This window comes from Leifsonia poae (assembly GCF_027921845.1).
GTDB classification, from domain to species: Bacteria; Actinomycetota; Actinomycetes; order Actinomycetales; family Microbacteriaceae; genus Leifsonia; species Leifsonia poae.
The window spans coordinates 55,696-113,366 of the sequence record NZ_BSEN01000004.1 but is presented as its reverse complement, the minus strand read 5'-3'; the positions used below and the strand labels follow the sequence as shown (position 1 = coordinate 113,366).

Genomic DNA, 57,671 nt, shown 5'->3' with positions numbered 1-57,671 from the left:
ACGAGCTGACCGCCGATGGTCTGCTCGGCGATCGACGTCCCACTGCCGGTGGTGGTGCTCAGCACCGCGACATCGAGCTCGCCGATCCACGTCACCGATCGCGGCGTGCCGGTGCCGAGCGCGAGCTCGAGCGGCTCGCTGAGCGTCGTCGGGACCCCGCCTTCGCCCCGGGTGATCCCGGCCGCCACCAGCGAGTAGGACGACCCCGACTTCAGCAGCGCGACCAGACGCGCACCGTCGCGTGAAATGGCCAGCGACAGGATCTGAGACGCCGCCGGCCAGGCGGTCTTCACCGCGTGGTGCGCGCCGTCGGAACCCGTCGCCTGCACCGCCCCCGGCGCATTCCCGGGCACGGTCCACACCCATCCGCCGCCGTCGATCGACGGCGCGATGAGGCCGGGTCTGGTGTCCACTCGCAGCGCATCCGACGTTCGGCGCACCAGGTATGCAGCGCCGTGCGAGAGGACGGCCGCGGCGTCACGCGACGCCGTGAGCGCGACGGACGACGGCTGCAGTGCGACGATCTTGTCGCTCAGCCCGCTGATCGGGGTGACGGTCGACCCGTTGAGCAGGCCGAACTCCCCGGCGCGCGCGACGATGGGGTGGGAGTCGACCGGGGGATCCTGCGTCGGCCGGTTGCTCTCGCTGATCGGCGGGATCTGCTGCACGTTGCCCTCGATCGAGAGCTGCACCGACTGCGCGAGGGTCCCGAGACTCGATTCCAGCTGCAGCTGCATGCGCTCCAGGCCGAGGGTGTCCGCCTGCCCGGCCTGAGAGCTCAGATCGACCTTCGCGACCCCGCCCTCCGTCGTGACGGACGGGAAGGCGAGCTTGGTGCCGTCGGGGAATGCGTTCGTCACCGCCCGCGAGAGCCACTTCGACGGCCCGTCGAGCACGGCGGACGTGACGCGGGTGGCGGCGCTGGCGACGCGGGCGGGGAACCAGCGCGCATCCGGCACCAGGTAGGCGAAGTCGGGGCTGTAGAAGTAGAGCGTCTGCTGCGCGTAGACCGCGTGGAAGGTCGGGTCGTCGATGACGACACCGTTCGGCGCGACGGCGATCCGCCACTCGTCGTCTTCACGCTGGAGTTCGTAGCGCAGACTGACCGGCGCCGTGCTGCTGACCGGATGGTAGGCCCCCACGCTGTCGACGTTGGCCACCGGACTCACATCGACGGTCCACTGGTTCCCCTCGTGGTCGTAGCTGCGGTTGCGGCCGTCGTCGACGGTCACCGACTCGTCGGGGTTCCACGTCGCCGACATCGATTTGGTCAGGTACTGACGGGCGATCGAGAAGCCGTTCTTCGGGCTCGACGCCGCATCGATGAATCCCTGCACGATGCGCTCGGGGGTCGCTCCCGGGGCGGGCGGCGACGGATTGAAGTCGAGGTCGAGCGGATCGTTCACCTGAGCGATCGGGCCGCCCTGGCGCACGGCGCCGGAGTCCGGGATGCTCGCACAAGCGGCCAGCACACCGAGCAGGGCCATCGCGACGGCGGCGACGACGACAGTCCGGATGCGCCCTCTCTTGCGCGGCGCGGTTCGAACGCTCATGCGTGCGCCTCCGTCCCGGCCTCGAGGGCCCCCTCGGCACCGTTGTCCAGGGCACCCGCACCGGCCGCGGGATGGGGCGCGGTGCCGGCGTCGAGCGGCGGCAACGGCAGGGGGGACGACGTGATCTCACGCCCGGGCACGCGCGGGAGCGTCAGCCGGAAGCACGAGCCCGCCCCCGGCGACGACCAGACCTGCAGCCAGCCGGAGTGCAGCGTCGCGTCCTCGAGCGAGATCGCGAGACCGAGTCCGGTGCCCCCGATCGTGCGCTTGCGCGACGGGTCGGCGCGCCAGAAGCGATCGAAGACGTGGTTGACGTCGGCCTGGCTCATGCCGAGGCCGTAATCGCGCACCGAGAGGGCGACGGCGCTCTCGTTGCTGTCGACCGTGACGACCACCGGACGCCCCTCCCCGTGCTCGATCGCGTTGCCCAGCAGGTTGCGCACGATCCGCCGGATGCGCCGCGGATCCATCCCGACGTCGAAGTACCCGCCCGGCGCCTCGAGCCGCAGCTCCGTCCCGTTCTGCTCGGCGAGGGTGCGCATCTCGTCGACGGTGTCGTCGGCGAGCCGCACGAGGTTCGTCGGCTCGGGGTCGAGCACCACGGAGCCGGCGTCATACCTGCTGATCTCGAGGAGGTCCGAGAGGAGGCGGTCGAACCGCTCGATCTGCGTGTGGAGCAGCTCGGCGGTGCGTTCCGTCGCCGGCGGGAAGGACTCGCGCTGGTCGTAGATGACGTCGCCGGCCAGCCGGATGGTCGTGAGCGGCGTGCGGAGCTCGTGGGACACATCGGAGACGAAGCGCTGCTGGAGCTGCGACAGCGCAGCGAGCTGGTTGATCTGGCTCTGCAGGCTGTCGGCCATGCCGTTGAACGAGCGGGCCAGCGAGGCGAAGACGTCTTCACCGCGCTCAGGGATGCGCACGGCGAGGTCGCCGGAGGCGAGACGTTCGCTGGTCTCGGCGGCTACCCGGATGGGCTGCACCACGAAGCGGACGATCACGTACGTGATCGCGCCGATCAGCAGCACGAGCGCGAGGCCGGCGAGCAGCAGGGTGCCCTGCACGAAGACAAGGGTGCTCTCCGCGTCGCTGAGGTTGTACCCGATGTACAGCTCGTAATGCCCGTAGGCGGGCAGCGTGAGCTGGGTCCCCACCACGATCCCCGGATCCGTCGAGCCGTTCCCCGCCGGCAGCGCGACCGACTGGTAGTACTGCTTCGTCCCGCCGTTCTGCACCTGCTTGCGCAGCTGATCGGTGATCACCGCGTTGAGACTGGGGCTCCCCCGGTCGGGCGGAGCGATCGTGGTCGTGTCCTGACCCGGCACGCGATAGGCGGCGATCAGGCGGCTCGACGTCGAGCCGAGAACGGCGGTGAGCGCGCTGCTCAGCAGGTTCTTGCCGGAGTCGCCCGGCGAGACGTCGGCGGCGTTGAGCGCGGACTGCCCGGCCGTCGTCGCGCGGCTGGAGTCGCGCAGCGCCTGGTCGAGCCGAGACTGGTAGAGGTCGTTGCTGATGCTCAGCGACATGTAGACGCCGGTGACCAGGATGGCGACGCCGGTCAGCAGCAGGGTGATCGCGACGGTGCGCACCTGGAGCGAGGTGCGCCAGAGTCGCGCCAGGTGCGACGGCACCTGCCGCCACCACTGTGCGTCCAACCACCGGTACCGCATCGCTCTCGCGGCCTCTGTCCTAGCTGACGGCGCCGGCGCGGTAACCGACCCCGCGCACGGTCATCACGATCTTGGGGTTGTCCGGGTCCTGCTCGACCTTGGCGCGCAGACGCTGCACGTGCACGTTGACCAGTCGGGTGTCGGCCTTGTAGTGATAGCCCCAGACCTGCTCGAGGAGCATCTCGCGGGTGAAGACCTGCTGGGGCTTCGAGGCGAGGGCCAGCAGCAGATCGAACTCGAGCGGCGTGAGGTTGATGCGGCTCTCGCCGCGCTTGACCTCGTGACCGGCGACGTCGACCGTGAGGTCGCCGATGCGGAGCTGCTCGGCGGTGGGCGCACTGCTCGCCGGCCGGAGGCGGGTGCGGATGCGCGCGACGAGCTCTTTGGGATTGAACGGCTTGACCATGTAGTCGTCGGCGCCCGACTCGAGCCCCTTGACTACGTCGGCGGTGTCGGACTTGGCGGTCAGCATGATGACGGGCGTGCCCGACTCCGCGCGGATGCGGGCGCACACCTCGATGCCGTCGAGACCGGGCAGCATCAGGTCGAGGAGCACCAGATCGGGCTTCGACGAACGGAAGATGTCGACGGCCTGCGCCCCGTCTTCGCAGAACACGGGATCGAATCCCTCGGTGCGAAGAACGATGCCGATCATCTCGGCGAGGGCGGTGTCGTCGTCGACCACCAGGATGCGACTGTTCATTTCCCCGTTTCCCACAACGTCCGTCTCGCGGCGCACGCCGCACAAGTCTCGCCACAAGAGTAGTGGAGACACCTGCGGAGCCCGTGAATACGAGCCTTGCGTGCCCTGTGGGTGGGGCAGTGCGCGAGCCCCGGATGTGCCAGCATGGGAGACGACGCACCGCGCACGGGGAGCAGAGGAGCACGGCGTGACCGACGAGCAGAACTGGCAGGCGCCTGGCACGCGTCCGAGCGCCTCCGGATCCGACCAGCAGCACAGCGCCGCGCCGCCGGTCCCGCCTCCTGCGCCTCCCGTCTACGGGCAGCAATCGCCCGGCTTCGGGCAGCAGTTCCCCGCGTACGGTCAGCAGAACCCCTACGGTTATGCCCCGCCGAGTTGGACGCCTCCGCCCAAGCCCGGTCTCATCCCGCTGCGCCCCCTCAGCTTCGGCACCCTGATCGGCGCACCGTTCCAGACATTGCGGCGCAACCCCAAGATCACCGTCGGTGCTGCCTTGCTGATCCAGGGCATCCCGGCCATCGTGGCGAGCCTGCTCATCTTCGGCGGCGCCGCGCTGCTCCTCGGCCGGCTGAACAACGCCGACCAGGCCGACCAGAGCACCCTCACGGCGGGCGCGATCGGCGGCTCCATCGTGCTCGGCCTCCTGTCGCTGGTGGTCTCGGCGGTCTCCGAGGCCCTGCTCCAGGGCGTCGTCGTCGGTGAGGTCGCCCGTGGCACCGTCGGCGAGAAGCTCACCTTCCGCGCACTCTGGCAGCTGGTGAAGGGCCGGATCGGGGCGCTGATCGGCTGGACGTTCCTGCTGGCGATCGGCTGGGGCGTCGTCGTCGGGCTCCTCATCGTGGTCGCGGTCGTCCTGTTCTCCCTCGGCGGCCCCGCCGGCATCGTCGGCGGCATCCTGGTGCTGTTCATCGGCGGCCTCGGCATCGCCGCGCTCGCCATCTGGGTGAACACGAAGCTCGTCATGGTGCCGAGCGCCCTCGTGCTCGAGCGGCTGAGCCTGCGCGCCGCCGTGGCCCGCTCCTGGTCGCTGACCCGCGGATACTTCTGGAAGACGTTCGGCGTCGTCGCGCTGATCACGCTGATCGCCTACATGGTGGCGCAGATCATCTCCTTCCCGTTCGGACTGATCGGCGGCATCATCGGCGGCATCGCCGCCCCGACGTCGATGAGCGATCCGCAGGCGAACGAGGTGTCGCAGGTGATCGTGAGCCAGCTGAGCGTCAACGTGCTCGCCAGCATCGTCACCTCGATCGTCGGTGCGATCATGTCCGTGGTGAAGACCTCAGCCGTCGCGCTCCTCTACATCGATCTCCGGATGCGCAAAGAGGGTCTCGACCTCGAGCTGGTCCGCTTCGTCGAGGCCAGGCAGACGGGCCGGACCGACGTGCCCGACCCGTATCTCGCACCGGCGCGGCCGCAGGAGCCCTTCGCACAGCAGCCCTACGGGCAGCAGCCGCCGTCCGGGTGGTATCCCCCGCCGCCTCCGCCGCCCGCCGCATGAGCGGAGTGCTGCTGCTGCTCGTCAGAGCCGACGTGCCGGTCGATCCGAGCTCTCCCGAGGCAAAGTCCTGGATCGACGGCGAGCTCGCCAAACCCGAATACCAGGCGGCGAAACCCACCTGGTTCGACATCGCCTCGAAAGCGGTGCAGGACTGGCTCGGTTCGCTGTTCCAGGGGTCGGGCGGGGCGTTCGGCCCCGTGCTCCTGACCGTCGTGATCGTGCTGATCGTCGCTCTCATCGTCACCGCCTTCGTGATCTTCGGCGTGCCGCGCCTGAACCGCAGGGGCGCCGAGGGCCGACGCTCGGTGTTCGGCGACGACGATCTGCGGTCGGCCGCGGAGCTCCGCGCCTCCGCGGCGGCGGCGGCCCGCGCGGCGGACTGGGTGCTGGCGATCGAGGAGCTCTTCCGCGCCGTCGCGCAGGGGCTCGACGAGCGCACCATCGTCACGGTCACCCCCGGAACGACGGCGACCGAGTTCGCGCTGCGAGCCGCAGCCGCTGTGCCCGCCGAACGCGAGCGGCTCGTCACCGCTGCGCGCTCCTTCGACGACGTGCGCTACCTCGGCCGTGCCGGAACCGAGGGGCAGTATCAGCAGCTCGTCGCGCTCGACGACGCGCTGCAGCGGATCCGGCCCGCCTTCACTCCGGTCGAGCCGGTGGGCGCATGAGCGACCTCCTCGAGCGCCAGGACGCTCCCCCGCCGACCGAAGCGGACGCGCTGTCGCCGTCGGTGCGGCAGGTGGGCCGCCGCAGCATCCCGTGGATCGTGCTCGGCGCGATCGCGGTGCTGGTCGCACTGCTGGGCATCCTGCTCACCGGCGCGGACCGTTCGGCCGGCGTGCCGCTCGACCCGTCGAACGCCGGGCTCGTCGGTGGCAAGGCGGTCGCGGAGGTGCTCCGTCAGCAGGGCGTCGACGTCCGGCCGGCCGGAACCCTGGCGGAGGTGCGCGACGGGGCGACCGACGACACCACGGTGCTCGTCTTCGATCCCGACGCCAACCTCGACGACAGCGGCTACGACGCGCTGACCTCCATCGCCTCGGCCATCGTGGTCGTCGAGCCCGACTACCGGGCGCTGCAGCGGCTCGCTCCCGGCGTGCGTGCGGCGGGCGGCGTCGCGGGATCCGGTCCGGTCGACGCCGAGTGCTCCGTTCCGGCCGCGGTTCGCGCCGAGAGCATCGATCCGCGGCCATCCGGCAACGAGAGCTCGGTGAGCGCGGGCGGCACCTTCCGCATCGTCGACGGCGGGGCCACCGGATGCTTCGGCAGCGGCGACCGGTACTCCCTCGTGACCACGACGGTCGACGGCCGATCAGTCGCGCTACTCGGCTCCGCCGCCGTGCTCATGAACGACACGGTCGGCCGATCCGGGAACGCCGCGCTCGCCCTCAACCTGCTCGGCGCCCACCGCACGCTCGTCTGGTACCAGCCGGGGATCGCCGACCGCGCCGTCACCGGTCCCCCGGACATCTCCGCACTCACGCCCGGCTGGGTGACGCCTGTCGTGATCCTGCTGGTGCTCGTCTTCATCGCCGCCGCGTTCTGGCGGGGCCGCCGCTTCGGTCCGCTCGTCGTCGAGGATCTGCCCGTCGTCGTGCGCGCCGGCGAGACGCGGGAGGGCCGCGCGCGCCTCTACCAGCGGTCGTCGGCGCGGCTGCGCGCCGTCGACGCCCTGCGCATCGGGACGCTCGGCCGTCTGGCATCGATCGCCGGGCTGCCGCAGGCGACGGGCGCGGGCGAGATCGCGGATGCGGTGGCCGCGCTCATCCGCCGCGACCGCGGCACCGTGCGTGCGATCCTGATCGACGACGTCCCGCGGACGGACGCCGACCTGATCGCCCTGTCCGACTCACTCGCGGAGCTCGAACGAGCCACCGCAGCAGCCGTCACCCCCGCACAGCCGGGGCCGACCGGAAGAATGGATGCATGACCGACGTCACCACCGGACATCTCGCCAGCCCCGACAGCCCGGCAACCGGGCCCTCCGTGCAGGCCCCCTCCCGCGATCACGCGGCCCTGCGCCACGCGCTCAGCCAGGTCAGGGCCGAGGTCGGCAAGGCCGTCGTCGGCCAGGGCGGCGCGGTCACGGGACTGATCATCGCGCTGCTCGCGCGCGGTCACGTGCTGCTCGAGGGCGTGCCCGGCGTCGCCAAGACCCTCCTCGTGCGCTCGCTCAGCCATGCGCTCAGCCTGGACACCAAGCGCATCCAGTTCACCCCCGACCTGATGCCCGGTGACGTGACCGGTTCGCTCGTCTACGACGGCAGCACGGGCGGCTTCGAATTCCGCGAGGGCCCGGTCTTCACGAACATCCTGCTCGCCGACGAGATCAACCGCACGCCCCCGAAGACGCAGTCGGCCCTGCTGGAGGCGATGGAGGAGCGGCAGGTGAGCGTCGACGGCGTGAGCCGCGTACTCCCCGACCCGTTCATCGTGGCGGCCACCCAGAACCCGATCGAGTACGAGGGCACCTACTCGCTGCCCGAGGCGCAGCTCGACCGCTTCCTGCTGAAACTCACCCTGGACATCCCCGAGCGCGAGACCGAGATCGAGGTGCTCCGTCGCCACGCCGCCGGGTTCAACCCGCGTGACCTGGCCGCCGCCGGCGTCACCCCGGTGCTCACCGCCGGCGAGCTGGCCGCCGCGCGCGCCGCCGCCGGCTCTGTCGGAGCGACCGCCGATGTACTCGCCTACATCGTCGACCTCGCCCGCGCGACGCGTCAGAGCCCGTCGGTCAAGCTCGGCGTCAGTCCCCGCGGGACGACAGCCCTGCTGGCCGCCGCCAAGGCGTGGGCGTGGCTCTCCGGCTACGACTCCATCACCCCCGACCACGTGCAGGCCATGCTGCTGCCGGTCTGGCGACACCGCGTGCAGCTGCGACCGGAGGCCGAGCTGGAGGGCGTCGGCGTCGACGCCATCCTGCGCTCGATCGTGCAGCAGGTCCAGGTACCGATCTAGGACCCGCGACCGTGACCGTATCCGGGCGTTTCGTCGCCCTGCTCGCCCTCGGGGTCGTCCCGGTGGTGCTGCTCGGCGCGCACGAGGCGACCGCGTACGCCGTTCTGGGAGCGTGGATCGCGGTGTGCGTGGTGCTCGGCGTCATCGATCTGCTCGCGGCCGCCTCTCCTCGCCGCGTCGCGGTGGAGCGGCGGACGCCGGCGAGGGTTCGGCTCGGCGCCGAGGCGCCGATCGAGCTGCTGCTGACGAACACCGGGTCGCGCACGATCCGCGGCCAGGTGCGGGATGCGTGGGAGCCGTCGGCGGGCATCGCCCGGTCGCGCACGCCCATCGTGATCCCTCCGCGGGAGCGCCGCCGGGTGGCCACAACACTCACGCCGTGGCGTCGGGGCGAACGCCGAGTCGCGCAGGTCACGGTGCGCAGCTGGGGACCGTTGCACCTGACAGCCAGGCAGGCGACACTCAGCGCGCCCGGCCGCATCCGCGTGCTGCCGCCGTTCAGCTCCCGCAAGCACCTGCCGTCCCGCCTCGCGCGGCTGCGGGAGCTCGACGGCATGACCAGCGTGATGCTCCGCGGGCAGGGCACGGAGTTCGATTCGCTGCGCGAATACGTGCGCGGCGACGACGTGCGCTCGATCGACTGGCGTGCGACGGCGCGACGACACGATCCCACAGCCGGGCACGGTGCACGCGTCATGGTGCGCACCTGGCGCCCGGAGCGCGACCGGCACGTCGTGATCGTGATCGACACCGCCCGCACCTCTGCCGCGCGCATCGACGACGAGCCCCGCATCGACACCGCCTTCGAGGCGTCCCTGCTGCTGGCGGCGCTCGCCAGCCGGGCCGGCGACCGGGTGGATCTGCTCGCCTACGACCGCACCGTGCGCGGGCGCGTGCAGGGTGTCACCGGCCCGGACCTGCTCCCCCGGATGGTCGACGCGATGGCGGGCATCGAGCCCGCCCTTATCGAGATGGACTGGAGCGCCGTGCCGTCGCAGGTGGCGCAGCTCACCACCCAGCGCTCGCTGGTCGTCCTCCTCACCTCCATCGAGGCTCCCGGTGCGTCGCGTGGATTGCTCTCCGTGCTGCCGCAGCTGTCGAGGAAGCACGTGGTGGTCGTGGCATCGGTCACCGATCCGGAGACTCTGCGCGCGACGACGGCGCGAGGCGATCGGGACGGGGTGTATCGCGCGGCTTCGGCCGAGCGCACGCTGCTCGACGTGGCGCGCGTCACCGCGGCGGTGCAGCGTCTGGGCGCGGATGTGGTCACCGGCTCCTCCGCGGACCTCCCACCCGCGCTCAGCGACCACTACCTGGCGCTGAAGGCCGCCGGCCGGCTGTAGCGGCGGCTATCAGGGCCGCGCGGCCGCGCACAACTCCGGAACACTGCGCCGACACGCCGGCCGATCCGGCACAACTCCGGAAGCCTGCGCGCATTCGCCCCGGACTTCCGGAGTTACGACTCCGGCTGCGGCACCGGTCGGCAGCAGGCCGGCGAGCGCGGCGCCCTCAGCCGGCGACGATCCGGCGCGATCCGGCCTCGAACTCGCTGAGGTCGCCTGTCTCGCCCGCTCGCACCGCGCGGCGTCCGAGCACCAGCATGTAGACGAGGAACGCGGCGAGCGCCAGCGCTCCGATCGTGATCTTCGCCCAGACCGGCAGGGACGACGGCGTGACGAACCCCTCGATGAGACCCGACACGAACAGGGTGATCGCGCAGCCGATCGCCACCGTGAACAGAGCGCGCCCGTCTTCGGCGAGCGCCTGCGCCCTGGTTCGGGCGCCGGGCGCGATCCAGGCCCAGAAGATGCGGAGGCCGGCCGCCGCGGCGACGAACACGCTGGTCAGCTCGAGCAGGCCGTGCGGAAGGATATACGCGAACATCACATCGCCCTTGCCGAAGGCGAAGAGCACGCCGGCCGCCGTGCCGACACCGATGGCGTTGCTGAGCAGCGCGTACGGCACCCAGACACCCGTGATCCCGAAGGCCACGCACTGCGCCGCGATCCACGCGTTGTTCGTCCAGACCTGTCCGGAGAACGAGGCGGCGGGGTTGTTCGAGTAGTAGTCGATGAACGTGTGATCAACGTACTGGCGCAGCTGGGCATCCGTGCCGAAGTTCGCGAGCACATCGGGGTTGCCGGCGATCCAGACGGCGTAGAGGGTGGCGACCACGATGGTCGCCACCGCGACCGCCAGCACGATCCACCGGATGCGGTACAGAGCGGCCGGCAACTGGGCGACGAAGAACTGCGGGATCTGCGAGAACAGATTCGCGCCGGCCCCGGTGAAGCGCAGGCGCGCGGCCGCCAGCGAGACGGACAGTCGGTCGCCGACGGCGGTCGAGCCGGCGAGCGTCTTGATCGCCGAGAGATCGGTCGCACCCGACTGGTAGAGGTCGATCAGTTCGTCGGCCTCGCGCCCGTCGAGACGCCGTCGCTTCGCCAGGACGGCGAGCCGGTCCCAGTCCTCACGATGCGCGTCCGTATATGCGTCGAGGTCCATGTGCTTAGGCTAATGTCAGAGAGACCATGGTCGAGCCTTTTCAGACGCCCGGCGAGAGAGAACTCGTCACCGGTGAGGCCGTCGCGCTCGACGTCAGACCGGCCAGTTACATTCTTCGCGCCGCGGGCGCCGCCATCGACTGGCTCACGTCCATGCTCGTCATGCTCGGGCTGATCCTGCTGGTGTTCTGGACGGGCGGGGGCGTAGACGACGCGCTGGCCAAAGTTCTGGCGGTGCTGATCATCGTGTTCGGCACGGTCATCCTCCCCACCACCGTCGAGCTCGCCTCCCGCGGGCGGTCGCTCGGAAAGCTCGCGGTCGGCGCCCGCATCGTGCGCGACGACGGAGGGGCCATCGGCTTCCGCCACGCGTTCATCCGGGCGCTCGTCGGCGTGCTCGAGATCTACCTGACCTTCGGTGGCATCGCCGCCCTCGCCGGGCTGCTCGACCCGCGCTCGAAGCGGCTCGGCGACCTGCTCGCCGGCACCTACAGCCAACTCGAGCGGGTGCCTCGCGTGACGACCGTACCGCTGGCCCTTCCGCCCCAGCTGGCTGCCTGGGCGCAGACCGCGGACGTCGGCAAGCTGCCCGACCGGCTCTCCCGCCGGATCGCGCAGTACGTGCGCCAGGCGCCGTCGCTCACACCCACCGCACGCGTCGGGCTGAGCGGCGAGCTGGCGAGCGAGGCGGCCGGCTTCGTGTCCCCGCTGCCCCCGGTCGACGCCGAGACCTTCCTGCTCGCCGTGAGCGTGCTCCGCCGCGAACGCGATGCCGCCGCGCTGCGCCTCGAGCACGACCGGCTGCAGCGGCTGGAGCCCGTGCTCGACGGGCTGCCGCACGATTTCCCCGACCGCTGAGCCGAACGCATCCGCCCGTCCCCCGCTCGCCGCCCACCGACCGGACCGCCGCACCCCAGGAGATCGCATGCCCGAATACCGCGCACACTTCGACGCCACCGTCAGCTTCGTCAACGGCGGCGGTCTGGAGGCCACCGGTTTCCGGCTCGACCTGCCCTCCGCCGAACTGAGCGAGGCGGAGATCGGCCGGCTCTTCATCTCCCACCTGGGCCTCGCCCTCGTCGGTGACGTGACACTGCGCGGGCTCTCGATCGTCGAGGAGCAGCACCGTGGCAGCCGGGGCGTCGACGCCGCTGCGCCCGCGGCCGGAGCGCCCGGGGCCGCCACGCGCCGTCGGATCGTCGACCTGAGCCACCGCATCCGGGCCGGACTCGTCACCTACCCCGGGCTGCCCGAGCCGGTGATCACCCCGCACCTGACCCGCGACGCCTCGCACGCGATCTACGCGCCCGGCACCGAATTCGCGATGGACGTCATCACCATGATCGGCAACACCGGTACCTACCTCGACAGCCCGTACCATCGGTACGCCGACGGTGGCGATCTGTCGTCGCTCGCTCTCGACACACTGGTCGACCTGCCCGCGGAGGTCTTCCATCTCGCGGACGCGGACTCACGCGGCATCCCGGCCGAGGTCTTCTCCGACCGGGCGCTGGCAGGCACCGCCGTGCTGCTGCACACCGGATGGGACAGGTACTTCGGCACCCCCGCCTACGCGTCGAGCGCTCCATTCCTCACGGAGGCGGGCGCCCAGCAGCTCGTGGATGCCGGTGTCACACTGGTCGGCATCGACTCGCTCAACATCGACGACACCGAGTCGGGCGGAGCGCGCCCGGCGCACTCACTGCTGCTCGCCGCAGGCATCCACGTCGTGGAGCACCTGACGGGTCTGGATGCGCTGCCCGCCCGGGGGGCACGGTTCACCGCAGCGCCGCCCGCCGTCGAAGGGTTCGGCACCTTCCCGGTGCGCGCCTACGCCGTGCTCTGACCCGCTACGCCGTGCTCTGACCCGCTCAGTCGTGCAGGATGCGCTGGAACAGCACGTGGTCCTGCCAGCGACCGGCGATCCGCAGGTAGTCAGCGGCGACGCCGATGCGCTCGAAGCCCGACCGCACCAGCACCGCCTGCGACGCGTGGTTGGCCGGAAGTGCTGCGGCCTGCAGGCGATGCAGCCCGAGGTCGTCGCGTGCGGTCCCGACGACCGCGGCGAGCGCGCTGGAGGCCAGACCGCGACCGGTGTGATCGCGATCGAGCCAGTAGCCGACCGAGGCGCTCTGGAACGCTCCGCGCACGATGTCGCTGAGGTCGATCGCTCCGGCGATCGAATCGCCGTCGACGAGCACGAGCGGCAGGGCGACGCCGCGATCGCGGAGCTCGAGCTTCTCGCGGATGCGCGCGTGCTGCCCCTCGGCGGTGTAGAACTCCTCCGTGCGGGTCGGGTCCCAGGGCGCCAGGTGGCCGCGATTGCGCGCGAACGCGTCGGCGAGACCCTGCGCGTCGTCCTCGGTGCGCAGGCGCAGAACGATGCCTCCGGGCAGCTCCCGGGCAGCGAAATCGATGGCCATCAGTAGCGGTAGTGGTCGACCTTGTACGGGCCGTCGACCGGGACGCCGATGTACGAGGCCTGTTCAGGGGTGAGGGTGGTGAGCTCGACGCCGAGCGCGTCCAGGTGGAGGCGCGCGACCTTCTCGTCGAGGTGCTTCGGCAGCACGTACACGCCCACCGGATAGTTCTCCGGCGACACGAAGAGCTCGAGCTGGGCGAGCACCTGGTTCGTGAACGAATTGCTCATCACGAAGCTCGGGTGTCCCGTGGCGTTGCCGAGGTTCATCAGGCGTCCCTCGGAGAGCACCAGGACGCTGCGACCGTTGGGGAGCCGCCATTCGTGCACCTGCGGCTTGATCTCGATCTTCTCGGCGCCGTCGAGGGTCTCGAGGCCGGCCATGTCGATCTCGTTGTCGAAGTGGCCGACGTTGGAGACGATCGCGAGGTGCTTCATCGCGAGGATGTGGTCGACCGTGATCACGTTGAGGTTGCCCGTGCCGGTGACGAAGATGTCGACCTCGCCGACCACCGACTCGATCCGCGAAACCTGGAAGCCGTCCATCGCCGCCTGCAGCGCATTGATGGGGTCGACCTCGCTCACGATCACGCGGGCGCCCTGGCCGCGCAGCGCCTCCGCCGCGCCCTTTCCGACATCGCCGTAGCCGGCGACGAAGACGACCTTGCCGCCGATCAGCACGTCGGTGGCGCGGTTGAGGCCGTCGGGCAGCGAGTGCCGGATGCCGTACTTGTTGTCGAACTTGCTCTTGGTGACCGAGTCGTTGACGTTGATGGCCGGGAACAGCAGCTGACCGTCGCGGGCGAGCTCGTACAGGCGGTGCACGCCGGTGGTGGTCTCCTCGGTGACGCCGACGATCTCGGCGGCCGTGCGCGTCCAGCGATCGCGGGACGCAGCGAGCGAGGCGCGCAGCGCGGCCAGGATGACCCGGTACTCGTGGCTGTCGCCGGGAGCATCGTCGGGCACGGCGCCGGCGAGCTCGAACTCGCGCCCCCGGTGCACCAGCAGGGTGGCGTCGCCTCCGTCGTCGAGGATCAGGTTCGGGCCGATCCAGTCGGCGCCGGCTGCCTCTGCCTCAGAGGTCCAGTCGAAGATCTGCTGGGTGCACCACCAGTACTCCTCGAGCGTCTCGCCCTTCCAGGCGAACACGGGGACACCGGCGGGATGCTCGACGGAGCCGTCCGGACCGACCGCGATCGCCGCGGCCGCCTCATCCTGGGTGGAGAAGATGTTGCAGCTCGCCCAGCGCACGTGCGCGCCGAGAGCGACAAGCGTCTCGATGAGCACCGCGGTCTGCACGGTCATGTGCAGCGAGCCGGCGATGCGGGCTCCGGCGAGGGGCTTGGATGCGCCGAACTCCTCGCGCAGGGCCATCAGCCCCGGCATCTCGTTCTCGGCGAGCCTGATCTGATGCCTGCCGGCTTCGGCGAGCGAGAGATCGGCGACTTTGAAGGGCAGTGCGGTGGTCGAGTCAGCGACGGTGGAGGAGGCCATTGCCCCATTCTCGCATCCGCGGGCCGTTGCCCGCCCCGCACGGCGGTGGCCGACCGATCAGCGGTGCCGGCCGCTCAGGCGCGGATGAGCGCCAGCACCTCGTCGCGGATGCGCTCCATCGTCTGCTGGTCGGCCGCTTCGACGTTGAGGCGCAGCAGAGGCTCCGTGTTCGAGGGCCGCACCGAGAACCACCAGAACGCCTCGTCGCCGCCGGAGAATCCATTCACGGTGAGGCCGTCGAGCTCGTCGAACTCGCCGCGGCCGGTGAAGGCCTCGACCACTCGGGTGAACGCGCCCGGGACATCGGCGACCGTCGAGTTGATCTCCCCGGACATCGCGTACGGCGTGAACTGGGCAGAGAGCGCCGACAGCGGCCGGTCCTGAGAGCCGAACTCGGCCAGGAGGTGCATCGCGGCGAGCATCCCGTTGTCGGCGCTCCAGAAGTCGCGGAAGTAGTAGTGCGCTGAGTGCTCGCCGCCGAAGACGGCGCCGGATTCGCGCATCGCCGCCTTGATCAGGGAGTGCCCGACGCGGGTGCGCAGCGGGGTGGCGCCGGCGGCCTCGACCGTCTCAGCGACGATGTTCGACGTGATCAGGTTGTGGATGATCGTGATGTCGGCATCCGGGTCTTCTGCGCGGACCCGGGCGATCTCGCGGAGGGCGACGATCGCGGCCACCGCCGACGGCGTGACGGCGTCGCCGTTCTCGTCGATGACGAAGCAGCGGTCGGCGTCGCCGTCGAAGGCCAGGCCGAGATCGGCGCCGTGCTCGACGACCGCGCGCTGCAGGTCGACGAGGTTCTTCGGCTCCAGCGGGTTCGCCTCGTGGTTGGGGAAGGTGCCGTCGAGCTCGAAGTACATGGGGATGATCGTGATCGGCAGCGTCGGCAGTCCGGCCGCCTCGCCGAGCACCGCTGGGACCGTGAGGCCGCCCATGCCGTTGCCCGCGTCGACGACGACGGTGATCGGCCGGATGGAGCCCAGGTCGACGAGCGACCGGAGATACGCCGCGTAGTCGGCCAGCACATCCTGCTCGCGCAGCGATCCGGTCTCGGCCACGGCATCGATGCCGTCGTGCAGGTAGACGGCGGCGCGGTCGCGCACGGCTGCGAGGCCGGTGTCGAGGCTGAGCCCCTGGGCGCCGGCGCGAGAGAGCTTGATGCCGTTGTAGGTCGCCGGGTTGTGGCTCGCGGTGAACATCGCGGCCGGCGCGTTCAGGGCGCCCGACGCGTAGTACGACTCGTCGGTGGAGCACAGGCCGATCGAGACCACGTCGCCACCGCGGGCCTGCGCACCGCGGGCGAACGCCGCCGCGAACGACGGCGAGGAGTCGCGCATGTCGTGCCCGACGACGACCTCGTGCCCGGCAGCACCGACCTCGTCGACGAAGGCGGCGCCGATCGCGGCCACGACCTCCTCGGTGAGATCCGATCCGACGAGGCCTCGAACGTCGTAGGTCTTGACGACGGCATCGAGGCCGGCACGGTACGGGTCGGATTCAGAGGAGTTGCTCACGCCCCATAACCTACTTCACCGAACACTTCGTGACGCACGACCTGCCAGCCCTGCGGGGCGGACATGCGCTCCGCGTGGATGGCGCACAGGTCGTAGCTGTGCGGCTCGTGGCTGAGACTGAGCGGGCCGAGCACGGCCATCGAATCCGCGTACACGTAGGTGAGCGTGGCCACGGCATCGCGCGGGCACGCCACGCGGGAACAGGGGCGGCTCAACATCGGGCTCAGAATACCGGAGTGCCGGCGACGTAGGATGACGACATGCCCCGCAACCGCCGCACCAGCAGTGAGCCGCCCGCGACCTCGCGCTGGCGCAGCCGTCACGGCCGTGGTGCCCGCGGACCGGTGACCGGACCGCATCTGCCGATGCTGAACAACCGCATCGACGCCTTCGACATGACCGTCGCCTCCACCGCCGACTACCTCAAGGGCATCTGGCCGAACGAGCTCTCCGACGTGCACTTCGAGGTCGCCGCCACGCCCATCGGCATCACGGGCGACGACGGCGTCGACCGCTGGCAGGTCGATCACGCCCACCGCCGCGTCGTGCTGTACCGGGTGCCCATCCAGCGGCTGGCGAAGCTGCACAGGAACGACGACCTGCATCGCCGGATGTACGTCGAGGGCTGCGTCTTCCGGGCCGTCGCGGAGCTCCTCGGCAAGGACCCGTGGGACCTCGCACCGGAGCGCTTCCGGCACTTCTGATCCCGGCGGTCAGCGCGCGTAGACGTCGAGCGGCGCCGCCAGCGGCCCAGGCGGGTTCAGCGCGAACGATGACGCACTGCCGTCCTTCGAGAAGCTGATGCTGGTGACGAGGTCATCAGCCCCGTCCGCGGTGTAGGTTCCGGCGGGGATCGGCCGGTTCACCGCCCCTTCGCCCGGAACGGTGAACTTCAGCTTCTTGCCGCTCTCGGCCGTCAGCGTGACCGCGCGGTCCGTGGTTCCTGCATTCGCCAGGTGGATGATCGGCGCGGGCGCCGACGGGACGACCACGAGGAACCGGTCGCTCATCGGCTGCGACGACACGAACCACGAGAAGTCGCGGGTTTTCGCCCCCATCACCGATGTGCGGGCTGCGGCGACGACCGGCTCCGAAGAGTGCACCGTGACCGTGTAGTTGCCGTCTTTGAGGTTCTGCAGGGGGATCTCGGCGACGACACCCGGCTTGACGGTGACGGAGACCGAATTGCCGGCCGCCGTACCGCTCTCGCCGACCGCGCCGACCGCGACCTCCGCCGGCTGGTCGCCGGGCACGAAGACGCGCACCGCCGGAAGATCGACACCGTAGCCCTCTCCGGTCTGCGCAGCGGTCACTTTGGCGAGGTTCCTGATCGTGACGCCCGAGATCACCTGCGTCTGCGACGGAGCCCCTGTTGCCCCACTGAGCTCGGCACCGCGCGGCTCGATTCCCTGCTCGTAGCTCTGCTGCAGCGACGCGAGCACCTGGCCGCCGGAGGTCTTCACGTGCACGACGGGAGCGGTCACACTCGGGGCGAGGCCGGCCAGCGGCACGACTGTCTGGGAGCCGGGCGGAATGACGATGCCGGCGGCGCCCGGGGCGTCCACGGCTCCGGTCTCGGCGAAGATCGTCAGGTTCACCGTCGCTTCCACCGACGTCGGGTTGGAGAGCAGCACGAGGCTGGTCTGACCGAGTGCCGTCGAGCCGGCGACCAGCCAGCTGTCGGCGCTCGGCTCATCGCACGACGCCGCGGCGAGGCCGGCGAGGTCGTCGGTGGACGCATCCTGCCATTGGGCGCCCGCGAGGAGCGGAGGCGCCGTCGAGCCCGGGGGCGTCGGAACGGTGATGTCCAGCGGAGCCTCACCGGGATCCGAGGTGTCGGTCGCGGTCTTGAGCAGGCGGGTCTGCACGTCGGAGCTGTCGCTGCCGTACGAGGTGCTCGGCGCCCCGAACGCGGAAGGGCGCGTCGCGGACCCCGCGCCCGCCGCGAGAGCCAGCAACGGTCCCGGGCAGACACGCTGCTGATCGGCCGGTACGGGCGTCACGGTGGCCACCGGGGCGGTGATCGAGAACGACGGGATCGGCAGCAGGGTCGCGCCGGCGACGGCGACCACCGCGACTCCGACGCCGATCAGTCCGGTGAGCGCCCTCACGCTGATGCGGGCGATGCCGCGCTTGTCAGCCACGGGTGCCTCCTTCCGGCGTGCGACGCGGTCTGATGACCGTCTCGTCGAGGCCGTCTTCGAGTGTGGTGGGCGCGGCGGGGGTCCAGGCGGCAGGCGTCGGCGGCACGGTCTCCCGGGCGGGCTCGACGTCGTCGGGCTCACGCGATTCGGCGGCCTCGACCTCGTCGACCTCGCGCGGCTCGGCGGCCTCGCGCAGGTCATCGTCGGCGGCCACGCCATCCGGTTCATCCGTCGTCTCGGCTCGGTTGCCGTCCGAGGCGGCCTGCGCCACCTCGTCGTCGCCGGCCGACTCCACCGCGGCCTCGTCGTCGGGCTCCGCCTCGTACTCGGAGAGGCTCTCGTCGCCGATCGACTCATCGTCCTCCGGCTCGTCCTCCGGCTCGACGGCGACATCGTCCTCGCGCACCGCGCGCCGCTTCGGCCGCCGTGCGTTGAGTTCGGCGACCCGGTCGGCCGAGCGGATGGTCGGCAGCGACATCAGCAGCGTGAGGGCGATCACGACGGCCTGCACGACGAGGACGATCGTCCGCCAGGTCCCGCCTGCGTCGGCCGGGATCTGAGCGGCCGGCGCGACAGCGGACGTGCCGCGGTCGAACGCCCACAGCTGACCGTTCGGCGTCGTGCCCACCGGCACCAGGATGGGATTCGCGTCGAGAGCGGTCGCCGCGCGGCTGCCGGTGGTCTTCGCGATCTCGGTCGGATGCTCGCTGCCGGTCTTCTGCGGGTCGAGCGTGGTCGCCGGTGGCGTGAGCAGTACGAAATCGACACCGAGCGTCTTCATGCGCTGAGTGGCGTCGTAGCCGCTCGCCGACGCGAGGTTGCCGCCGAGGGCCGCCAGTGCCTGCTGACGGGCGGTGAGTGTGCGCTCCGTCGAACTCAGGGTGCTCTGCTCGTCGAGCGTCTCTCCGGCGCCGCGCACCAGGTCGGTGGCGATGCCGCCGCCCGGCTCCGGAGTGATCCGGAGCGTGCCGACGCGGGGCTGCGTCGCCGCCTTGGCGGTCACGACCGCCGGCATCCTGCTGCCGCTGCTCGCGGACACGGCCGACTGGTCGGGGATGTACTGGCCGACGGCCGACGGCACGACCGCGACAGCGACGGCGATGAGCGCGACCCAGGCCGGGTAGACGGCCGCGCGCCCGACCGCGGAGAGGGCGAGCACGGCGGCGCCCACCAGCCCGAGCCAGTACAGGGACATCGCGGTGCCCGGCCAGATCGGAACGACCGTCGCCCCCATCGACGCCACCTGGAGGTGCAGCGCGGCGACGGCGGAGAGGAAGCCGAGCAGGGCGACGACGAGCGCCGCGACCGCACGCGACGAGCCGCGGAGGAAGAGGGCGAGGATCGCCAGCACGCCGAGCGGGGCGAGGAGGATCGGCACCAGGATGTTCGGCGCCGCGGCCGGGATGTCCAGAGCAGCGGCCAGCGTGTGCCAGCCGCCGAGCGTCCCATCCGGGAAGCCGAGCGCCAGCTGCCAGGCGGGCGTCTGCCGGGAGTTCTGCACGACGCCGGGGTCGGCGAAGATCGACAGCCACGCGCCGCGGCCGGCCTGCTGCCACACGAGCGGCGCGAAGAGCACGACGGCCGGGAGCGGGATGAACACGATGCGTGCCGCACGGCGGCCGGCAAAGGCGATCGCCGCGATCCAGGCCACCAGCAGCCCGGGGATGAGGGCGGGCGCGCAGGCGAGGGTGGCGGCGGCGAGCAGGGCGGTCACCGCGCTCGCAGCCCAGGAACGGCGCGCGACCAGGCCGGCGAAGAACAACCAGGGAAGCAGCACGTGCGCGAGCACTGCGGCGGGCCTGCCGTCTTGCAGACCGACGAGCAGGGTCGGCGCGATCGCGTAGGTCAGCCCGGCGAAGGCGCGCAGCAGCGTGCGGTTGGTCAGCCGTGCGGCGGCGAGCCACGCGCCGAGGGCGGCGAGTGGAAGGGCCGCGAAGTAGAGCACGACGAGTGAGAACGAGGGGTTCCAGAACGTGAGCGTGCCGAGCACGGCGAGCACGGCGGAGAACGGATCGGCGGCCCCGACGAAGCCGAGACCCAGGTCGCGCCAGCCGTATCCGAGATTCGCCCACAGCTGGCCGACAGAGCTGTTCAGCGGCAACAGACCGCCGCCGCTGACGGTGCTGCTGCCGAGCAGCGGGAAGAACACCGCGATGCCGACGACGAGCGCCACGAGCACCGTCCAGCCGCCACCGGTGCCGAAGAAGTCGAGCTCCTGCCGCTCCCCCTGCTGGCCGACCATCGCGGCCTCGCGTTTGAGAGCGCGCGCACGTCGCACCTCGGGGAACGGGATGCGGAGCGGCGCGATCGCCGCCCAGCTCACGGACTTGCTCGTGGCCAGCGCGCGGCGCGCGTTGCCGATGCGCATACCGGAGAAGGCGACCGCGAACGCTGCGGCCAGCTCCCCTCCGACCGCGCCTGGCTCCTTGCGGACGATGCGGCCGATCGATCGCAGGATCGCCAGCGGAACGAGGCTCAGCCAGTGGAAGGGCACGGCGGCGCCCGGCGCGTAGACCATGCGGCGATGCAGCTGGGCTGCGCGCCGTTCGCGGACGAGGCGGCGGCGCACCCGCCACTTGCGCGAGAGGTTCGGACCGGCGACACCGTCTCCGGCGATGGCCACCCGCGCAGCGGCGACCAGCGTCACGCGGAATCCGGCGAGCCGCACCCTCGTGCTGAAGTCGAGTCCGTCGTCGGCGGTGGGAAGGCCGGGATCGAAGCCGCCGAGCTGATCCCAGAGCGTGTGCCGCACGATCATGCCGGCCGACGACACGGCCAGCACATCGGAGAGACCGTCGTGCTGGGCCTGGTCCATCTCATTCTCGACCAGCGGCACGGCGGCGCCGAACGGCGTCATGGCCTCACCGAGCTCCCGGATGAACGCCGGGTCCTCCCAGTCGACCAGCTTCGGGCCGGCGGCGGCGACCGACGGCGAGACCTCGACGGCGGCGAGCAGAGCCTCGAGAGCGCCGGGCTCCGGCGCCGTGTCCTGGGCGAGCAGCCAGAGCCATTCGTTGTCCGACGACGGCGGAGCGGTGACCCGGAGGGCGGTGGCGACGGCGGCCCCGAACGGGAGCTTCTCCTGCACAGAGACCAGCTGCGTCGGCCCGGATTCAGCGAGCAGGCGCGGGGCGTCGTCGGTCGCAGCGCAATCGACGGCGATCACGGCATCCGGTTTTCTCGTCTGCGCCGCGAGGGCGTCGAGAGTGCGCTGAAGGTGGTGGCCGCCACTGTGGGCGACGACGATGGCGGTGACTCTCGGATACATCGGAGTCAGCCTAAGTTGGGGTCGGGCGTATGCCGGTCAGTGTGTCGGGCGCGGCGCATATTCGCGCCGCGCGACCGGTCAGCCCGCGCGCTTGCGGAGTTTGCGGCGCTCGCGCTCGGAGAGACCGCCCCAGATTCCGAAACGCTCGTCGTTCGCCAGCGCGTACTCGAGGCACTGCGAGCGGACCTCGCACGAACCGCAGATGCGCTTGGCATCGCGAGTGGAGCCGCCCTTCTCGGGGAAGAACGCCTCGGGATCTGTCTGAGCGCACAGCGAGTCGGACTGCCAGGCCAGCGGATTGTCGTCGTCGACATTGGCCCGCACCCCCGGAACGCCGAGCTTGACCGGATCGATGAACCAGTCGTCGGGTACTCCAGAGCGATATTCAGGAACTGTCATATCGGTCTCCCACCCATTAACTGCAATGCACGTAAGGCAACGTGTTGTGATAATTACACCGTTGTCATTCGCTCACGTCAAGTCGCGAATCGTAAAGCCTTAAGCAGGAGTCGAGAGTTCACGACGCGCCGATGGCGCACAACAATCGCGACACGCCCGGGCGTTCTACCCCCGCGCGACCCGCTTTCAGGAGGCTGCCTGCCGTGCTTCCCAGGCGCTGCGGACCATTTCATCGAGTGAGTGCCTCATCCGCCAGTCGAGATCGCGTGCCGCGAGCTCGCCCGATGCCACGATCCTGGCAGGATCTCCCGGTCGCCGCGGCCCCACTTCTGGGGTGAACGCGATCCCGGTCACCTCGGCCACCGTCGCCATGATCTCGCCGACGGAGACGCCGTCTCCGCTGCCGAGGTTGTAGACGGGCTCGATCCGCTCGCGGGCGTCGAGGCGCTTGGCCGCAGCGACATGCGAGACGGCCAGGTCGGCGACGTGGATGTAGTCGCGCACGCAGGTGCCGTCGGGCGTCGGATAGTCGTCGCCGTTCACGCGCGGGACGCGGCCGTCGACGAGCGCGTCGAAGACCAGCGGGAACAGGTTGTGGGGGCTCGTGTCGCGCAGGGTGGGGTCGCCGGAACCGACGACGTTGAAGTAGCGCAACGACGTGTGACGGAGCGCGGCCGCGACGCCCTGGTCGCGCAGCAGCCATTCGCCGATCAGCTTGGACTCGCCGTACGGCGACTGCGGGTTCTTGGGCGTCTCCTCGGTGACGAGGTCGACATCCGGCGTTCCGTACACCGCCGCGGACGACGAGAACACGATCGCCTCGACGCCGGCATCCTGCATCGCGGCCAGCAGCACCGCGGTGCCGGTCACGTTCTGCTCGTACGTGTGCAGGGGGCGCTGCACCGAGACACCGGCGTACTTGAAGCCGGCCACGTGCACGACGCCGCTCACGGCGTTCTCGGTGAAGACGCGCTCGAGCAGCGGGCCGTCGAGGATGGTCCCCCGGTAGAACGGGACGCCCGCCGGCACGAACTCCTCATGGCCGCTCGACAGGTCGTCGACGACGACGACCTCGATCCCCTCGGCCAGGAACGCCCGAACGATGTGCGAACCGATGTATCCGGCCCCTCCGGTCACCAACCACGCCACGCGACGCACCTCCTCGCGCCGGCACCCTGCCGGCCCAACCGACCCTATCGCGACGAGGTGACGGGTCGGGTGGGTGAGGTCAGACGAAGGCGGCCAGACCGGTGATCGAGCGTCCGACGATGAGAGTGTTCATCTCGCGGGTGCCTTCGTACGAGTACAGGGCCTCGGCATCGGCGAAGAAGCGGGCGACGTCGTAGTCGATGACGATGCCGTTCCCGCCGAGGATCTCGCGGCACCAGGCGACGGTCTCGCGCATCCGCGCCGTCGTGAAGGCCTTCGCCAATGCCGAGTGCTCGTCGCGCTGCTCGCCGCGGTCCAGCATCTCCGACACGCGCGTGCAGAGTCCGATCGACGCGGTGATGTTGCCGAGCGACTTCACGAGGAGGTCCTGGATGAGCTGGTGGGAGCCGATCGGCTTGCCGAACTGCACCCGCTCCTTGGAGTACTTCACGGCGGCCTCGTAGGCGCCGACGGCGACACCGACGGCCGCCCAGGCGACCTCGGCGCGGGTGAGGCGCAGCACGGCCGCGGTGTCTTTGAACGTATTGGCGTTCTGCAGGCGCAGCGACTCGGGCACGACCACGTTCTCGAGCGTGATGTCGGCGTTCTGCACCATGCGGAGCGACTGCTTGCCCTCGATCTTGGTCGCGGTGTAGCCCGGCGTCGACGTGGGCACGATGAAGCCCTTGACCTGACCGTCTTCTGCACTCTTCGCCCAGATCACGGTGATGTCGCTGAACGTCGCATTGCCGATCCAGCGCTTCGAGCCGTTCAGCACCCAGTTGTCGCCGTCGCGGGTCGCGATGGTGCGCAGGCCCTGCGCCGAGTCCGATCCCGACAGCGGCTCGGTCAGCCCGAAGGCGCCGAGCACCTCACCGGAGGCCAGCTTGGGCAGCCACTCCGCGCGCTGCTCGTCCGACCCGCAGACGCCGATCGCGCCCAGCGCGAGCCCGTTCTGCACGCCCACATAGGTGCTCACCGATGCGTCGACGCGGGCGAGCTCCAGGGCGACCCAGCCGCGGAACACCGCCGAGTTCTCGAAGGCGGCCGTCTCGGGGAAACCGAGCCCGATGGTGCCGGTGCGATGCAGGCCCTCGATGATCTGGTGCGGGAACTCGGCCTTCTCCCAGTACTCGTTCACCACGGGCTTCACCTCGGACTCGAGGTAGACGCGCAGGTCGGCGATGAACGCCTTCTCGCGATCGGTGAGGAGGTTCTCGTAGCCGTAGAAGTCGCTGGCGAGGGTCTCGAAAGCCATGTCTGCTCCATTGCGTGCCGGGGTGCGGATGCCGTCCAAGAGGACCAGCGTCAGCCTAGGCAGGTGGCACCGGCCGCTCAAAGCGGTTGGTAGTTTGGTCTAACGATTCGGAAGGGACCGTCACGGATGTTTGTGCGCATCGGCAATACTCCTCGCGATTACGCCTGGGGGTCCACCACGGCGATCGCCGGGCTGCTCGGAACGACTCCGTCGGGTCATCCGGAGGCGGAGCTGTGGCTCGGAGCGCACGCCGGCTCGCCCTCGGTGATCCTCGATCCATCGCAGACCGGCGGCGCGGCGGACCTCGCTTCGTGGATCGCCCATGAGCCCGGTTCGGCGCTGGGTGAGGGCGTGAAGCGCCTCCCTTATCTGCTCAAGGTGCTCGCCGCCGCCGGCCCGCTCTCGCTGCAGGCGCACCCCTCGAACGCGCAGGCCGCGGCCGGGTTCGCCCGCGAGAACGCCGCGGGAATCCCCCTCGACTCCCCCGACCGCAACTACAAAGACGCCTCCCACAAGCCGGAGCTGATCTTCGCCGTCAGCGACACGTTCGACGCCCTCTGCGGCTTCCGCGATGTCGAGCGCAGCGCCCGGCTGTTCGCGCGCATCGCCGACACCGCGGCCGACGGCGAACGTGCCACGATCGCCGCGTTCGCCGAGACCCTCACCGGCGAGCCCGCCGCCGTTCTGCGCTCGGCCACCGAATGGCTGCTCGGCGGCGACCCGGCCGTCGCACAGCTGGTCGACGCGGTGGTCACCACCACCGCATCCGTCGACGCGGACCCGGCCGGCGACGACCTGGCCGTGGCGGCCGACACGGTGCGGATGCTCGCAGCGGCGTTCCCGGGCGACCCCGGAATCGTGCTCGCCCTCCTGCTCAACCGCGCCACCCTCCGGGCCGGCCAGGTGCTCTACCTGCCCGCCGGCAACATCCACGCCTACCTGCGCGGCCTCGGCATCGAGCTGATGGCGGCGAGCGACAACGTGCTGCGCGGCGGCCTGACCCCCAAGCGCATCGATGTGCCCGAACTGGTGAGCATCCTCGACTTCTCCCCCATCGACGCCACCCCGCTCGAGCCGGAGCGCCCCGCACCCGGCGTCGAGGTGTTCCGGCCCGAGGAGCCCGACTTCGCGCTCGACCACGTCGTCGTGGGCGACGGCGTCGACGAGGTGCGTCTCGCGCTGCCGGGTGCCGCGATCGCACTCTGCACGGCCGGCGAGGTGACGATCGACGGCGCGCACGGGCGCATCACCGTGGCGCGCGGCGAGTCGGTCTTCGTGACACCGGACGAAGAGGCGCTGACGATCAGCGGCTCCGGAACGCTTTTCGTGGCCGCACCCAACGTGTAGCGTCCCGGTATGGCGATGGCGCGCTTCGTCGAGACATTCGACGGCGACGACCTGGATCCGGCGGTGTGGACCACGAGCTACCTGCCGGCCTGGAGTTCGCGCGCCGCCTCGGCAGCGACCTATCGCGTCGCTGGGGGCGAGCTCTCGCTCAGCATTCCGCCGGCGCATCCGTTGTGGTGCCCCGACCTCCACGAGGGGCCGTTGCGGGTCTCCGCGGTTCAGACCGGGAACCGATCCGGGCCGGTGGGCAGCGCCGATGGCCAGCAGCCGTTCCGCGCGGGCTTGACCGTGCGCGAGGAGCAGCCGACCGTGATCGGTTTCGCGCCGCTCTACGGCCGCATCGAGGTGGAGTGCCGCGCCACGATCTCAGCTCGATCCATGTTCTCGGCCTGGATGGTCGGCCTCGAAGACCGCCCGGAGCGCTGCGGCGAGATCTGCCTCGTGGAGGTGTTCGGCGACACGGGACTCGTCGGGAGCGGCGTGCACCCGTTCCGCGATCCGCGACTGCGCGAGGACTTCGACGCGATCGACTTGGGCGTCGACGTGAACGACTGGCACGTCTACGCCGCCGATTGGAGCCCCGACGGCGTGGAGTTCTCGGTCGACGGCGACGCGACCCGCAGCGTCGCGATCGCGCCCGACTACCCGCTGCAGCTCATCCTCGGCGTCTTCGACTTCCCCGATCGCGCCCCCGGCGACGACCCGGATGCGGTGACACCCGTCGCCGAGCTCGCCGTGCGCCGGGTCGAAGGGTCGTCGCAGGCCCGCTCCATTAGTCTTTCGAGGTGACCACCGCAGCATCGACCCGCCGGCCGACCCGCACCGCCACGGGCGGCGGAGGCGCGGTGGCGTTCGCGACCCTGGTGATCTTCACGCTCTTCGCTGGTGATTTCTGGCGCAACCTGATCAGCTGGCCCGCGTACTTCGCACTCGACGGCCTGCTGCTGGTCGGCAGCATCGTGTTCCTCGTGCGCCGGCGCCCCGCCTTCAACTGGCGGCGTACGCCCCGGATGCTCGCCCTGTTCCTGCTGCTGCTCACGGTGTCGATCGCGTGGTCGTTCTACCCGGGTGCGAGCGCCCTCGGCGTGCTCGCCCAGTGGTCGACCACCACCGCCGCCGTGTTCGTCGCCCTCTGCCTCGACTGGCCGCAGCTGCTGCGGGCCCTCGGCAACGCGTTCCGCTGGATCCTGGGGCTCTCGCTGGTCTTCGAGCTGATCGTCTCGCTGTTCGTCCGACAGCCGGTGCTGCCCCCCTGGGCTACGTATCCTCCGGGAAAGCAGCCGGCGGCGTTCTACTGGAGCAGGGACCTGCTGTTCCACGGCGGCCAGATCCAGGGCATCCTGGGCAACAGCAACCTGCTGGCGATGATCGCGCTGCTCGCCCTCATCGTGTTCGGCATCCAGCTCGCCGATCGCACGGTGCGGCGCTCGGTGGGCATCGCCTGGATCGTCGTCGGGCTTCTCACCTTCGCGCTCACCCGCTCGTCGACGGTCATCGTCGCTCTGCTCTTCACCGTCGTGGTGCTCGCGTTCGCCCTCTGGACGCGACGGGCCGGCCCCGACCATCGACGGCCGGTCTACCTCACGGCGGCGGCCCTCCTGGTCGTCGGCGTCGTGCTGTCCATTGTGTTCGCCTCGCGCATCCCGGGTCTGCTCGGCAAGAGCGAAGACCTCACCGGGCGCCTCACGATCTGGGACTCGGTGATCGGCCTGGCTCAGCAGCGCCCGGCGTTCGGCTGGGGCTGGGTGAGCTACTGGGCGCCGTGGGTCGCCCCCTTCGACGGTCTCGCCGTTCGCAACGGGGTCCAGTACCTGCAGGCGCACAACGTGTGGCTCGACGTCTGGCTCCAGCTGGGCATCGTCGGTCTCGTCGTCTTCATCCTGCTGGTGCTCGCCACGCTGAAGCGCTCCTGGTTCCTCGCCGTCGACCGGCCGCGCACGGGCGTCGTCGATGACAAGCCGTACTCCGCGCTGACCCTGCTGCCGCTGCTCGTACTCGCGGCCTACCTCGCCCAGAGCGTTGCGGAGAGCCGCCTGATCATCGAGGGCGGCTGGCTGCTCCTGGTCGTGTTCTCACTGAAGACGAAGCAGACCGCACCGTAGGATTGCTGCATGGCCGCGACCCGACGTCCCCTGGTCCCCGTCGCGGTGACCGAGTTCCTCGGCTCTGCGCGGTTCAACTCCGTGCTCTCGCTGGTGGCCGTCGGCGTCGGGTTCTCCACCCACGCGATCCGGGCCGTCATCGGCTGGCCCGGCCTGATCGGCGCGATCGCCGTGCTCGTGGTGCTCGCGGCCCTCTCGTTCATCGCCCAGCGCCGCATGATCGAGTGGCACGGCCTGCTTCCGATCTCCATCCTCGTCTTCGTCGGCTGGTGCGCGATCAGTCTCTTCTGGAGCAGCTACCAATGGGCGACGCTCGCCGGCGTGGTCTATCAGCTGAGCTTCGCCTTCCTCGCGATCTACATCGCCCTCGTGCGCGACGCGATCCAGATCGTGCGGGTGGTCGGCGACGTGCTGCGGTTCCTGCTCACGGCATCTCTCGCGCTCGAGGTGTTCAGCGGGCTGATCATCGACCTGCCGATCCGGTTCCTGGGCATCCAGGGGAACATCGCCGGCGGCGGTCCGATCCAGGGGCTGTTCGGCTCCCGCAACCAGCTGAGCATCGTCGCCCTCATCGCCTTCGTCACGTTCCTCGTCGAGCTGCGCACCCGGTCGGTGCGGCCGCCGCTGGCCGCGGTGTCGATCACGCTCGCCGTGCTCAGCATCCTGCTCGCCCACTCCCCCGTGATCGCCGCGGTGTCGCTCGTCGTCGGCCTGGCGACGCTCGCTCTCTTCGCGTTGCGCCAGGTGCAGGCGAAACACCGCCGCTACTACCAGTGGGGGCTCGCGGCGCTGACGATCGTCGCGCTCGTGCTGGCCTACGTGTACCGCACGCGCGTCATCGACCTGCTGAACGCCCGCGCCGACTTCCAGGTGCGGTACCGGCTGTGGATCCAGATCTGGGAGCTCATCCCGGTCAACCAGACGGTCGGCTGGGGATGGGTCGGCCAATGGCCGCAGGACATCTACCCGTTCACGGCCATCCAGGCCGCCACCGGTTCAGCGCACACCGACGGCCTCAACGCCTACCTCGACGTCTACCTGCAGGTCGGCATCATCGGCGTCCTGCTGTTCGTCGCCCTGCTCGCCCTCGCGTTCGGCCGCTCCTGGCTGCTCGCCTCGAACAAGCGCAGCGTCGTGTACGCCTGGGCGCCGCTCGTGCTCGTGGCCCTGCTCACCACGAGCGTCTTCGAGAGCTCCATCCTGGTCGAGGCCGGATGGCTGCTGCTGGTGATCTGCGCGGTGAAGGCCTCGCAGGGGATGAGCTGGCGGCGGCACCTGCCGCACCGGGAGCCGCAGCAGGTCTAAGCGGGCTGGAACAGATCGCGCAGAACATCCGCCGTGCCGCGGCTGGCGTACTGCACGTACAGTCCACGCCGCCAGAGGGCGAGCACCGCGCGCACCCGCTTGAGGCGGTTCCCCGGCAGCGCCGCGCGCTCCGCCTCGAACGCGGCCTTCGCCCTCGCGTGCTCCAGCACGCCCTCCGGCACGGCGTCGCCGAGTTCGGCGAGACGGTCGGCGAGCACGGCGAAGCGGCGGGCGAGCATCAGGTTGCGATCGCCGCGGTTCTGCAGGACGCGCGACACCTTGTACCGGAAGGTCGGCTCGGCCACGCCGATGAGGTTGGAGCCGTGCAGGCGGTAGTCGATGGTGGGCTCCTCGAGCACGTCGACACGACCCGTCACCGACGCGATGATCGCGAGCCACTCATCGTGCACCCATTCCGGCGGGAACGGCATCGCCCGCTCCACCAGGTCGCGACGGAACACCGCCGTGGCACCGGTCGCGAGGTTGCGGCGCAGCAGCACCCGGAACGCGTCGCCGCTCCGCTCGGCCCGGAACTCCGCGGGAGAGACTTCGAGCGACTCGAAGAGCGTGCGTCCGAGGGCCACGCCGTTCTCGTCGACCAAGGCGGCGTCCGTGTGCAGGAAGGTGAGAGACGGGTCGGCGGCGAAGCGCTCGGTGATCGTGCGGAGCCGCCCGGGATGCCAGCGGTCATCCTGATCGCTCAGCGCCACCAGGTCGCCATCGGCCGCGGCGATGGCACGCTCGAAATTCGCGGTGACGCCGGTCGGAGCATCGCCCTCGAGCACGACGAGCTCCGGCACATCGTCGCGCGAGGCGATCGTCTCGCGCACGACGGCCACCGTGCCGTCATCGGACCCGTCGTCGGAGACCACGAGCTGAGAGGCAGCGGGTCGCTGATCGAGGATGCTCAGCAACTGCTCGGCGATATAGGGGCGGCCGTTGTACGTGCACAACGCGACCGAGAGACGCGTCACGCGAGAGCCGACCGGGAGGCGTGGGCGTCCCACGCCGAGGTGACGATCTCGTCGAGGCCACGGCTGGCACGCCAGCCGAGCTCGCGTTCGATCTTCGCGGGCGATGCGACCACGATGCCGGCGTCCCCGTGCCGGCGCGGAGCGGTCTCCGGTCGCAGCGCCGAACCCGACACAGCGAGGATGGCCTCGACCATCGCCCGCACGCTCGTGCCCTCGCCCGTGCCCACGTTGAACACCGTGTGGCCAGGCTCGTCGGCGGCCGTGCGGTCGACGGCGGCCAGGTGCGCCTCAGCGAGGTCGAGCACGTGCACGTAGTCGCGCACACAGGTCCCATCGGCCGTGTCGTAGTCGTCGCCGAAGATCAGGGGCGGCAGTCCGTTCTCGATGCGTTCGATGACCATGGGGACGAGGTTGAGCACGGCACGGTCGGCCAGCTCCGGCCATCCGGTACCGGCGACGTTGAAGTAGCGCAGGCTGACCGCGGACAGGCCGAACGCGGTCGCGGCGTCGCGCACGAGCTGCTCGCCGACCAGTTTGGTCTCGCCGTACGGGTTCACCGGCACGGCGTCGGCGTCTTCGGGGATGGCGTTTCCCGTCGCACTGCCGTACACGGCCGCCGAGGACGAGAAGACGAGCCGGGTGACGGAAGCGTCTTCCATGGCAAGCAACAGGTTGGCGAGTCCGGCGACGTTCTGCTGGAAATACCAGGCGGGTCGCTGAACAGACTCGAAGACCTGCTTTCGGGCTGCGAAGTGCAGGACCGCCTCGATCTTCTCATCGGCGAGCAGGCTCGCTACGCGCGAGACCGACGACGGCTCTGAGAGATCGAGTTGCTCGATGCGTACATCCGGAACCCGGCCGGCATCCCCGGTCGCGAGGTCGTCCACGATGACCACATGGTCGCCGCGGCGCCGCAGCAGGCGCACCACGTGCGCGCCGATGTAGCCGGCGCCGCCGGTGACGAGGATTCGCATGGGCCCGATTCTATGAGATGGGTCTCTGAGTATCCGAAGAGCCACTACGCGTTTGCTCAGAACCGGACGGGGCGACTGTTTCGGCCGCCGGCAGTACCGACGCCTGACCGGCTGCACCGATGGGCGCGACGACGGGCTCGACGACGGGCTCGGCGACGCCCTCCGCCACGTCGGGGAACGCGTCTCCCGCTCGCGGCGCCTGGAGGATGGCGAGCTGCCGGGCGAGCTCGGTGATCTCCCGTTCGGTATGGCGGTGCCTGCGCTGCTGCAGGATCGAATTGCCGACGAAGACGACGATCAGCCCGTAGAGCAGCAGGTCGGTGCCTCTGCCGACGCCGACGACGCGGGCGACGGCCGTCACGGCCGACGGGAAGATGACGGCGAGCACGACGACGGCCACCAGGAGCAGCATGACCAGCCGGCGGATCGCCAGATGGCGCACCCCGCGGCCCGGCAGGATCAGAAAGATCGCAAAGGCTGCGAGAACGATGATCAGGATGATCTTGATGGTGAGTTGTCCCGTGTCCACGGTGTCTCCTACTTCAGGAACAGATCGCTGAGGATGTTGACCGAGTTCCAGACGGACTGGCCCTTCGACCGCGAGTAGTCCGTGTAGACCACGTGCACCGGCGCCTCGGCCCAGCGCAGTCGGTTGCGACCGATCTCCGACACGATCTCCGACGCGTGCGCCATGCGGTTCTGCGTGATGGCGACCGTCTCGGCAGCGTGGCGATTGAATGCCCGGAGGCCGTTGTGCGCGTCGGTGAGCTGGACCCCGCTGCTCATCCGCTCGAAGACGACACCCAGCTTCAGCACGACGCGTTTGACGAAGGCGACCTTGGTGCGTTTGTCGAGGAAGCGCGAGCCGACCACGATGTCGAGCGGCTGCTCGTCGAGCATGTGCACCATCGCGACGGCGTCGGCGACCTGGTGCTGACCGTCGGCGTCGAACGTCACGAAGTAGTCGGCGGACGGATCGGCGAGCGCATAATCGAGCCCGGTGCGCAGGGAGGCACCCTGTCCGAGATTGACCGGATGACGGACGACGACCGCACCGGCGGCACGCGCCTCGACGACGGAGGCATCGGTGCTCCCGTCGTCGACGCAGACGACCTTGGGGAACGTCTTACGCGCCTCTTCCACGACGGCGCGCACGACAGGCGCTTCGTTGTAAAGAGGGATCACGAGCCACGTTCGGTGCTCGACGGGTGTAATCGGTGGTCTCCTCTGTCGTCGCCCGGGTCAGGGCTGTTCAGCTCGAATCGCTCACCCATCTTAGCTCGGGCACCCGCCGCGAACCTGGGCCCTGGCCGTCCGCCGGGCTTCCCAGGAGGTTCGCGTGGTAGTTTCGATGCGCAATCGCCCCTGTAATGCGGGCACCCTTCACTCCCGAGAGGACACAAGGCGTTGGTCTTTGTCGCACCTCAGGCCGACGTCTCGCCGGACGCGTCGATCGGCGATGGTTCCAAGATCTGGCATCTGGCCCAGGTCCGCGAGAACGCGGTGCTCGGCACCGACTGCATCGTCGGCCGCGGTGCGTACATCGGCACGGGCGTGCGGATGGGCGACAACTGCAAGGTGCAGAACTACGCGCTCGTCTACGAGCCGGCCGTGCTCGGCCACGGAGTCTTCATCGGGCCGGCCGTCGTGCTCACCAACGACACGTACCCGCGTGCGGTCACCCCTGACGGAGAGCTGAAGAGCGCGCACGACTGGACGCCGGTCGGCGTCACGATCCACGACGGTGCTTCCATCGGCGCGCGTGCGGTCTGCATCGCCCCCGTGACCATCGGCCGGTGGGCTACCGTCGCCGCCGGAGCCGTCGTCACCACCGACGTCCCCGACTTCGCCCTGGTGGCCGGCGTGCCCGCCCGGCGCATCCGCTGGGTCGGCAAGGCCGGAGTGCCGCTCGAACGCGAGGGCGACGACTGGGTGTGCCCCGTCACGGGCGAGCGATACCGCGAACACGACGATGTACTGAAAGAGGTTGACTGATGACCGAGGCTCCCGCCTTCATCCCTGCAGCGAAACCGATCATCGGCGACGAGGAGCGCGCGGCGGTCGACGCCGTGCTGGCGTCCGGGATGCTCGCCCAGGGCGAAGAGGTCGCCGCGTTCGAGACGGAGTTCTCGTCGCACCTCGTCGACGGCCGCCACGCCGTCGCGGTCAACTCGGGGACGGCCGGACTGCACCTCGGTCTGCTCGCCGCCGGCGTCGGCCCCGGAGACGAGGTCATCGTGCCGTCGTTCACGTTCGCCGCCACGGCGAACTCCGTCGCGCTGACCGGGGCGCGCCCCGTGTTCGCCGACATCGAGCCCCGGCACTACGCGCTCGACCCGGCCGCCGTGGAGGCCGCGATCACCGAGAACACCGTCGGCATCATGCCCGTGCACCTTTACGGGCACCCCGCCGATATGACCGCGCTCGGCGAGATCGCATCCCGTCACGGCCTCGCGCTCTTCGAAGACGCCGCCCAGGCCCACGGTGCGTCATTCGGCGGAAAGCCCGTGGGTTCGTTCGGGACGTTCGCGATGTTCAGCCTCTACCCGACCAAGAACATGACGTCCGGCGAGGGCGGTATGGTCACGACCTCCGACGACGAGGTCGCCCGCCGGCTGCGGTTGCTGCGCAACCAGGGCATGGAACGCCAGTACGAGAACGAGCTCGTCGGCTTCAACGCCCGTATGACCAACCTGCACGCCGCCATCGGCCGGGTGCAGCTGACCAAGATCGACGGCTGGACAGAGCAGCGGCGCGCGAACGCCGCCTTCCTCGATGCGAACCTGCGCGGCGTGCAGACGCCGGCGGTCGCCGAGGGAGCGACCCACGTCTACCACCAGTACACGATCCGTGTGCCGGAGGATCGCGACGGTTTCGCCGCCGCCCTGCGCGAGGAGTACGCGATCGGCAGCGGCGTCTACTACCCGATCCCGAACCACCGCCTCCCCTCGTTCAACCGTCCGGAGGATCTGCCCGAGACCGAGCACGCCGCCGCGCAGGTTCTGTCGCTGCCGGTGCACCCGTCGCTGAGCGCTGGCGATCTCGACCGCATCGTCGAGGCCGTCAACGCACTGGCGGGAGCGGGCGCCTGATGGCCGACCTGCGCATCGGCCTCATCGGCCTCGGGATGATGGGACGCCACCACGCCCGCGTGATCCGCGAGGTCGAGGGCGTCACGCTCGCCGGCGTCGCCGACTCGTACGGCGACCCCCACGGCGTCGCCGGCGATCTCGCGATCTCGGCGTCGGTCGACGAGCTCATCGATCTCGGCATCGACGGGGCGGTCGTCGCCGTTCCGACCTTCCTGCACGAAGAGGTCGCACTGCGCCTTGCCGAGGCCGGCGTTCACGCACTCGTCGAGAAGCCGATCGCGGGCGACGTCGAGTCGGGGACCCGGGTCGTCGAGGCGTTCGAGCGCGCCGGCCTGGTCGGTGCTGTCGGACACATCGAGCGCTTCAATCCTGCGCTCCTCAGCCTCCGCGAGCGCATCGAGGCCGGCGAGCTCGGCGAGGTCTACCAGATCGCCACGCGCCGGCAGGGACCGTTCCCGGCACGCATCGCCGATGTGGGCGTCGTGAAAGACCTGGCGACCCACGACATCGACCTCACCTCGTGGCTCGCGCGGAGCGGATTCGCATCCGTGTCGGCGCACACGGCGCTGCGCAGCGGGCGCGAGTTCGAGGACATGGTGTCGTTCACCGCTCGGCTGCGCAACAACGTGATCACGAACCACCTCGTGAACTGGCTCTCGCCGATGAAGGAACGGGTCACGGTCGTCACCGGCGAGTTCGGGTCGTTCGTCGCCGACACCATCAGCGGCGATCTCACATTCTATGAGAACGGCACCGCGCGCACCGAGTGGGAGTCCGTCATGGCTTTCCGGGGAGTGAGCGAGGGCAGCGTGCTGCGCTACGCCCTCACCAAGCGCGAGCCGCTGCGCGTCGAGCACGAGGCCTTCCGCGATGCGATCCTCGGGCGGGAGAACGCTCCCGCCCGCATCGTCACCATGCGCGAAGGCCTCGAGAACGTCCGCGTCGCGGAGGCCGTCCTCGCGTCGGCCGAGCAGTCGGCGACGGTCGTCCTGCCGGCGTGAGGTCACGCATGCGACGGGTACTGATCGCTTCCCGCCTCTATGCGCCCGAGGTCGGGGCAGCGGCTTTCCGGCTGCGCGCTCTCGCACGCGGGCTGTCGGGTGAGGGGGCAGCGGTCACCGTCGTCACCACGAACCCACCGCGAGGCTCCGGGCGTCCTGCCCGCGACGCCGGCGTGCGGGTGCGCCGGCTCCCGGTACTGCGAGACGCAGGCGGAAACGTCCGCGGCTACGTGCAGTACCTCAGCTTCGACATCCCGCTGTTCTTCCGACTCCTGGTGTCGTCGGCCGACCTCGTCGTCTCCGAGCCGCCGCCCACCACCGGCCTGGTCGTCGCGGTCACCTCCTGGCTGCGCCGGAGGCCGTACGCCTACTATGCGGCCGACGTGTGGACGGACGGTCTGGTCGCGCTCGGCGCACCCGGCGCGCTCATCCGAATCATGCGCGCGGTCGAAGGATTCGTGCTCCGCAACGCCGCCGCCGTCGTCGCTGTCTCGGACGAGGTGGCCGACAAGGTCGCCGCGTTCGGCACGGCTCGTTCGTCGATCGCCGTCGTCGGAAACGGTGTCGACACCGACACGTTCACGCCGCTGGGCGAATCGGTCGAGGTCGGGCACCCGATGTTCGTGTACACCGGAGCAATGTCCGAGTGGCAGAGCCCCACGGTGTTCGTCGAGGCGCTCCCCCTCGTGCGCGAGGTGTTCCCCGACGCGACGATCCGCTTCTTCGGTCAGGGTGTGGAGGAGCCGGAGCTGAAGCGCACCGCCGCGCGGCTCGGTCTCGAGACGGTGGTGCTCTTCGGCGGCGTGATCCCGCCCGCGCAGACCGCCACCTGGATCCGCAGTGCGACCGCTGCGCTCGCCAGCATCAGCCCCGGCGCCGGGTACGACTTCGCCAAGCCGACCAAGACCTACGCCGCCGCCGCGTGCGGTGTCCCCGTGGTGTTCGCCGGCGAGGGTGCCGGCGCGTCGCTCGTCGCTGACAACGACCTGGGCTGGCGGTGCGGGCATGACGCGCGCTCGGTCGCCGACGCCATGATCGCAGCAGCCGAGGCGCAGGCCGACGGCTCCTCGGCGGCTCAGCGCGAGCGGCGGGCCGCATGGGCGCGCGAGCACGCGTCGATCGCCGCAGCGGGGACGGCCGCCGCCCGGCGAGTGCTCGAGGCGGTCCGCGCCGCCTGAACGCGACCGGGCCCGATCAGCGCCCGGGCCGATCAGAGCGGCTCGATCAGAGCGGCTCGATCAGCTCCGCGTCATCCGCTCGCTGAGTACGTCGACGACCCGCGCCGCGGCGTGCCCGTCGCCGTACGGTGTCGCCTCGGTCGCTGCCGGCCGCGGACGCTGAACCGCGGCACGCAGCCGCGGCAGGTCGGACCCCACGAGCTCGTTCCAGCCCAGCTCGACCGTCTCGACCCACTCGGTCTCGGGCCGCACCGTCGTGCACGGCACGCGGAGGAGGAAGGCCTCCTTCTGCAGGCCGCCGGAATCCGTCACGACTCCGGCGCTCGACGACACGGCGGCGATCAGGTCCGGGTAGGCCAGCGGAGTGGTCAGCACGATCGATCCCTGCTGCAGGTCGACTCCCCCGGCCTCGGCCGCAGCGACGAGGCGCGGGTGCGCCAGCAGGTGCACCGGACGGTCGAGTCCGCCCAGCGCCTCGACGATGGCGGCGAGTCGCGCCGGGTCGTCCGTGTTATCGGGCCGATGGATGGTGGCGACGTAGTACTGCCCGGGTTCCATCCCCGCCGGCCGGAGACCGGAGCGCTCGACCTGATCGCGCACCTGGTACAGCACGTCGGTCATGACGTCGCCGACCAGCACGCTGCGCTGCGCGAGACCCTCGGTTGCGAGATGGTCCATCGCCACCTGCGTCGGCGCGAGGAGGAGGTCGGCAGCATGATCGGTGAGCACCCGGTTGTGCTCCTCCGGCATACGACGGTTGAACGAGCGGAGGCCGGCCTCGAGGTGCGCCAGCGGAAGGTGCAGTTTCACCGCGGCCACCGCTGCGGCGAGCGTGGAGTTGGTGTCGCCGTAGACGAGCACCCAGTCGGGCCGGTACTTCTCGAAGACCGGCTCGAGCCCGGCGAGCATCGCGCCCGTCTGCTCGCCGTGCTTGCCGGAGCCGACCGCGAGATTCACATCCGGCGCAGGGATGCCGAGGTCGCGGAAGAAGACGTCGGACATGATCTCGTCGTAGTGCTGGCCCGTGTGCACCACGATGTGCTCGGCCCGGTCGCGCATCGCGGCGGCGATGGGGGCGAGCTTCACGAATTGGGGACGGGCACCGACGACACTCAGAACGCGCATCCTTTGAGCCTACTTGCTGGGCAGTGCACGCGCCGCGACGGCCGATGACCCTCGTGGTCATACACTTTCTGCGTGCCACCGTTCGCCGCCGACGAGAGGGCGACGCTCACCCGCCGCCTCCTGCGCAGCTCGGTCGTCCGCTACCTGATCGCCGGCGGCCTGAGCTTCCTCGTCGACTTCGGGCTCCTTGCACTGCTCCACGATGTGTTCGGATGGCCGGTCTGGCTCGCCTCGGGTGTCGCGTTCCTCGTGAGCTTCGCCTTCACCTACACGATCCAGCGGATCTTCTCGTTCGACTCGCGCGCCCCCCACGGCCGAGCCATCCTGCGCTACACGCTCCTCGTCGCGTTCAACACGCTGGCGACGGTGCTCATCGTCTCGCTCGTGAACACCACCGTGCTGGGGTGGGCCGGCGGCAAGGTCATCGCGACCGTCGCGAGCACCGCGTGGAACTACTTCGCCTACCGATACTGGGTGTTCGCGTCCGATCCCGACGTGGCAGAAGCCCGCACCGAAAGGACCTGACGTGTACAACGGAGCCCGCATCGCCGCGGTCGTGCCCGCCTACAACGAGGAGCGGATGATCGCCACGGTGATCGAGACGATGCCCGCGTTCGTCGACCACATCGTGATCGTGGACGACCACAGCCCCGACGACACGTCCGGCGCCGTGCGCGCTGTCGGTGACCAGCGGGTCGTGCTCATCCGTCACGAGGTCAATCAGGGCGTCGGCGGCGCGATCATCACAGCCCACCGGGCCGCGATGGAGCTCGGCTCCGATGTCAACGTGGTCATGGCCGGCGACGCGCAGATGGACCCCGAGCACCTGCCGGAGCTGCTCGACGCCGTGACCAAGCAGGGCTACGGGTTCGCCAAGGCCAACCGGTTCTTCGCCCCCGAGTCGTTCCACGGGATGCCAGGCTACCGGGTGTTCGGCAATGTCGCGCTCTCGTTCCTCACCAAGCTGGCATCCGGATACTGGCACCTGTTCGATCCGCAGAACGGCTACACGGCCGTGCGCACCGAGGTGCTGCGCCGGGTGCCGCTCGATGCCGTGGCCAAGCGCTACAGCTTCGAGAACGACCTGCTGATCCACTTGAACATCCTGCAGGTGCCCGCCATCGACGTCCCGATCCCCGCCGTCTACGGCATCGAGGCGTCGAGCATCCGGCTGTCCCGGGTGGTCCCCGAGCTCCTCAGCCTGCTGACCAGAGGGTTCTGGCGCCGGATCTGGTACCGCTACGTGCTCTGGTCGTTCTCGCCGGTCGCGCTGCTGCTCTTCCTCGGCCTCATCCTCTTCGGCGTCGGTCTGGGGATCGCGATCTGGGTGTGCTTCCAGGTCGCCGGGTCCGTGGTGGCGACCGCCGCGACCGTCATGCTGGCCGCACTGCCCCTGATCTTCGGGGCGCAGATGCTGATCAGCGCGCTTCAGCTCGATATTCAGGCGAGTCCGTCGACTCCGACGTATCCGGCGTTCGAGGACTGACCGTCTCGGCCGCCACACGTGCCGCCCACAGCCAGACGAAGAGTCCGCTGCCTGCGAGCGCGACCACGATCCACAGGATGTTCGACCCGGGAGCCTGCCACTGGGGCGCGAGGATGAAGTACGACCAGGTGCCCGCTTCTCCCACCGCGTAGCGCCGCAGCGCACCCGCGATCGACAAGGTCTGCGCCAGCGCAGCGAGTCCGCCGAGGGTGATCACCCCGCGCAGCAGGAGGTGGCGGGGCACGATGACACCGGCGCGCGCCGGCCCTGGCCGCGCACCAGGCTGCGAAGCCGGCCCGGCGATCGCGACGGCACTGATCACCAGGACGCAGGCGTACGCGATGAGGGAGTACCGCCCCTGCCAGATGTAGCCGGACTGCCGGATCGACAGCGCTTGCGTCACGGCGGGCACGAGGAGGTAGCCGGCGACGGCGACGAGCACGGCGGCCAGGAGCCTTCCGCGGGCGACGATGAGAGCCGCGACGGCCGTGCCCATCGCGAGCAGCGTACCGAAGGCGATCACGAACGGCGGGGCGGGGGTGTCGAGCCAGCCGAAGAGCCCGATCATCCCGCGGTCGAACGAGCGGTCGAGGATCATCGCGATGAAGGCGCCGGACGGGCTGACATCCTGACCGGGGAAGTGCCCGAATCCGGAGAGCACTCCCACGCGCATCGTCCACAGCACCGACGCGATCACACCGATCCCGACCACCCCGATCGTCACCCACACCGCAGGCCGGCGGAAGAGCTCCCGGAGCCGCTCCGGGTCGGCCGCGACGAGGGCGATGATCACGATCAGCAACATCCACAGCGGCGACAGCGCTCGTGTGTTGGCCAGCAGCACGCCGGTGACGGCGATCAGCACGAGCACGGTGCGCCGGCGCTGCAGCTCCGGTCCGCGTACGAGCAGCAGCAGCAGAGCGAGCAGGGCTGCGCCCGCTGCGATCTCGACGGCGTTCGGATTGACGCTGCCGCTCAGGAACATGGTCGTCGGCGTCGCGATCGCGAGCGCTGCTGCACCGGCGACGGCCGACCGCCGGAATGCGAAGAGGGCGGCGACCGCGACCGCCAGCAGAGCCGAGCAGAGCAGCGCCGTGAGCAGCCGCATGGAGAAGACGACCGCGTGCGGCTCGCTGAACAGCAGGCTCGGCCAGCCGACCAGGGCGTAGTACACCGGGTTGTAGAGCCCGGCCGACGTCTTCGCCGTGACAATGGCGCTCGAACCGGGAGGCGTGCCCTGGCACGATGCCGACTTGTTCGGATAGAAGGCGAAGCACGTCCACAACCAGGCGTCGCCTTCGGCGCTCGGCACGCGCACCTCGGTGTAACCGGACTGCGGGAGGGGCTTGCCGACGAGTTCACCGCGCACGACCGCAGCGGCCTTGATGATGTGGGACGGCTCGTCTGGGCTCGCCGAGAGCGGGGTGGCGATGGACCAGGCCCCCGACACCAGGAACAGGGCCGCGAAGGAGACCAGGCCACTCAGCCAGATCGAGTTCGCCACCCTGCGCATGGCCTGAGCTTAGGAGACTCCGACCACCCGGTACACGACGCCGGGCCACATATCGGCAGAACTGAGCCTCCGGCCGTCGACCAGGGCCTTCACGCCCGGGATGTCGCTCGGCCCGAGCGGCTTGTACTCGGCGTGGTCGGTCTGGATGACGGCCGCGTCCGCCGGATCGCCGAGGGTGTACGGCTCGAGGCCGAGAGCCCGCAGTTCATCGTCGCTGTAGAGGGGGTCGTGGACGACGGGGACGGCACCCCGCGCACGGAGCGCCTCGACGGTGGGGAAGACGCCGGAGAACGCGGTCTCCTTGACCCCTCCGCGGTAGGCGGCGCCGAGCACGACCACCCGGGCGCCGGTCAGCTCGCCGTAGGCGCCCTCGAGCATCGAGACGGCGTGCGCCGGCATGGCAGCGTTCGCCTCGCGCGCGGCGCGAACGATCGTCGCCTCGGGGTCGTTCCACAGGTAGAGCCGCGGGTACACCGGGATGCAGTGGCCGCCGACGGCGATGCCCGGCCGGTGGATGTGGCTGTACGGCTGCGAGTTGGAGGCGTCGATCACCTGGTACACGTCGATGCCCGTGCGTTCGGCGTAGCGGGCGAACTGATTCGCCAGGCCGATGTTGACATCCCGATACGTGGTCTCGGCCAGCTTGGCGAACTCCGCCGCCTCGGCGGACCCGAGGTCCCAGACGCCGTTGGGGCGCGGCAGGTCGGGCCGCTCGTCGAAGTCGAGCACGGCCTCGTAGAACTCCAGCGCCCGCGCCGCGCCGCGCTCGGTGAGCCCGCCGATCAGCTTGGGGTACTTGCGCAGGTCGGCGAAGATGCGCCCGGAGAGCACACGCTCCGGCGAGAAGACGACGTCGAAATCGACGCCCTCGGTGAGTCCCGAGATCTCCTCCAGGCGTGGCGTCCAGCGCTCGCGCGTGGTGCCGACGGGCAAGGTCGTCTCGTACGAGATCAGCGTGCCGGGAGTGAGGTGGGCGGCGACCGATTCGGTGGCGGAATCCATCCAGGCGAAGTCGGGTCGGGCGTCGAGGTCGACGAACAGAGGGACGACGATCACGACGGCGTCGGCGCCGGGAACGGCATCCGCGTAATCGGTGGTCGCCCGCAGCGAACCGGCGGAGACTGCTGCGGTCAGCTTCTCGTCGAGGTCGGTCTCACCGGGGAAGGGGACCTGCGCGGCGTTCACCAGCTCGACGGTGCGGGGGTTGACGTCGACGCCGACCACCTCGTGCCCTTTCGAGGCGAACTGTACGGCGAGGGGCAAACCGATCTTGCCGAGCGCGATGACCGCAATCTTCATCTATCTGTCACTTCCCACGGGATGCAATCGAACCCCCCAATCCTACGTGGCCCGCGCGAGCGCCCCGCACCGGGCCGCCCAGGGCGATCTTGTATCCTCGACGGGTGTCAGACAAGAAGCGCCGTGTCACGGTGGTCACCACATGGTTCCCCAGTGAGGCGCAGCCCGCGCAGGCGCCGTTCAATCTGAACCATGCCCAGGCGATCGCGCTCGACTCGGACGTCGCCGTGATCCACGTGCGGCTCGGGAGCTCGGCACCGGACGTGAACGAGGTCTACGGGGGCATCCGCGTGCAACGCCGCTCGCTGAGCCCGCGGCACCCGCTGCGCAGCGCCCGGATGCTCGTCGCGATCGCGCGCGCGGTGCGCGCTTCCGACATCCTGCACACCATGGCGTTCTCCTCGGCGCTCGTCGCTGCCGTCGCGCTGCCGTTCTCGCGGCCCGCGTGGGTCCACACCGAGCACTGGAACGGGGTCACCAACCCGGCGAGCGTCTCACGCACCTGGGAACGGCTCGCCTGGATGCGGCGCGTCCTGCGTCGCCCCCGTCACCTCACAGCCGTCACCGGCCAGCTCGGCGCCGTGCTGAGCGAACTCTCCGGCGGTCGTCCCGTCGATGTCGTGCCCTGCGTCGTCGAGAACCCGCGCCCGGTGATCCAGCGCGACCCCGCCGGCATCCGGATGGTCGGTGTCGGCTTTCTCGTCCCTCGCAAGAACCCGCTGATGGCCGTCGACGTGGTTGCCGAACTGGCCAAGGAACGGCCCGACGTCTCGATGACCTGGGTCGGCGGCGGCCCGCTGCAGGCGGACGTCGAGGCGGAGTCGCGGCGTCTCGGCGTCGCCGACCGCTTCACCCTCACCGGCATGGTCGATCCCGACGCCGTCTTCGAGTACTTCGAGAAGGCGAACCTCTTCTTCCTCCCGACGGAGCAGGAGAACTTCTTCACGGCGGCCGCCGAAGCACTCTCCGCCGGCCTGCCCGTCGTGGCCGGCCGGGTGGGCGGCTTCACGGATTACATCGACGAGAGCAACGGCGTGATCACCGACGACCTCACCGTCGCCGGATACACAGCGGCGATCCTGCGCGCGGTAGATGGACTGAGCGACGTCCCGTCGGCGACCCTCGCCGAGCCCATCCGGGAGAGGTTCAGCCGCCGGCGCATCGCCGACCAGTTCGGAGCGATCTACGCGGCGGTCACCGCGGGCTGATCATCCGGCTCGTCGAGCGCTGACGACCGGGGCCCCCGCACCTCGATGTACCAGAGCGCGAGGGCGATCGCCGCGGCGAAGGTGACGACGCCGAACAGCCAGGCGACCATCGGGGAGATCGGCACGCTCCACCACCACACGACGTAGTGGTTGAGGTTCCAGTCGTTCACCGTGAGCCCCGAGATGTAGCGGCGCATGTTCACGTGGAGCGCCGCCGCATTGGCCACTGCGACGACGACCGCGATGACGGCGACCTGCAGCCGGCCGAACCCGAACGTGCGCCCGCGCACGGTGAGCAGCGCGACGCCGGCGAACATCAGCAGCACCGGCAGCACGTAACGCGGCTGCACCTGCACGCCGACCTGCGCACGGCTGACGTAGAGCAACCACATCGGGATGGCGAACAGCGTGAGGAAGACCGCGGCCAGCGCGATCAGCTTGCGAGCCGATGCGGAGCGCAGTCCGGCGAACGTCACGGCGCCGAAGACGGCGACGCCGGTCACCCAGACCACGGCGGGCATCGGGGTGTCCAGCCACCCGAGACCCCAGGTGCCGAGATTGCCTGCCCAGATCGACGGCAGGTTGAGCAGGTTGCTCCAAAGCAGTGCCGGGATCGTGATGACCTCGTCTTTGTTGCTGAAGCCGCTCGATGAGACGCCGGACTGCCCGGCGGTCAGATAGAAGAAGGCGGCGAGGACCACGAGCGCAGCGGGGAGGATCGCTTTGAGCCAGAAGGCGCGGCTGCGATCGATCGAGAGCACCCCGGCGACGCCGATCGCCAGCACGGTATAGACCGCCCCGTCGGCACGCGCACCAGCCCCCATCACCGCGAGGACGGCCGACAGGATGCCCAGGCCGATCGCCCGCCGCCCGCTCGACTCGAAGTAGCCGAGGAGCGCCAGCCAGAGCGAACCGCCGGAGATCACCGCCCAGGCGCTCGGGTTGTTGGAGGCGACCAGGAACATCCCGAGGGGGACGATGCCGATGGCCCACGTCCAGATCAGGGTGCGTCGCCGCGATGGAGCGAGCAGCCAGTAGAGCAGCGACATCAGCCCGACGAAGATGACGGCGTTCAGGATACGGAGCCCGATCACCGTCGCCGCGACGTTCGGCGTGACGAAGATGCTCATGAACGAGTAGTAGACGGGCGGGTAGATGCCCTGGAAGTTGCCGCGCGTCGTCGGCGTCATCGTGCCCGCCGGGGGTGCCTGCCGATTCTGGCAGACCGCGATCTCCGGCTTCACGTTGCACTTCGAGTCCGCGATCGCGTCGGGCACGGCCCGCTGATCCGGATGACCGGGGACCTGCTCGCAGATCCCGGGGCGGTCGCCGAGCCCGCACCAGATGCTGGGGAGGTGGTAATCGTCGTCGGGGCTCGACCCGATCGGCGACGAGACGGCCCAGGCTACGAGAGCAAGAAGGGTGAGGAGCGGAACGAGTGCGATGTAGGTCCACCGTCGACGGCGACGCGGAGCGGGAGGAGAAACGAGCACTGGAGAAGCTTAGCGGCAGCTGTCGCGCCGCTTACCGGTCGGCATACAGGTAAGCGTAGAACTCGTCTTTGAGCGCCCGGAGCGCGTGGTACTGGTTGCCCGACTCCTCCTGCATGACCTGGTCGATGGCGACGGCCGACTTGCGCACGCGCCAGCCGCGGCTGACGGCGACGAACGTCATCCACTGGTCTTCGAGCATCAGGAAGCGCGGAGGCAGTTCGAAGAACGACGGGTCGGCCACGAGGTCGAGGTCGACGATCGCCCCACCGGTTCCGGCGTAGTCGGCCGGCTCCCCCGGCTCCAGTTCGGAGCGCTTCCAGTGGCTGCCGTGGTTGCCGAACGCCCACCATGCCGCGATCGTGCGCGGCTCGTACTCGGCCAGCATCGTCGCCGCGAAGTCCGGACCGACCAGCTGGTCGTCGTCGAGCATGATGAACGGTCCGCGCAACCCATCCAGCCAGAGGCGACGTGCGACGACGAACCGCGCGACGCCGCCGATGTTCGCCGGCGATCGGATGAGCTCGACGGCGTGGGCGGTCCCCTCGAACGATTCCGCGAGCGCCGCGAGCCGCCGCTCGTATTCCGCCTGATGAGCGGGACCGTTGTTCCACAGGATCAGCCGCAACGGGCGATCGAGCTGCTGTCCGGCGATCATGCGCACGATGGCGTCGAAACGCGCCGGCCGGTTCCAGAGGCACATGATGACCGGCACGGCGTCCGCTGCCGGGGCTCCGACGACGACAGCAGGGCGCAGCGGCTGCGTGAGGAGGCGCTGCACCGCGGACGCGCGGCGCTGGTCCGCGCGCGCGCGACGGCGCTCGGCGAGCGTGCGTCGACCGCTGGCGGCCGCACGACGCGCACGACCGATGGTCGCCCCGGCGATCCTGACCGTCGAATCGGCGACGCGCACCGCCCGCCGTCCGGCGAGACGACGCAGCTCTGCCTCCGCCGCCGACGCCTGTGCCGCGACCGGCTCGAGAACGTCGATCCGGTCGAGAGCGCCGGCGAGACCGGCGCGCAGCGCAACGGCCTCGGCGTCGGCGGTGAGCGCGACGTCGGCGATTCCGGCCGCAGCGAGCGGGGCGAGCCGATTCTCGGCCCTGAGCGACCCGGCCGTCACGGCTGCCGCGATCACGTCGTCCGTGCCCGGCTCCGCGAGATACCGGGCGACTCCCACGGTGTCGGAGAGACCGTCACGCGCCCGCACTTGTTCGACCGAGCGGTCGGCGAGCCGCAGAACCTCGATCCCCGGCGCCTCTGCCGGGGACTCGTCGCCGGCGCGCAGAGCGGTTCGCGTCGCCGGTCGGCCCCCGGCGATCGCGGCGCCCGGCCGCAGATCGCGAAAGGTCAGGCGGGCGAACCCCGGCCCGGAGAGAGCGCGCTGCCCGGTCATCGGCACGACGGGCACGTCGATGCGACCGATCCCACGCTCGATGCGCTCGAAGGCGTCGACGAGGCGGACCCCGGTGGTCGTCGCGACCCAGAACTCGCCGCCCTGCGCGTCCAGTCTCCAGCCGTCGCCCTCCGGGTCCCACGAACGGGTGAGAACGGCCCCCGCACGATCGTCGGGGTCGACGGCTTCGAACGCCGTGCTCACAGCTGCGCTCGCGCTGCCGTCGACGATGATGACGCGGTCGACACCCTCGCTGCGATAGTGGAGCACGGACGCCGCCACGATGTCGTCGTCACCATCGGTCAGACGGAGCACGACCGTGAGGGTCATGCCGGTCAGCTCCGCTGCTCGCCCGTGAGCGCCACCTCGCCGAGGTCGTCGGCGACGGGCTCGGCGAACACAGCGCCGACAGCGAATTCGTAGTACGGGACGTCGAACGAGGCGACCTGCGGGAGGTCGTGGATGTGCCGCCCGGCATCGTCCATGAGGGACAGGTTCACGAAGTACTTGCCCGTGCCGAAGCGCACGTCCTTGATCGTGAACCGGATGGTCCGCGGCGAGGTGAGCCGGTCCAGGTGCAGACCGAGCCGTTTGGTGGTCGTGCCGTAGACGGCCTGACCGGTGGTGGAGTCGATCTGCACCGCGGCCATCCAGTTGTCGAGACCGTCGTAGTGCTCGACGTCGAGCTCGACCACCAGGTCGTCGCCCGGGACGACCGGATCGTGTTCGTCGCCGCCGGCGCGGTGCACGCGGGCCCCGAGGATCTTGCCCCTGCCCATGATCCCGGCCTGGTCGCCGCCCTCGGCGAGGCGGCGCTCTTCGAGGTTCTCGCGCAGCAGGGCGACGCCCTTGTTCGGCTCTCCCTCGAAGATCACGTTGCCCTTGTCGAGCAGGATCACCCAGTCGCAGAGTTCGGTGACCTGGCTCAGTGAGTGCGTGACCAGGAGGATGGTGCGGCCCTGCTCCTGGAACGAACGGATCTTGTCGAGGCATTTGCGCTGGAACGCCTCATCGCCGACCGCCAGGATCTCATCGACGAGCAGGATGTCGGGATCGGTGTGCACGGCGACGGCGAACGCCAGTCGCACATACATGCCCGACGAGTAGAACTTGACCTGGGTGTCGATGAAGGCGGCGATGCCGGAGAACGCGACGATCTCGTCGAAGCGCTCATCCGTCTCCGCGCGCGACAGCCCGAGGATCGAGGCGTTCAGGTACACGTTCTCGCGGCCGGTGAGGTCGGGGTGGAAGCCTGCTCCCAGTTCGAGCAGCGCGGCGATCCGCCCACGATGGCTGACCGTGCCGCTCGTCGGCTCCAGAATTCCGCCGATGACCTTCAGCAGTGTCGACTTGCCCGAGCCGTTGTGGCCGATCAGACCGACGGTCGTGCCTGCGGTGATGCGCGCGGAGACGTCGCGGAGGGCCCAGAAGTCCTCTCGGTGCTGGCGCCCGCGCCCGAAGGCGACGAGTCGCTCCTTGAGCGAGTTGTCCTTGCGTACGACGAAGCGCTTGGAGACGTCGTCGATCACAATGATCTCGGGGCCTTCCGGCACGGTCTGCGTAGTGTCCGTCATCGCCGCTCCGTCACAGTTCCTGGGCGAAGTTGCCCTGCAGCCGCGCGAAGACGCGCTGGAAGCCGAACAGCATCACGAGGCCGATGACGCAGGCGATCAGGATGCGCGGCATCAGCCAGTCGGGGGAAGGCACCGTGTCGCCGGCCACCCACATGGCGCGCTGGAACCCCAGCACCGCGAGCGTGATCGGGTTGTCGGTGTAGATGTCGAGGAGCACCCCGTTGCCGAGCGCATGCTGCACGGTCGACCAGGGGTACACGATGGGCGATGCCCACATGAGGATCATCATCGAGACCTCGACGAGGTACTGGATGTCGCGCAGATACACGTTCAGCGCCGAGAGCAGGATGCCGAACGCCGTGCCGAAGATCACCAGGAGCAGGAAGGACGGAACCAGGTACACGATGCCCGGGTGGATCGGGAACTTGCCGAACACCAGCGTCGCGATGACGAGGATCCCGAACTGGATCAGGAAGTTGAACAGCGCCGACCCGACGCTGGCGAGCGGGAAGATCTCTCTCGGTAGATAGATCTTCTTGATCAGCCCCGCGTTGCCGACGATCGACGAGGTGCCGCTCGACACGATCTCGCTGAACAGCGCGAAGGCCGTGAGTCCGGTGAAGACGTAGATCGCGAAGTCGGGCGTGCCCTTCGCCGCCTGCAGGAAGTGCCCGATGACCACGTAGTAGATCGCGAGTTGGGTGAGAGGACGCACGAGCGACCAGACGAACCCGAGCGCGCTGTCTTTGTAGCGGGCCTTGAGGTCGCGGCGCACCAGCAGGCCGAGCATTTCACGCTGGGCGAAGACGTCGCGGATGGCGGCCCAGGTCTTGCCGAAGGCACCGGCCGTCGGACCGACCTGCACCATCGGTGTCGAGGCGAGGGCCGCGAAGCGCGCTTCGCGCATCTCGCTGTCAGAGAGTGGAGTCGTCATGGGCAGGTGTAAGCATATCCGCACGCCTGCGAGCGAAGCTGGGAGCGGCCGGGAGAGGCGGACCCCGCCGCGGGCGTCAGTGCTTGCGCACGCGGTCGACCACGCGACCCGCCGCCCGCTTGATGCGCCTGGTCGGGAGCATGTTCAGTTCGAGCTGCAGAGCACCGATGCGATCACCGGCCTCGCGCACCTCGTCGATGAGCCCGTCGATGCGCTGCTTGCCCTCGTCGACGTTGCGGAGGAGCTCGGCGATCCTCGCGTCTTTGGCCCGGAGCTCGCCGATCGACTGCGCCTCGCTCGCAGCCAGCACCGGGCCGAATCGCCTGCCCGCGATCAGGGCGTCGTCGGAGAGCGGGACGTCGGGGACAGCCGACGGCACGGTCGAAGCGATCCTGGTCTCCTCGACGAAGACCCCGTCGCGGATGCCGGCCGCAAGCTCCTCGGCGTCGGGGTGCCGGATGACGTAGTACGCCTGCAGGGCACCCGCCAGCCATCGGTAGTACTCCCGCATCCCGTGGTGATTGGGACTCGGCTGCAGTTCCGGATTCGCCGCGTAGGCCTGGCCCGCCTTGGCGACCTTGCCCTCGAACTGCTCCCACGAGCGCCAGGGGAAGTGCAGCACTTCGACGCCGAGGCCGTTCGGCACCTCGCCGTTCTGCTCGAGGTTCACGAAGTGGTTGCCCTGGGCGACCTCGATCTCCGCGCTGCCGACGTGCACGGCGTCCGGCGTCGAGTGCGCGTGGATGCCCAGCTCGTTCAGCCGCTCCACGGGGCGCGTATCGCGGTAGACCAGGCGCTGGAGTCCGGTGCCTCGTTGGGCGGGCGCCCCCGTCATGTCGACCACGTCGACCCGGAACGTCGCCAGCTCGCGCGGCAGCAGCTCGAAGACCTCGCGCAGCGTCGCGCCGCCCGCGGTGGGGAGCCAGAACTCGTCGGCGTCGGCGTTGATCACCCAGTCGGCCCCGTACTGCGTTGCGGCGTCCCTGGCCATGCCGGTGACCACGGAGAACTGCTGCTTGCGCTGCACGGGATCGTGGCGCAGGTCGATGGCATCGCCGAACGACTCCAGGATCTCGACGGTCCCGTCGAGCGAGCCGTTGTCGGTGACGATGAGTGTGTCCACGCCCTGAGCAAGGGAGTGCTCGATCATCGAACCGATGACATCCGCCTCGTCGCGGACCATCAGTGTCATGGCAAGTCGCACAGGGATCGCTTTCGTGTGAGCTTTCGAGTGATCACTCATCATTCCATACCGCGCATCGAATACTCGGATGCCTGCCAGTCCCACCTTGTAGACTGCTCCGCGTTCATCGACGGACCGCAAAGGATTCGAGGTACATGAAGAAGCGTCGCACCGGGGTCGTCTCCGTAGTCCTCGTCAACTTCCGCGGCGCGGACGACACCATCGAGTGCATCCGGGGCCTGCAGCAGCTCAACTGGCCGAGCGAGCTCCTCGAGATCGTGGTCGTCGAGAACGGGTCGGGTGACGACAGCCTCGAGAAGCTCACCGCGCTCGGCGACGAGATCACTCTCATCGACTCGGGCGCCAACCTCGGCTTCACCGGCGGCTGCAACCTGGGCGTCGCGAACTCGACAGGCGAGTTCGTCGCGTTCCTGAACAACGACGCCAAGCCGCACGCCGACTGGATCGCCGAGGCGATCGGCACCTTCTCCACCGGTCTCGACATCGGGGCGGTCGCGAGCAAGGTGCTCGACTGGGACGGCGTGAACGTCGACTACCTCGATGCCGCCGTCACCTGGTACGGCATGGGCTACAAGCCGCACGCCGGCGAGCCGGACCGCGGCTCGTGGGACGTGGAGAAGGACGTGCTGTTCGGCACCGGCGCCGCCATGTTCATTCGGGCCGAGATCTTCGAAGAGCTCGGCGGGTTCGACGACAACTACTTCATGTTCTACGACGATGTCGACCTGGGCTGGCGGCTGAATCTCCTCGGCCACCGATTCCGGTTCCAGCCGAAGTCGCTGGCGTACCACAAGCACCATGCGTCGATGAACAAGTTCGGCAACTTCCGCGAGGAGTACCTGCTCGAGCGCAACGCCCTCTACACGCTCTACAAGAACCTCGACGACGAGTCGCTCAGCGACGTGTTCTCCGGAGCCCTTCTGCTCGCGGTGCGCCGGGCCGTTGCCCGCGGCAAGCTCGACTCGACCGGCCTCGACCTGCGCAAGCCGGGCGGGGACGACGAGCCCACGATGCCCGTCTCCAAGTCGACCATGGCCGGTGTCTTCGCGATCGACCAGCTGGTCGAGTTGCTGCCCGAGATGAGCGAGGCGCGCGAGAAGGTGCAGAGCACCCGCGTGCGCAGCGATCGCGAGCTGCGGCGGCTGTTCGGGAACGTGGACGAGCCCGCCTACCCCATCGAGAGCTACCTCGAGGGCTACGAGAAGATCGTGCGCAACCTCGACGTGCTGTCGTCGTCGGCGCGGCGACGCATTCTGGTCATCACCGGCGACCCGGTCGGCGGCCGCATGGCAGGGCCGGCGATCCGCGCCTGGCACATCGCCAAGGAGCTCGCGGGCGAACACGACGTGCGCCTCGTCTCGATGAACCGTGTCGAGGCGGTCGACGCTCCGTTCGAGCTCGCCGCCGTCTCGCATCACCGCCCGAGCTCCATGGTGGAGCACGAACAGTGGGCCGACGTGATCATCGTTCAGGGCAACGCCCTGATGCTCTTCCCCGTGCTCGAGAAGACCAAGAAGATCCTCGTCGTCGACGTCTACGACCCGATGCACCTCGAACAGCTCGAACAGGGCAGGGGGCAGACGATCAAGCTGTGGAACAAGCAGATCGCCGACGCGACCCTGTCCCTCAATCACCAGCTCGAGGCCGGCGACTTCTTCCTGTGCGCCAGCGACCGTCAGCGGCACTTCTGGCTGGGCCAGCTCGCGGGACTCGGCCGCGTGAATGCCTACACCTACTCCCGCGACTCCGAACTCGATTCGCTCATCGCCGTCGCTCCGTTCGGCATCTCGAGCGACGACCCCGTGCAGACCCGCCACGCGATCCGCGGAGCGGTCCCCGGCATCGGCGCCGACGACAAGGTCATCGTCTGGGGCGGCGGCATCTACAACTGGTTCGACCCGCAGACGCTCATCCGCGCCGTCGGCGAGCTCGCTGTGAAGCATCCGGACGTGAAGCTGTTCTTCATGGGGGTCAAGCACCCGAATCCGGATGTTCCGGAGATGGAGGTCGTCGGCGAGGCGAAGCGCCTGGCCGAGGAGCTCGGCCTCCTCGGCACCCACGTGTTCTTCAACGAGAACTGGGTGCCCTTCGAGGAGCGCCAGAACTACCTGCTCGACGCCGACCTCGGTGTCTCGACCCATTTCCAGCACGTCGAGACGACGTTCTCGTTCCGCACGCGCATCCTGGACTACCTGTGGGCCGGGCTCCCGATCGTCACCACCGAGGGCGACAGCTTCGGCGACCTGGTCGCCGAACGCTCGCTGGGCGCCGCCGTGCCCGAACGCGACCAGCGCGCGTTGGTGACGGCGATGGAGCGACTCCTCTACACCGAGAAGGCGACGGCGACAGCGCGCAAGAACGTCGCCGTGGTGCGCGAGGACTTCCGCTGGTCGAACACGCTCGCTCCACTCGTGGCGTTCTGCCAGAACCCCGCGCACGCGGCTGACAAGGCCGTCTCGGGCAAGAAGGGCTCCGACGGCACGTCGAAAAAGAAGAAGAAGTCCGATCGGGTGCCGAGCACCGGCGTGCGCCGCGACTTCGAGCGGGCGATGTACTACCTGCGCGAGGGCGGGCCCGGCGCGGTCGTGACGCGCTACCGCGCCCGCCAGACGCGCAGGCGCGACGCCGCAGAATGAGCGAGCGCTCCGTCCTCGTCGTCACCGTCACGTACAACTCGACGGAGGCGGTGAGCCATTTCCTCGCGTCGATCCCGGCTGCCGGCTCGTCCGTCGGTGAAGTGATCGTGGCCGAGAACGCCTCCTCCGAGGCGGACGAGACCCGCGCCGTCACGGAGGCGTCCGGCGCGCGCTTCTTCCTGCTGCCCGACAATGTCGGGTACGGATCAGGCGTGGCCGCAGCGATCGACGCCGCGACGCAGCCGTATGACTATATCCTCGTCTCGAACCCCGACGTCGTACTCGAACCCGGCTCGGTCGACCTGCTGGTGCAGGCCGCCGACGAGTTGCCGGGCGGCGGATCCTTCGGCCCGAAGATCCTCACGGCGGAGGGCGACGTCTATCCCTCGGCCCGGCAGCTTCCCAGCCTCCGCACCGGAGTCGCTCACGCCGTCTTCGGCCGGATCTGGCCGGGAAATCCGTGGACCGTGGCCTACCGTGCCGAGCGGGAGAACGACCGGCGCCGCAACGCCGGCTGGCTCTCGGGTGCGTGCCTGCTCATCCGCCCGGAGGCCTACCGCGCCATCGGCGGCTTCGACCTGTCGTACTTCATGTACTTCGAAGACGTCGATCTCGGCGATCGTCTCGGTCGTGCCGGATGGGCGAACGTCTACGTGCCCGACGCGGTGATCACCCACTCCGGAGCGCACTCCGCCTCGCGCAACGTCAAGCGGATGGAGAAGGCGCATCACGACAGCGCCTACCGCTATCTGTCACGGCGGTACTCCGGCTGGTACAACGCGCCCGTCAGGCTGGCACTCCGCCTCGGCCTCTGGGGGCGCCTCTGGTGGGTCTCGCGCTGACGTCAGCAGTGGACGGCGGTCAGCAGGGCGGCAACGTGTTGATCGAGGGGGCCAGCGCGGCCGGGCCGCCGAGCATCACGACCTTCTTCGCACCGAGCGTCACGATGTCGTTGCCGATCCCCCGCGGCACGCAGGTACCGGGCACCACGAACAGCGGGCTCGCGGTGGCGCCGGCAGCCGCCGCACCGGCCAGCGCATCCGGGAACGACAGCCCGGTCGCGATGTACACCGTCGTCGCGGCGTCGAACGCGTCCATGTTCACGAGGTGGCTCGTGCCGTAGCGGTTGGACCCGCCCAGCCTGACGGACGTCGAGCCGGCGAGCTTGAGGCTCGCCTCCATCGTCGGCTTGATCACGGCGGGCCCTCCCACGATGGCCACGGCCCGGATCTTCGACGACGACAGGAACGCTGCCGTGCCCGGGTCGAGCACCGCTGCCGTGCTGTCGATCAGGATGATGGGCTTCTTCGTCGCTCCGGCCGCGGCAGTCGCCGACAGTGCATCCGGGAAGTTGTACGCCGAAGCGACGTAGGCGGCCGTGGCCCGGCCGAAGACCGTCGCCGCCACCTTCTGGGAGGTCTCGAACCGGTTCACTCCCGCGATGCGTTGCACGTTCGGCTGGATCGACCTCAGTTGCGCCGCGACGGTCTCGCTCACGGCCGCCGGCCCGCCCACGATGACGATCTTCTTGGGCGCAAGTCTGCGCAGCTCGGCCGCGATCGTGGCCGGCAGGCCCCCGGGGGCGACGAGCAGCAGCGGGCCACCCTGGGCAGCCGCGGCGGGACCAGCGCTCAGGGCGTCGGCGAACTTCGTTCCGGAGGCGATGTACGCCACCGGCACTCCTGGCTGCGGGTAGGTCGCCGTCGAGACCGCGACCGAGGTGGCGAACCGGTCGGCCCCACTGAGCCGGGAGACGACGGGCGAGCCCTTCACAGCTGGTGAATAGAACGTGTTCTTGCAGCCGAAGTTCGTGTCACCCGCCGGGTTCCCCGGGGCAGCGATGGCCGTCACGCAGGCCATGAACTGACCGTTGGCGTTGTTCCGCGGAACGGACACGACGAACCCGTGGGCGTTGCCCGCTCCGGGATACGCGGCGCCGACATCGGGTCGCGAGGTGTTCGCCGCCACGGTCGTCGTCGTCGTTCCGGCGGGGGTGTTCAGCGTGATGCGGACGTTGATCGATTTCTGCACCGAGGATTTATCGATGGCCCAGCCGGTCAGGGTGTACGCCGTCGCGCCGAGGGTGGCGGTGTCGTACATGCCGATCGGCGCTGTGCTCGCGGTCGGCGAGCCGAACCAGTCGCTGTACAGCCGCCAGAAGTTGCGGTTGCCGTACGCGGAGCACGTGTCGCCCGTTCCGTAAAGGTTCGCGAGGGCCGCCGCGTTCGGCTGATAGGGCGTGTAGTAGTACAGCGCCGCCGTCGCGGCGTTCTTCACCAGCACGTTCGACGCGCCGCACTTGGAGTCCGGCACGTTGTAGAGGATCGAGCTGACCTTGCCGACCGGATACCGGGTGAACGCCTGGCTCGTGCCGGGAGGATTCCCATAACGCTTGAACTGCCAGGCCGCCATGTACACCTGGTTGTAGAAGCCGTAGTACCTCGCATCGCACGCCGACGTGTCCGGGCAGCCGTATCCGGTCGCCTTCCGGTACTGGCCCGAGGTCGGCCACGAATCCGTCACGAGGCTCTGCTCCTTCTCGAGCAGCACGATGAGGGCCTTCTGGCTGATACCGCAGGCGCGACCGACCTTGTAGACGATCGTGGCAGCGCTCTCGAGCGAGGCGCCGGCGTACGCGGCGCACATCGCGTCGGCCGGGCGGGAGACCGTGGCCTGGGTGTAGCTCTTGAGGCAGGTGTACCCGCTGCGGCAGGTGGGGACCTCCGCGTTGAGGAAGGTCTGGATCGTGGGAACGTCGATTGCGTTGCCGTTGTAGAAGTTGTCGTCGCTGATCAGGTAGCCGGGTGTGAACGCCGACGCGACCGCCGCGTCCGCCCGCTCGGCCGGCGCCGCGATCGTCAGCGTTCCGAGAGCCAGAGCGATGGCGGTGAGGAAGGCGGCGATGAGGCGCGTGCGGGCGGGTCGGGTCAACACGGGTCTCAACCTATCCAGAATCGACGCGTGCAGGATGCCAGCCACGCAATGAAATTGCATCCATCTGCATGGATTCGCAATTAACGAGCGAAACTCAGCTTTCGGCGGCGAGCAACCCCTCGAGATAGCGGCCGTACCCGCTCTTCACGAGCGGACCCGCGAGCTCCGCCAGCTTGGCGTCGTCGATCCACCCGGCACGCCAGGCGATCTCCTCGATACAGCCGACCTTGAACCCCTGCCGGTCCTCGATCACGCGCACATACTCGGAGGCCTGCATCATCGACTCGAATGTCCCGGTGTCCAGCCAGGCCGTTCCCCGGTCGAGCACCTGCACCTGCAGCTTGCCCGCCTCGAGGTAGCGCTCGTTGACCGTCGAGATCTCCAACTCGCCACGGGCGCTCGGCTCGATGGTCTTGGCGATCGCGACGACCGAATTGTCGTAGAAGTAGAGTCCGGGCACGGCGTAGTTGCTCTTCGGCGTGACCGGCTTCTCCTCAATCGAGACCGCCGTGAAGCTGTCGTCGAACTCGACGACGCCGTAGGAGGTCGGGTTGCTCACGTGATACGCGAAGATCAGGGCGCCGTCGATGTCATTGTGGTTGCGCAGCGACGAGCCGAGGCCGGCGCCGTGGAAGATGTTGTCCCCGAGCACCAGCGCCACCGACTCGTCGCCGATGAACTCCTCGCCGATGATGAAGGCCTGCGCGAGACCGTCCGGAGACGGCTGCACCGCGTACTCGAGCCGGATGCCCAGCGAGGAGCCGTCGCCGAGGAGCGCTTTGAACTGCTCGTTGTACTCGGGCGTGGTGATGATCAGGATCTCGTTGATGCCGGCCATCATGAGCGTGGACAGCGGGTAGTAGACCATCGGCTTGTCGTAGATGGGCATGAGCTGCTTCGAGATGCCCTTGGTGATCGGCCACAGCCGCGTGCCGGATCCGCCGGCCAGGATGATTCCACGCATGGTCGTCTAGTTTCCTCCGTTGTCGAGTGACGCGTAGAAAGCCCGCGCGGCGTCCCAGGTCGGCAGGAGCCCCAGCTCGGCGGCCTCGGCCAGCCCCGGCGCGTCCGTGTCCTTGGGTGAGAGCAGCAGTTCGCCTGCCTCCTCCGGGAAGCGCAGCGCGATGTCGGCGTCGAGCGGGTTGATGCCGTGCTCCCTGGTCGGGTTGTACACATCCGTCACCAGGTAGCTCACGGTCGCGTCATCGGTGAGCGCGACGAAGCAGTGGCCGAGGCCTTCGGCAACGTAGATGGCCCGACGATCGACGTCGTCGAGGAGGACCGAGTCCCAGGTGCCGAACGTCGGCGATCCCACCCGGATGTCGATGACGAAGTCCAGCACGGCCCCGCGAGGTGCCGTGACGTACTTGGCCTGGCTCGGCGGGATGTCGGCGAAGTGGATCCCTCGGACGGAACCCCGCCGCGACACCGAGGTGTTGGCCTGCTTGAGGTCGAGGGAATGCCCCACCGCCTCCTCGAGCCGGTCGAACCGGTACCACTCCAGGAACAGGCCACGGTCGTCGGCGATCTGCTTGGGGGTGATTTCGTACGCGTCGGGCACGGAGAGTTCACGGATTTGCACCAACGGAGTCTACCAATCGCCGACGCGCACGAAATCTCAGCGGCACACGGTGAGCTTGGAGACCTCGTTGCTCACCGATGCGGGCCCGCCCAGGAGGGCGAGCTTGGCCGGCTTCACCCCGAGAGCTCCAGATGCGGCGGCGCTCGGTACGCAGGTGGGCTTCACCACGTACAGCGGGCTCTTCGCGGCACCGGCGGCCGCTGCTCCGGCGAGGGCGTCGGGGAAGACGAAGCCGTTCGCGAGATAAACGGCGGGGGCGGTGCCTTTGAAGCTGTTGACGTTGAGGTTGGCGCTGACCGCGAACCTGTCGGCTCCGTCGTAGCGGCCGACGGTCATCAGCTTCGCCAGCTGCGCCTGGATGCCGGCCGAGACCGACGCCTTGCCGCCGACGATGTGCACGGTCGTGGTCCCGAGCGAGCGGAGGAGCGCGAGCGTCGGTGCATCCAGCGAGCTCCGGGAGCCGTTCACGAGCAGCACGGGCGCCGATCGAGCGCCTGCCGCGGCTCCCGCCGACAACGCGTCCGGGAAGGTGGCACCGGTCGCGATGTACACCGTCTTCGCCCCGGTCGCTGCCCACGCATCGGCGACGACGGTGCGAGAGGCGTCATACCTGTCGACGCCGGCGCGCCGGGCGATGTTCGGCTGCACGGTCGCAAGCTTCTGCATCACGGCCGTGCTCACCGAGCCCTGGCCGCCGACGACGATGATCTTCTTCGGCTTGAGCCGCTTCACCTCGGCGAGCACGTTCGAGGGCACGCCCGTCGGCTGCACCAGGAGCAGGGGGGC

Annotated in this window: 50 protein-coding genes (1 of these 50 running past the window's edge); 21 read left to right on the top strand and 29 right to left on the bottom strand. The window is 69.6% G+C overall.

Features of this window, described 5'->3' with window-relative positions:
- The 3 genes in view from PKE84_RS05830 to mtrA are tightly spaced (at most 19 nt apart) and all read right to left on the bottom strand, a layout consistent with a single transcriptional unit that may run on beyond the window.
- Positions 1–1,553: the 5' portion of an LpqB family beta-propeller domain-containing protein gene (locus PKE84_RS05830; RefSeq protein WP_271176285.1), read on the bottom strand. Its footprint begins 166 nt before the window's first position; the window shows 1,553 of its 1,719 coding nt (coding positions 1–1,553); it begins with the start codon at positions 1,551–1,553; the stop codon falls past the left edge of the window.
- On the bottom strand, positions 1,550–3,220 hold the full coding sequence (gene mtrB, locus PKE84_RS05825) for an MtrAB system histidine kinase MtrB (RefSeq protein ID WP_271176284.1): 1,671 nt from the start codon (positions 3,218–3,220) through the stop codon (positions 1,550–1,552). The genes PKE84_RS05830 and mtrB overlap by 4 nt, the downstream gene beginning before the upstream one ends.
- Positions 3,221–3,239: 19 nt before the next feature.
- A complete protein-coding gene (mtrA, locus tag PKE84_RS05820; RefSeq protein ID WP_271176283.1) occupies positions 3,240–3,923 on the bottom strand; it encodes an MtrAB system response regulator MtrA in 684 nt (227 codons plus the stop codon).
- A gap of 187 nt (positions 3,924–4,110) precedes the next feature.
- On the opposite strand from mtrA, the gene PKE84_RS05815 reads away from it, so the two are divergent.
- From PKE84_RS05815 to PKE84_RS05795, 5 genes are read left to right on the top strand one after another with little or no spacing between them, the layout of a single operon-like run.
- Positions 4,111–5,424, top strand: coding sequence for a hypothetical protein (locus PKE84_RS05815; RefSeq protein WP_271176282.1), 1,314 nt, complete (start codon positions 4,111–4,113; stop codon positions 5,422–5,424).
- The gene (locus PKE84_RS05810) at positions 5,421–6,092 is read left to right on the top strand and encodes a DUF4129 domain-containing protein (RefSeq protein WP_271176281.1); all 672 of its coding nucleotides are present in this window, start codon (positions 5,421–5,423) and stop codon (positions 6,090–6,092) included. The genes PKE84_RS05815 and PKE84_RS05810 overlap by 4 nt, the downstream gene beginning before the upstream one ends.
- Positions 6,089–7,354 (top strand): DUF4350 domain-containing protein, encoded by a 1,266-nt coding sequence (locus PKE84_RS05805; protein WP_271176280.1) that lies wholly within the window; start codon positions 6,089–6,091, stop codon positions 7,352–7,354. Before PKE84_RS05810 ends, PKE84_RS05805 begins: the two co-directional genes overlap by 4 nt.
- A complete protein-coding gene (locus tag PKE84_RS05800) occupies positions 7,351–8,382 on the top strand; it encodes an AAA family ATPase (RefSeq protein WP_271176279.1) in 1,032 nt (343 codons plus the stop codon). Before PKE84_RS05805 ends, PKE84_RS05800 begins: the two co-directional genes overlap by 4 nt.
- Before the next feature lie 11 nt (positions 8,383–8,393).
- Complete coding sequence (locus PKE84_RS05795; RefSeq protein ID WP_271176278.1) at positions 8,394–9,725, top strand: DUF58 domain-containing protein; 1,332 nt, start codon at positions 8,394–8,396, stop codon at positions 9,723–9,725.
- Between the two features lie 166 nt (positions 9,726–9,891).
- Here PKE84_RS05795 and PKE84_RS05790 read toward each other — a convergent pair whose 3' ends face one another.
- A complete protein-coding gene (locus PKE84_RS05790; RefSeq protein WP_271176277.1) occupies positions 9,892–10,887 on the bottom strand; it encodes a stage II sporulation protein M in 996 nt (331 codons plus the stop codon).
- A 26-nt stretch (positions 10,888–10,913) separates the two neighbouring features.
- On the opposite strand from PKE84_RS05790, the gene PKE84_RS05785 reads away from it, so the two are divergent.
- Together PKE84_RS05785 and PKE84_RS05780 are read left to right on the top strand one after the other, a co-directional pair.
- Positions 10,914–11,744 carry an RDD family protein gene (locus tag PKE84_RS05785; protein WP_271176276.1) on the top strand — a complete coding sequence of 277 codons (831 nt, stop codon included), beginning with the start codon at positions 10,914–10,916 and terminating at the stop codon, positions 11,742–11,744.
- A 67-nt stretch (positions 11,745–11,811) separates the two neighbouring features.
- Entirely contained in the window at positions 11,812–12,732 is a 921-nt protein-coding gene (locus PKE84_RS05780) for a cyclase family protein (protein WP_271176275.1), read from the top strand.
- Between the two features lie 25 nt (positions 12,733–12,757).
- Here PKE84_RS05780 and PKE84_RS05775 read toward each other — a convergent pair whose 3' ends face one another.
- The 4 genes from PKE84_RS05775 to PKE84_RS05760 form a co-directional block, all read right to left on the bottom strand.
- Positions 12,758–13,309 carry a GNAT family N-acetyltransferase gene (locus PKE84_RS05775; RefSeq protein WP_271176274.1) on the bottom strand — a complete coding sequence of 184 codons (552 nt, stop codon included), beginning with the start codon at positions 13,307–13,309 and terminating at the stop codon, positions 12,758–12,760.
- Entirely contained in the window at positions 13,309–14,799 is a 1,491-nt protein-coding gene (gene ahcY, locus PKE84_RS05770) for an adenosylhomocysteinase (RefSeq protein ID WP_271176273.1), read from the bottom strand. Before ahcY ends, PKE84_RS05775 begins: the two co-directional genes overlap by 1 nt.
- Positions 14,800–14,873: 74 nt before the next feature.
- Positions 14,874–16,313, bottom strand: coding sequence for a phosphomannomutase/phosphoglucomutase (locus PKE84_RS05765; protein ID WP_271176272.1), 1,440 nt, complete (start codon positions 16,311–16,313; stop codon positions 14,874–14,876).
- Complete coding sequence (locus PKE84_RS05760) at positions 16,310–16,531, bottom strand: DUF3499 family protein (protein WP_271176271.1); 222 nt, start codon at positions 16,529–16,531, stop codon at positions 16,310–16,312. Before PKE84_RS05760 ends, PKE84_RS05765 begins: the two co-directional genes overlap by 4 nt.
- 42 nt (positions 16,532–16,573) lie before the next feature.
- Here PKE84_RS05760 and PKE84_RS05755 point away from each other — a divergent pair, with 42 nt between their 5' ends.
- Positions 16,574–17,017, top strand: coding sequence for a metallopeptidase family protein (locus PKE84_RS05755; RefSeq protein WP_271176270.1), 444 nt, complete (start codon positions 16,574–16,576; stop codon positions 17,015–17,017).
- A 9-nt stretch (positions 17,018–17,026) separates the two neighbouring features.
- On the opposite strand, the gene PKE84_RS05750 is transcribed toward PKE84_RS05755, so the two are convergent.
- The 5 genes from PKE84_RS05750 to PKE84_RS05730 all read right to left on the bottom strand — a co-directional run bounded on the left by PKE84_RS05750 (position 17,027) and on the right by PKE84_RS05730 (position 24,531).
- Positions 17,027–18,457 carry a DUF5719 family protein gene (locus PKE84_RS05750; RefSeq protein ID WP_271176269.1) on the bottom strand — a complete coding sequence of 477 codons (1,431 nt, stop codon included), beginning with the start codon at positions 18,455–18,457 and terminating at the stop codon, positions 17,027–17,029.
- A complete protein-coding gene (locus tag PKE84_RS05745; protein WP_271176268.1) occupies positions 18,450–21,725 on the bottom strand; it encodes a glycosyltransferase in 3,276 nt (1,091 codons plus the stop codon). Before PKE84_RS05745 ends, PKE84_RS05750 begins: the two co-directional genes overlap by 8 nt.
- 78 nt (positions 21,726–21,803) lie before the next feature.
- Positions 21,804–22,124 carry a WhiB family transcriptional regulator gene (locus PKE84_RS05740; protein ID WP_271176267.1) on the bottom strand — a complete coding sequence of 107 codons (321 nt, stop codon included), beginning with the start codon at positions 22,122–22,124 and terminating at the stop codon, positions 21,804–21,806.
- A 186-nt stretch (positions 22,125–22,310) separates the two neighbouring features.
- Positions 22,311–23,273, bottom strand: a complete 963-nt coding sequence (gene galE, locus PKE84_RS05735; RefSeq protein ID WP_271176266.1) for a UDP-glucose 4-epimerase GalE — start codon at positions 23,271–23,273, stop codon at positions 22,311–22,313.
- Between the two features lie 79 nt (positions 23,274–23,352).
- Positions 23,353–24,531: an acyl-CoA dehydrogenase family protein gene (locus PKE84_RS05730; RefSeq protein ID WP_271176265.1), complete on the bottom strand. Its 1,179-nt coding sequence runs from the start codon at positions 24,529–24,531 to the stop codon at positions 23,353–23,355.
- A 126-nt stretch (positions 24,532–24,657) separates the two neighbouring features.
- Here PKE84_RS05730 and manA point away from each other — a divergent pair, with 126 nt between their 5' ends.
- The 4 genes from manA to PKE84_RS05710 are packed head-to-tail and all read left to right on the top strand — an operon-like array spanning position 24,658 to position 29,285.
- Positions 24,658–25,878, top strand: a complete 1,221-nt coding sequence (gene manA, locus PKE84_RS05725) for a mannose-6-phosphate isomerase, class I (protein WP_271176264.1) — start codon at positions 24,658–24,660, stop codon at positions 25,876–25,878.
- A 9-nt stretch (positions 25,879–25,887) separates the two neighbouring features.
- Positions 25,888–26,667, top strand: coding sequence for a glycoside hydrolase family 16 protein (locus tag PKE84_RS05720; RefSeq protein WP_271176263.1), 780 nt, complete (start codon positions 25,888–25,890; stop codon positions 26,665–26,667).
- Positions 26,664–27,980, top strand: coding sequence for an O-antigen ligase family protein (locus tag PKE84_RS05715; RefSeq protein WP_271176262.1), 1,317 nt, complete (start codon positions 26,664–26,666; stop codon positions 27,978–27,980). Before PKE84_RS05720 ends, PKE84_RS05715 begins: the two co-directional genes overlap by 4 nt.
- 9 nt (positions 27,981–27,989) lie before the next feature.
- Positions 27,990–29,285: an O-antigen ligase family protein gene (locus PKE84_RS05710; RefSeq protein WP_271176261.1), complete on the top strand. Its 1,296-nt coding sequence runs from the start codon at positions 27,990–27,992 to the stop codon at positions 29,283–29,285.
- Here the strand turns inward: PKE84_RS05710 and PKE84_RS05705 are convergent.
- From PKE84_RS05705 to PKE84_RS05690, 4 genes are read right to left on the bottom strand one after another with little or no spacing between them, the layout of a single operon-like run.
- The gene (locus PKE84_RS05705) at positions 29,282–30,259 is read right to left on the bottom strand and encodes a glycosyltransferase family 2 protein (RefSeq protein ID WP_271176260.1); all 978 of its coding nucleotides are present in this window, start codon (positions 30,257–30,259) and stop codon (positions 29,282–29,284) included. The genes PKE84_RS05710 and PKE84_RS05705 overlap by 4 nt on opposite strands.
- Positions 30,256–31,233 (bottom strand): UDP-glucose 4-epimerase GalE, encoded by a 978-nt coding sequence (galE, locus tag PKE84_RS05700; RefSeq protein ID WP_271176259.1) that lies wholly within the window; start codon positions 31,231–31,233, stop codon positions 30,256–30,258. Before galE (PKE84_RS05700) ends, PKE84_RS05705 begins: the two co-directional genes overlap by 4 nt.
- A 10-nt stretch (positions 31,234–31,243) precedes the next feature.
- On the bottom strand, positions 31,244–31,762 hold the full coding sequence (locus tag PKE84_RS05695; RefSeq protein WP_271176258.1) for a DUF2304 domain-containing protein: 519 nt from the start codon (positions 31,760–31,762) through the stop codon (positions 31,244–31,246).
- Positions 31,763–31,770: 8 nt separating this feature from the next.
- Positions 31,771–32,418, bottom strand: a complete 648-nt coding sequence (locus PKE84_RS05690; protein WP_271176257.1) for a glycosyltransferase family 2 protein — start codon at positions 32,416–32,418, stop codon at positions 31,771–31,773.
- 222 nt (positions 32,419–32,640) lie between these two features.
- Between PKE84_RS05690 and PKE84_RS05685 the strand changes: the two genes are divergently transcribed.
- The 4 genes from PKE84_RS05685 to PKE84_RS05670 are packed head-to-tail and all read left to right on the top strand — an operon-like array spanning position 32,641 to position 36,504.
- Positions 32,641–33,228: an acyltransferase gene (locus PKE84_RS05685; protein WP_271176256.1), complete on the top strand. Its 588-nt coding sequence runs from the start codon at positions 32,641–32,643 to the stop codon at positions 33,226–33,228.
- Positions 33,228–34,325 (top strand): DegT/DnrJ/EryC1/StrS family aminotransferase, encoded by a 1,098-nt coding sequence (locus PKE84_RS05680; RefSeq protein ID WP_271176255.1) that lies wholly within the window; start codon positions 33,228–33,230, stop codon positions 34,323–34,325. Before PKE84_RS05685 ends, PKE84_RS05680 begins: the two co-directional genes overlap by 1 nt.
- Entirely contained in the window at positions 34,325–35,326 is a 1,002-nt protein-coding gene (locus PKE84_RS05675) for a Gfo/Idh/MocA family protein (protein WP_271176254.1), read from the top strand. The genes PKE84_RS05680 and PKE84_RS05675 overlap by 1 nt, the downstream gene beginning before the upstream one ends.
- Before the next feature lie 8 nt (positions 35,327–35,334).
- A complete protein-coding gene (locus PKE84_RS05670) occupies positions 35,335–36,504 on the top strand; it encodes a glycosyltransferase family 4 protein (RefSeq protein WP_271176253.1) in 1,170 nt (389 codons plus the stop codon).
- Positions 36,505–36,564: 60 nt separating this feature from the next.
- Here PKE84_RS05670 and wecB read toward each other — a convergent pair whose 3' ends face one another.
- Positions 36,565–37,629 (bottom strand): non-hydrolyzing UDP-N-acetylglucosamine 2-epimerase, encoded by a 1,065-nt coding sequence (wecB, locus tag PKE84_RS05665; RefSeq protein ID WP_271176252.1) that lies wholly within the window; start codon positions 37,627–37,629, stop codon positions 36,565–36,567.
- 72 nt (positions 37,630–37,701) lie between these two features.
- On the opposite strand from wecB, the gene PKE84_RS05660 reads away from it, so the two are divergent.
- Both PKE84_RS05660 and PKE84_RS05655 read left to right on the top strand, forming a co-directional pair.
- Positions 37,702–38,154 carry a GtrA family protein gene (locus tag PKE84_RS05660; protein WP_271176251.1) on the top strand — a complete coding sequence of 151 codons (453 nt, stop codon included), beginning with the start codon at positions 37,702–37,704 and terminating at the stop codon, positions 38,152–38,154.
- 1 nt (position 38,155) lies between these two features.
- On the top strand, positions 38,156–39,115 hold the full coding sequence (locus PKE84_RS05655) for a glycosyltransferase family 2 protein (RefSeq protein WP_271176250.1): 960 nt from the start codon (positions 38,156–38,158) through the stop codon (positions 39,113–39,115).
- On the opposite strand, the gene PKE84_RS05650 is transcribed toward PKE84_RS05655, so the two are convergent.
- Together PKE84_RS05650 and PKE84_RS05645 are read right to left on the bottom strand one after the other, a co-directional pair.
- The gene (locus PKE84_RS05650) at positions 39,048–40,628 is read right to left on the bottom strand and encodes a DUF2142 domain-containing protein (protein ID WP_271176249.1); all 1,581 of its coding nucleotides are present in this window, start codon (positions 40,626–40,628) and stop codon (positions 39,048–39,050) included. The genes PKE84_RS05655 and PKE84_RS05650 overlap by 68 nt on opposite strands.
- A gap of 9 nt (positions 40,629–40,637) precedes the next feature.
- The gene (locus tag PKE84_RS05645; RefSeq protein ID WP_271176248.1) at positions 40,638–41,927 is read right to left on the bottom strand and encodes a nucleotide sugar dehydrogenase; all 1,290 of its coding nucleotides are present in this window, start codon (positions 41,925–41,927) and stop codon (positions 40,638–40,640) included.
- Between the two features lie 104 nt (positions 41,928–42,031).
- Here PKE84_RS05645 and PKE84_RS05640 point away from each other — a divergent pair, with 104 nt between their 5' ends.
- Positions 42,032–43,135: a glycosyltransferase family 4 protein gene (locus PKE84_RS05640; RefSeq protein WP_271176247.1), complete on the top strand. Its 1,104-nt coding sequence runs from the start codon at positions 42,032–42,034 to the stop codon at positions 43,133–43,135.
- On the opposite strand, the gene PKE84_RS05635 is transcribed toward PKE84_RS05640, so the two are convergent.
- The 5 genes from PKE84_RS05635 to PKE84_RS05615 all read right to left on the bottom strand — a co-directional run bounded on the left by PKE84_RS05635 (position 43,111) and on the right by PKE84_RS05615 (position 49,721).
- On the bottom strand, positions 43,111–44,628 hold the full coding sequence (locus PKE84_RS05635; protein WP_271176246.1) for a DUF2142 domain-containing protein: 1,518 nt from the start codon (positions 44,626–44,628) through the stop codon (positions 43,111–43,113). The two genes, PKE84_RS05640 and PKE84_RS05635, sit on opposite strands and share 25 nt — an antisense overlap.
- A 31-nt stretch (positions 44,629–44,659) precedes the next feature.
- Positions 44,660–46,351: a glycosyltransferase family 2 protein gene (locus tag PKE84_RS05630; protein ID WP_271176245.1), complete on the bottom strand. Its 1,692-nt coding sequence runs from the start codon at positions 46,349–46,351 to the stop codon at positions 44,660–44,662.
- A 5-nt stretch (positions 46,352–46,356) separates the two neighbouring features.
- A complete protein-coding gene (locus PKE84_RS05625; protein WP_271176244.1) occupies positions 46,357–47,595 on the bottom strand; it encodes an ABC transporter ATP-binding protein in 1,239 nt (412 codons plus the stop codon).
- Positions 47,596–47,605: 10 nt separating this feature from the next.
- The gene (locus tag PKE84_RS05620) at positions 47,606–48,529 is read right to left on the bottom strand and encodes an ABC transporter permease (RefSeq protein WP_271176243.1); all 924 of its coding nucleotides are present in this window, start codon (positions 48,527–48,529) and stop codon (positions 47,606–47,608) included.
- Positions 48,530–48,605: 76 nt separating this feature from the next.
- A complete protein-coding gene (locus PKE84_RS05615) occupies positions 48,606–49,721 on the bottom strand; it encodes a glycosyltransferase family 2 protein (protein ID WP_271176242.1) in 1,116 nt (371 codons plus the stop codon).
- A gap of 146 nt (positions 49,722–49,867) precedes the next feature.
- Between PKE84_RS05615 and PKE84_RS05610 the strand changes: the two genes are divergently transcribed.
- Both PKE84_RS05610 and PKE84_RS05605 read left to right on the top strand, forming a co-directional pair.
- The gene (locus PKE84_RS05610) at positions 49,868–52,369 is read left to right on the top strand and encodes a glycosyltransferase (protein WP_271176241.1); all 2,502 of its coding nucleotides are present in this window, start codon (positions 49,868–49,870) and stop codon (positions 52,367–52,369) included.
- A complete protein-coding gene (locus tag PKE84_RS05605; protein ID WP_271176240.1) occupies positions 52,366–53,211 on the top strand; it encodes a glycosyltransferase family 2 protein in 846 nt (281 codons plus the stop codon). Before PKE84_RS05610 ends, PKE84_RS05605 begins: the two co-directional genes overlap by 4 nt.
- Before the next feature lie 19 nt (positions 53,212–53,230).
- On the opposite strand, the gene PKE84_RS05600 is transcribed toward PKE84_RS05605, so the two are convergent.
- The 4 genes from PKE84_RS05600 to PKE84_RS05585 form a co-directional block, all read right to left on the bottom strand.
- A complete protein-coding gene (locus tag PKE84_RS05600; protein ID WP_271176239.1) occupies positions 53,231–55,303 on the bottom strand; it encodes a cell wall-binding repeat-containing protein in 2,073 nt (690 codons plus the stop codon).
- A gap of 94 nt (positions 55,304–55,397) precedes the next feature.
- Positions 55,398–56,267 (bottom strand): glucose-1-phosphate thymidylyltransferase RfbA, encoded by an 870-nt coding sequence (gene rfbA / locus PKE84_RS05595; protein ID WP_271176238.1) that lies wholly within the window; start codon positions 56,265–56,267, stop codon positions 55,398–55,400.
- Between the two features lie 6 nt (positions 56,268–56,273).
- Entirely contained in the window at positions 56,274–56,885 is a 612-nt protein-coding gene (locus PKE84_RS05590; protein WP_271176237.1) for a dTDP-4-dehydrorhamnose 3,5-epimerase family protein, read from the bottom strand.
- A gap of 36 nt (positions 56,886–56,921) precedes the next feature.
- A partial coding sequence (locus tag PKE84_RS05585) for a cell wall-binding repeat-containing protein (RefSeq protein WP_271176236.1) occupies positions 56,922–57,671 on the bottom strand: 750 nt, incomplete at its 5' end.

Coding starts and splice junctions, on each gene's coding strand:
- mtrB (WP_271176284.1), bottom strand. CDS start 3,220: ATGCGGTACCGGTGGTTGGACGCACAGTGGTGGCGGCAGGTGCCGTCG.
- mtrA (WP_271176283.1), bottom strand. CDS start 3,923: ATGAACAGTCGCATCCTGGTGGTCGACGACGACACCGCCCTCGCCGAG.
- PKE84_RS05810 (WP_271176281.1), top strand. CDS start 5,421: ATGAGCGGAGTGCTGCTGCTGCTCGTCAGAGCCGACGTGCCGGTCGAT.
- PKE84_RS05805 (WP_271176280.1), top strand. CDS start 6,089: ATGAGCGACCTCCTCGAGCGCCAGGACGCTCCCCCGCCGACCGAAGCG.
- PKE84_RS05800 (WP_271176279.1), top strand. CDS start 7,351: ATGACCGACGTCACCACCGGACATCTCGCCAGCCCCGACAGCCCGGCA.
- PKE84_RS05790 (WP_271176277.1), bottom strand. CDS start 10,887: ATGGACCTCGACGCATATACGGACGCGCATCGTGAGGACTGGGACCGG.
- PKE84_RS05785 (WP_271176276.1), top strand. CDS start 10,914: ATGGTCGAGCCTTTTCAGACGCCCGGCGAGAGAGAACTCGTCACCGGT.
- PKE84_RS05780 (WP_271176275.1), top strand. CDS start 11,812: ATGCCCGAATACCGCGCACACTTCGACGCCACCGTCAGCTTCGTCAAC.
- PKE84_RS05775 (WP_271176274.1), bottom strand. CDS start 13,309: ATGGCCATCGATTTCGCTGCCCGGGAGCTGCCCGGAGGCATCGTTCTG.
- ahcY (WP_271176273.1), bottom strand. CDS start 14,799: ATGGCCTCCTCCACCGTCGCTGACTCGACCACCGCACTGCCCTTCAAA.
- PKE84_RS05760 (WP_271176271.1), bottom strand. CDS start 16,531: ATGTTGAGCCGCCCCTGTTCCCGCGTGGCGTGCCCGCGCGATGCCGTG.
- PKE84_RS05755 (WP_271176270.1), top strand. CDS start 16,574: ATGCCCCGCAACCGCCGCACCAGCAGTGAGCCGCCCGCGACCTCGCGC.
- PKE84_RS05745 (WP_271176268.1), bottom strand. CDS start 21,725: ATGTATCCGAGAGTCACCGCCATCGTCGTCGCCCACAGTGGCGGCCAC.
- PKE84_RS05740 (WP_271176267.1), bottom strand. CDS start 22,124: ATGACAGTTCCTGAATATCGCTCTGGAGTACCCGACGACTGGTTCATC.
- PKE84_RS05730 (WP_271176265.1), bottom strand. CDS start 24,531: ATGGCTTTCGAGACCCTCGCCAGCGACTTCTACGGCTACGAGAACCTC.
- manA (WP_271176264.1), top strand. CDS start 24,658: ATGTTTGTGCGCATCGGCAATACTCCTCGCGATTACGCCTGGGGGTCC.
- PKE84_RS05720 (WP_271176263.1), top strand. CDS start 25,888: ATGGCGATGGCGCGCTTCGTCGAGACATTCGACGGCGACGACCTGGAT.
- PKE84_RS05710 (WP_271176261.1), top strand. CDS start 27,990: ATGGCCGCGACCCGACGTCCCCTGGTCCCCGTCGCGGTGACCGAGTTC.
- galE (WP_271176259.1), bottom strand. CDS start 31,233: ATGCGAATCCTCGTCACCGGCGGCGCCGGCTACATCGGCGCGCACGTG.
- PKE84_RS05680 (WP_271176255.1), top strand. CDS start 33,228: ATGACCGAGGCTCCCGCCTTCATCCCTGCAGCGAAACCGATCATCGGC.
- PKE84_RS05675 (WP_271176254.1), top strand. CDS start 34,325: ATGGCCGACCTGCGCATCGGCCTCATCGGCCTCGGGATGATGGGACGC.
- PKE84_RS05670 (WP_271176253.1), top strand. CDS start 35,335: ATGCGACGGGTACTGATCGCTTCCCGCCTCTATGCGCCCGAGGTCGGG.
- wecB (WP_271176252.1), bottom strand. CDS start 37,629: ATGCGCGTTCTGAGTGTCGTCGGTGCCCGTCCCCAATTCGTGAAGCTC.
- PKE84_RS05650 (WP_271176249.1), bottom strand. CDS start 40,628: ATGCGCAGGGTGGCGAACTCGATCTGGCTGAGTGGCCTGGTCTCCTTC.
- PKE84_RS05645 (WP_271176248.1), bottom strand. CDS start 41,927: ATGAAGATTGCGGTCATCGCGCTCGGCAAGATCGGTTTGCCCCTCGCC.
- PKE84_RS05630 (WP_271176245.1), bottom strand. CDS start 46,351: ATGACCCTCACGGTCGTGCTCCGTCTGACCGATGGTGACGACGACATC.
- PKE84_RS05625 (WP_271176244.1), bottom strand. CDS start 47,595: ATGACGGACACTACGCAGACCGTGCCGGAAGGCCCCGAGATCATTGTG.
- PKE84_RS05620 (WP_271176243.1), bottom strand. CDS start 48,529: ATGACGACTCCACTCTCTGACAGCGAGATGCGCGAAGCGCGCTTCGCG.
- PKE84_RS05615 (WP_271176242.1), bottom strand. CDS start 49,721: ATGACACTGATGGTCCGCGACGAGGCGGATGTCATCGGTTCGATGATC.
- PKE84_RS05610 (WP_271176241.1), top strand. CDS start 49,868: ATGAAGAAGCGTCGCACCGGGGTCGTCTCCGTAGTCCTCGTCAACTTC.
- PKE84_RS05605 (WP_271176240.1), top strand. CDS start 52,366: ATGAGCGAGCGCTCCGTCCTCGTCGTCACCGTCACGTACAACTCGACG.
- rfbA (WP_271176238.1), bottom strand. CDS start 56,267: ATGCGTGGAATCATCCTGGCCGGCGGATCCGGCACGCGGCTGTGGCCG.